Source organism: Streptomyces sp. NPDC033966 (assembly GCF_055575955.1).
Genome location: NZ_JBVIRQ010000026.1, coordinates 1 through 52,002 on the forward strand (window position 1 = coordinate 1; position 52,002 = coordinate 52,002).

Genomic DNA, 52,002 nt, shown 5'->3' on the forward strand with positions numbered 1-52,002 from the left:
GACCTGACCGGCATCTACGACCTGACGCTCCTGAACAAGGTCCTCAAGGCCGCCGGCAAGCCCGAGGTCTCCGACGCCGGCCTCGGCGCCAAGTAGGCGGCACCCGCCGGTCGTACAGGGGCCGGCCACCGGGTGGTGGCCGGCCCCTGCGCGTGCGGTGTGGGCGGCGGGACGTCAGGGGGTCAGGGGGTCAGGGGCAGCGAGTGGTGGCGCCGCCATTGCTGAGGTAGGCGCCGTAGATCCAGCCGAGACTGGATCCGCCGCTGTCCCGGACCCAGGTCCACTTGTTGCCGTAGTCGTTCACCACGTAGCAGTCGTAGTAGACCCTCGCGCCCTGGGACACGTATCCGACGGTGGTGCACGCCCCGTACGGGCCCGTGTGCACCGCGGCGCTGCCGGACTGGGACACCGTCCCGGAACCGTCGTCCACGTTCTGGTGCGGCCAGTACACGTTCCCGCAGGTGACGGCGGTCTCGCCGACCGGAGCCGCCTGCGCGGGCATGGCCACCCCTGCTGTCACCGTCGCCCCGAGGGCCGCGGTGACAAGGACGCTACGAAGACGCATGGATCCTCCTGCGATCGATACCGGTTCTCGGACCACGGGCACTTCGCCCGCTCGTCCTCCAGGGTCGGCCGCCGGTACGGGCACGTCGACTCGTTTCGGTCTGGTCCGAAACGAGGACGCGCGGGAAGAATCGCGGCGCCGACCTCAGGAGGGCGGATGCTTCGGCTTCATTTCACTGCGGCCGACCTGGCCAGGGTCCGTACCACCGTGCTGGGGCCGCTCGCGGAGACGGAACTGGCCCTGTGGAACCTCCAGCAGCGCGACCGCCGTGCCGTGTTCGGCAACTGGCGCTCCCGGACCGGCCCCCGCGTTCCGGCCGACGGCCGGGACCTGGCCCGCTTCCTGGCCTCGCCGCCCGGCGGGCTCGTCGATCTGTTCAGCCTGACCGGCCCCGCCGCCGGCATCGACGAAGCAGTGGACCTCCTGCGGGGCGTCCCCCGCCGGCAGCTGGCCGAGGAGTTCACGTTCCACCCCGGCATGGCCCGCCGCCAAGCCCCGTGGCTGGGGCGGGTCCTGGAGGGTGACGGCGACGCCGGAGAGAGGATGGCCCGGGCACTGTCGCAATGCCACGAGGTGGCCGTCGCCCCGTACTGGGACCGGATCCGGCACCACCTGAACGTCGAACGGACACTGCTGGGACAGCTCACCGCCCGCAACGGTGTGGCCGCGCTCTTCGGCCACCTGCACCCGATGCTCTGGTGGAAGGCACCCGTCCTCGAGGTCCCGGGGTACCGGCACTGGCAAGCGAGCGGGGACCTGCACCTCGCGGGCCGGGACCTGGTCCTGGCACCCTCGGTCTTCTGCGGCCCGGTGCCCCAGCTCTTCGCCCGCCCCGAGGGCCGCCAAGTCCTGCTGATCTACCCGGCGTTACGGGACCTCCCGGCCGCGAGCGCCATCTGGTCGGGGTCCGCGGGCGCCCGGCACACCGGCGCCGCGGTGCCGCCGCCCCTGATCGCACTCCTCGGCCGTACGAGAGCCACCGTCCTGACGGCGATCGCCGACCACGGCCTGTGCACGACCACCGAGCTCGCCGCGCACACGAAGGTCTCCCTCGCCAGCGCGAGCGAGCACGCGACGGTTCTGCGCCAGGCCGGCCTCATCGCGGTCACCCGCGACCGCAAACACGCCCGGCACAGCATCAGCCCGGCGGGACTCGCCCTCCTCGACACCGCCGCGGCCACCTGAGTCGCGGACCCCGACACCTTTAGTGCGCAGCGAGCCGCTCCACGAGGTCGATCCCCCGCGCCAGGAGCTCCCGCTCCGCCCCCGTCAGTTCCGCTTCGATCGCCCGCGCGAGCCAGTCGGCCCTGCGGCCCCGCTCCTGCTCCAGCAGCGCGTGTCCCGCGGCGGAGAGCTCGACCAGGCTCTTGCGGCCGTCGGTCGGATGCGCCCGCCGGGTGATGAGCCCCTGTTCCATGAGCAGTCCGACGGCCCGGGCCATGGACTGCGGGCGCACACGCTGGTCCGCCGCCAGTTCGCTGGTCGTCATCGCGCCGTTGCGGTCCAGCGCGCCGAGTACGGACGCCTGGCCGAGCGGCATCTGGTCCTCCAGCTTCACGCGCCGCGTGAGCTTTCCCATCGCGGTGCGCAGTTCGGCCGCGACCACGGCGGATTCCGGAATGGGCATGCCGCACTTTAACGCAGCAGACCTGGACAGCAGAACTGCACAGCACAGCTGTGCAGCACAACTGAACAGTGCAACTGAACAGCAGGACTGCGCAGCATTGCTGTACAGTTTTTCCTGCCGGGCCCCGCGCCACCGTCGCCGCAGCCGAAGCCCGCGCGCATGCGTCAACGGGAAGGACTTCCATGACCGCCATCACCGCCGTCACCGGCCGCCGCGTCCTCGACAGCCGGGGCAACCCCACCGTCGAGGTGGACGTGGAGCTGTCGGACGGTTCCACCGGCCGGGCCGCGGTTCCCTCCGGCGCTTCGACCGGCACCCGCGAGGCCGTCGAACTCCGCGACGGCGATCCCGCCCGATGGCACGGCAAGGGCGTCGACCGTGCGGTCCGCCACGTCAACACCGAGCTCGCCGCCGCCGTCAACGGTCGCGAGGCCGAGGACCAGGCCGGCCTCGACGCCGCCCTCATCGCCGCGGACGGCACCCCCACCAAGTCCAGGCTCGGCGCCAACGCGATCCTCGGGGTCTCCCTGGCCGCCGCCAAGGCCGCGGCCGCCGCGCACCGCCTGCCGCTCTACCGCTACCTCGGCGGCTCCGACGCCCGGCTGCTGCCCGTACCGATGATGAACATCGTCAACGGGGGCGCGCACGCGGACAATCCGCTGGACTTCCAGGAGTTCATGATCGCCCCGATCGGCGCGGAGACCTTCGCGGAGGCCGTGCGGATGGGGTCCGAGATCTTCCACACCCTGCGCCGCGACCTCCTCGCCGCCGGACACTCCACGGGCGTGGGCGACGAGGGCGGGTTCGCACCCTCCCTGCGCACCGCCGAGGAGGCCCTCGACTTCGTGGTGGGCGCCGTCGAGCGCACGGGCTACCGGCCGGGCACGGACATCGGCCTGGTCATGGACCCGGCGTCGTCCGAGTTCTTCCGCGACGGCGTCTACGACTACACCGGGGAGGGCGTCCGGCGCACCCCCGCCGAACACGCCGACTACCTGGTCAAGCTGATCGACGCCTACCCCGTGGTGTCGATCGAGGACCCGATGGCCGAGGACGACCTGGCGGGGTGGCGGGACCTCACCGCCCGGGTCGGTGCGCGCTGCCAGCTCACCGGTGACGACGTGTTCTGCACGAACGAGACCATCCTGCGCGAGGGCATCGAGTCCGGCGTCGCCAACTCGGTCCTGGTGAAGGTCAACCAGATCGGCACCCTGACGGAGGCCCTGGCCACCGTCGGCACCGCCCACCGGGCGGGCTACACCGTGGTCATGTCGCACCGCTCGGGAGAGACCGAGGACACGACCATCGCGGACCTGGCGGTGGCCACGGGCTGCGGCCAGATCAAGACCGGTTCGCTGTCCCGCTCCGACCGCACCGCCAAGTACAACCAGCTCATCCGCATCGAGGAACAGCTGGGCGACAGCGCCCTGTACGCGGGCGCCACGGGAGCCCTGCGCCGCTGAGCCCCCCTCCCGGGGCCGGCCCGGCATCGTTTCGGGGCCCCGGACGCCCTCAGGGTGTCCGGACCAGCATCGAGGCCAGCACCAGGCACAGCAGGGCCACGTACCCCCGGGCGTGGAGGCGGTCCGGCACCCGCGGGGGCCTTCGGCGCAGGAGGACGACGACCGGGAGGGCACCCAGGAGGAGCAGGGCGGCGGCACCGAGGTCGACGGAACCGACGGCCGGCAGCAGCACCCCCGTGCCCGCCCCGTGGGCGGTGGTGAGGAAGGCCGCGCACGCGGGGGCGCTGATGCAGGCGGTGAGGGGGTTGGCCAGCGCCGCGGCGGTGCCCATCGGGAGCCCCGAACGCCGCAGCAGCGGCACGGTCATGACGCTGCCGCCGACGCCGAGGAACGAGGCGACCGCGCCGATGGGCATCCCGAGCCAGGCCGGTACCGGGAACGCCCGGTGGCCGGCGGCCGAACCGGCCGGGGAGGCCGGGGAGGCCGGGGAGGCCGGGGAGGCCGGGGAGGCCGGGGAGGCCGGGGAGGCCGGGGAGGCCGGGGAGGCCGGGGAGGCCGGGCGCAGGAACCCCGGGCGGGCGAGCACGTCGATGACGGTGACCGCCAGATAGGCCACGAACCCCCAGTGGACCAGCCGGGCCGGCGCGAAGCCCGCGGCGAAGGCGCCGCCGAGCCCCCCGACGGCGAGCAGGGCCGGCAGCGGTCCGGTTCCCCTCAGACGGCGCAGCACCGGCCGGGGCGTGGCCGCGGTGGCCGCCACCGCGGCCACGACCATGACCAGCGACGAGGTGGCCACCGCGACGGTCGCCGCGGCCGGACCCGCGGCGGCGTCCGCCCAGACGATGACGGGGACGGTGACGAAGCCCCCTCCGAAACCGAACAGCACGGTGGTCAGCCCGGTCAGGATCCCGACGACGACAAGAACGACAGCACTCATGTGCCCAGTCCAGCCGGGATCGCGCGCGCCGACGATCGACTGCCGGTCCTAGCCTTTCGAGTTTCGGCCATAGGCTCCGTCCATGCGCAACGTCCCCCTCTCGCGGGTCGACCACCTCCCCGCCGAGGTGCTGCCGATCGCGACCGACTACCCGCCGGACACCCTGCTCGCCTGGCACGAGCACCGCCGGGCGCAGTTCCTGTACGCCGCGACCGGAACGATGCTCGTGGAAACCGACGACGGGGCGTGGACGGTCCCGGGCGAACGGGCGGTGCTGATCCCGCCGCGGACCCGCCACCAGGTGCGGATGCTGGACACCCAGACCTCCAGCCTCTACGTCGAGCCGTCCGCCGTCCCGTGGTGGCCCACCGCCTGCCGGGTCGTGGAGGTCCCGGCGCTGCTGCGGGAACTGCTGCTCGCCGCGGCCGAACTGGGCACGGACTACGCCGCGGACCCGCGCGGCAGCGCGGTGGTCGCGCTGATCCTCCTGGAGACGGCGGCGCTCTCCGCCGTCCCCCTGCATGTAGCCCTCCCCCACGAGCAGCCGTTCTCCACGTTGTGCCGCGGCTACCTCGCCCACCCCGACCTGGCGGTCTGCAACACCGACTGGGCCCGCGCCGCGGCCATGAGCGAACGCGTCTTCACCAGGCGGTTCCGGCAGCTGACGGGGACGAGCCCGGCCGCCTGGCGGTCCCGGGCCCGGCTCCTCGCCTCGATCCCCCTCCTGCGCCACAAGACCGTCACCGAGGTCGCGACCCTGCTCGGCTACGCCTCACCGGCGGCCTTCTCCTACGCGTTCACCCGCGCCTTCGACGTACCGCCGTCCTCCCTGCGGCACCGCTGACGGCCGGCCCGGTCAGAGGCCGCGCGCGTCGAGCAGGGGCCGGCCGGTGCCGTACGCGGCGGCCATGGGTGAACTGCCGGTGGTGACGAAGTCCTTGATCCCCTCCAGGTAGGCGCGACGGTCGACCTGTCCGTCGCCGTCGGTGTCGAGGGCGTCGAAGGCCGCGTCGGCGTCGGCCTCCGCGTTCCCCGCCGCCCTGCGCAGACGGGTGAACTCCCCGCGGTCCAAACGCCCGTCGGCGTCGGTGTCGGCGATGTCGAACAGGGAGCCCAGGGCAGGCCGGCAGAACTGTTCGAACGCCTCGCGCCCGACCCAGCCGCGGTACTCCTCGAAGGTCACACGGCCGTCGTGGTCCGCGTCCATGTCGGCGAAGACCGCCTCGTGCGCGGCGCGTGAGGCGATCACGACCGGGTCACCGGCATCGCGGCCCATGGCCGACGCCACGCGCTCCACCCGGGCGAGGTACTCCGCACGGGTGACGACACCATCGCCGTCCAGGTCCAGCATGGCGAAGACGCGGTGCTGCGGTGAGTCGGAAGCGGGGTGGGACATCGTGTTTCCTTCCGGCTGCCGCTCGTGTCGATCAGGAGTGCAGCGCTGTGGGGAGGGGCGTGGACGAGCGGATGAGAGCCTTGAGCAAGATCGCCCGGCAGGGCAAGTCCCACCCCCCGATCGAGTGAACCGGAACGTTCCCCCGCCACTGGCGTCCGGCCTCCGTGCGCGCCCCCGGTGCGCGCCGTCGCACCACCGGGCGCCGGTCGGCGGAACGTCCGCCACCCTGCCCCGGGCGGTCCGGCTTCCATAGCATGGTCCTACCGCTGACAGGGGGAGCCGATGGCCAGTTATCTGCGGTTCGAGGACTCCGACGGGACCACCGTGTTCCTGGAGAGCGAGAAGGAGGACCTGGCGGGGTTCTCCGGCGTCCAGAAGGTCGGACTCAGGGGGCGGCTGGAGGGCGGGGTCGCCGTCGCCCAGGATTCGTTCGAGCGGGCCGTCGGACATGTCCTCGCGGTGCACGCCCGGGTGTTCGTCAACGCCGTCCGCGGACTCGAGGTGCCGCCCGACCAGGCGGAGATCACCTTCGGGCTCAAAGCCAGCGGGGAGGCGGGGAACTTCGTCATCACCAAGGTCGCCGGCGAGATGAACTACGGCGTCAGGCTGGTCTGGAACTCCGTCGCCGCGCGGAGCGACGGGCACACCGCCGGCCCCGGCCCGGACCCCGCAGCCGATCCCGCAGCCGATCCCGTCCCGGAGCAGGAACCCGGATCCGAACCACCGGCCCCGCAGCCCTAGTACGGCGAGCCGGCGGAGGGAGGGGATCAGCATGGCCGGCCGACTCCGGGCGGGCATCGTACGCGTGGTCGGCGACGACGGCTCCACCCACGGCACCGGCTTCATCGCGGCCGCCGGGCTCGTCGTCACCTGCGCCCACGTGGTCGCGGCCGCCGGGTCCGGTCCCGGCCTGGAGGTCGCACTCGTCCGGCACGCCGACGGGGCGCGGTGGCGCGGGACCGTCGTCGAGGAGTGGTGGGGCGACCCGACGGGCGAGGACGTGGCCGTGCTCCGCGTCCCCGAAGCCCCCTCCGACGCGGCCCTGTTGCTCGGCGACCTCGCCACGGACACCGACCGGCAGCTGCTGACCTTCGGCTTCCCCGCGGCGAAGCCCGTCGAGGGCCTTCCGGGCCGGTGCCGCGTCGTGCCGGGCTCCACCACGGAGAACGGACACCCGGTCCACGTGCTGGAGAGCGACCAGGTGACCTTCGGCTTCAGCGGCGCCCCCGTCTGGGACGAGGAACGCGGCGTCGCCGTGGGCATGGTCACCAGCATCATCGGGGTCCGCGAGGTCGCCGCGGGACCGGGCGACATGCGACGCTTCCCGGTCTCCGCCGACCCCGGCCTCCGGCTGACCCGTACGGCGTTCATGGGACCGGTCACCACGATCCGCGCCCGGTGCCCCGGACTGGGCCTGCCCCCGGACGTCCCGTACCTCGGGCTGGACGCCTTCGAGGACCCCCGCTTCTACTTCGGCCGCGACGACGCCGTACGCCGCCTGATCCGGACGCTGGCCGGGGAGCGCAGGGCCGTCCTCGTGGGCAACTCGGGCTCGGGCAAGTCCTCCCTGCTCCACGCCGGCCTGGACAAGGCACTCACCGGCACCTCGGGCGACCTCGGCCGCCGGCTGCGCTGCGACATGGTGGCGGGCGGCGACCCCCTGCCCGCGCTCGTCCGCTCCCTCGCCGCCGGCCGCCCCGCCTCCGAACCCCGCGCCGGGCGGGGCGGCCGGACGCCCGGCGCCGTGACGGACCAGGGGCGGGCCGCCCTCGTACGCCTGGCCGCCGCGCTCGGCCCGGGCGCCCCGCCGCACCCCGGCCCGCCGGAGGGGCCCCGTCCACTGCCGCACGAGGCCGTCCCGGAGCGGCTGGGCGCTATGCCGCCCGACGCGGCCGCCGCCGCGCTCGCCCGGGCCGTACCCGCCGGACTGCTGATCCTCGTCGACCAGTTCGAGCGCCTGTACGCCGCCACCGACGAGCGGACCGCGGACCACTTCACCGACGTCCTCCTCGCGCTGCGCGACCACGGCGCCGCCGTCGTCATCGCCCTGCGGGCCGACTTCTACGGCCGCGCCCTGCGCCACCGGGGCCTCGCCGACGCCCTCACCCGCGGCCAGGTCACCGTCCTGCCCATGACGGAGGAGGAGCTCCGCGAGGCCATCGTCGAACCCGCCCGCCTCCAGCTGCGGCGGGTGCAGCCGGAGCTGGCGGAGCGCCTGATCGCCGACGTACGGGGCAGGCCCGGCGCGCTGCCCTTGCTGGAGCTGACGCTCAAACAGCTCTGGAAACGCGACGCCGGCACCGGCGTGCTCACCCTCGACGGGTATCTCGCCCTGGGCGCCGGGGAAGCCGCCGGCCCGGGGCACGAGGACGGCTCGGCGGAGGTGAACCCCGCGCACGGGGTCGCCGGGGCCGTGTACCGGGCCGCCGAGGAGACCTGGCGCGACAAGCTCACCGACGAGGAACGGGACGCGGCCCCGGCCGTCTTCGTCCGCCTCGTCGCCGCCGAGCAGATCGGCGGCGACGCCTCCGCCACCGGGACGGCCCTCACCGCCCGGCGCGCCTGGCTCGGTGAATGGGACCCCGTCGCACGCTCCGTGATCGCGACCTTCGTACGCGAGCGACTCCTCGTCCTGCGCGGCGACCCGGTCAGCGGCCTGCCCGCCGTGGAGATCGCCCACGAGGCGCTCATCGAAGCCTGGCCCCGGCTCACCGACTGGGTCCGCTACCACCGCGCCTTCTCCGCCTGGTACGCGGCCGACTTCGCGCCGGCGTTCCAGCTCTGGACCGGCCACGACCGCCGCGAGGAGTTCCTGCTGCCCAAGTCGACCACGGAGGCCGCCCGCGCCTGGTGCGCGCAGCGCCCGGCGCTCATGGCCGGCCCCGCCCTGGAATACGTACGGGCCAGCGCCGAACGGCTCGACCGGGCGCAGGAGGAGGCCTGGCACGCCCGGCGCAACGCCGACGAGTCCCGCAGCATCCTGTGGGCCACCCGCGCCGCCCAGCACGACGAGCCCACCACCGCCCTGGCGCTCGCGCTCGCCGCCGGACGGCTGGAACACCCGTCGAGCACGGCCCTGCGCACGCTGGCCGAGGTCGCGTACCGGCCCGGGCTCCGCGACGAGCTGCGCCACGGCCACACCGCCCCCGTCTGGGCCGTCGCCCGGCGCGCCGGGCTCCTCCTCTCCGCCGGAGGGGACCGCGACGTGCTCGTCTGGGACGCGGCCGCGCTGCGCGTCGTACGGACACTGCGCGGACACAGCGGCCCGGTACGCGGACTCGCGCTGTCCGCCGACGCGGGCGTGGCGGTGTCCTGCTCCGACGACCGCACCGTCATCCGCTGGGACGTGACGACCGGCCGGATCCTCGGCCGGTACGAGGGCCACCAGGACGCCGTGCTCGCGGTCGCCCTGACCCCGGACGGCCGGCTGGCCGTCTCCGCCTCCGCCGACGGCACGGCCGTCGTCCGGGACACCGGGACGGGCCGGGTCCTGCACCGGCTCACCGGGCACCGCGACGTGGTGGCCGGAGTGGCGGTCGGCGGGCAGGGGGAGGTGACCGCCACCTGTTCCGCGGACGGCACCGTCCGCATCTGGGACACGGCCACCGGACGACCGCGCCGCACCCTGACCGGCCACCGGGGCCCGGTCCGGGCGGTGGCGGTCGACCGGGCGGGCCGCCGCGCGGCCTCCGCCTCCGCCGACCGGGGCGTACTCGTCTGGGACCTGCGCACCGGCCGTCCCGAAGGACCGGCCCGGCCGGCGCCGGGGCACACCGCGAGCGTCTGGAGCGTGGCCTTCAGCCCCGACGGACGCCGGGTGGTGTCCGGTGGGGCGGACCGTACCGTGGCCGTCTGGGACGCGGAAGGGCAGCGCCTCGTCCACCGGTTCGCGGTGGGGCGAGCGGTCAACGGGGTGGCGTTCGACGACACCGGGGAGACGGTCCTGTGCGCCGGGGACGACCACAGCGTCTCCGCCTGGCGGACCGGCTCCGGCCGGGCCCTGTTCGAACTGGGCGGCCACGGCGCCCCGGCGGCCGCCGTCGCGCTGAGCGGCGACGCGGGCCGCGCCCTCGTCGGCTGTACGGACGGCGCCCTGTTCCTGTGGGACGCCGCCGACGGGACGCCCAGGCGCCTCACGGACCCCGGCGGGCGGCGCGGGCCCGTCGCCGACGTGATGCTGAGCCGCGACGCCCGTACGGCGCTGGCCCTGTCCGCCGCCGGCGTGCTCAGCCGGCACACCACCGGCCCGGGCGCACCGGATCCGGGCGGCCGCGTACACCCCGCCGCGGTCGTCGCGGCGGCCCTGAGCGGCGACGGGGCCACCGCCCTGGTGGCCACCGCCGAGGGCGAGGTCTGCGTCGGCCGCCCCGGTGGATCCGACGCACCGGAATGGCGCCGGATCCACCGGGGCGGCGCCACCTGCCTGGCGGCCGACGCCACCGCCGCGACCCTGCTCGCGGGCGACGCGGACGGGCAGCTGCACCTCTGGACCGGCCCGGGCCGCCGGCACCGCCGCCTGGGCTCGCACCCGGCCCGCGTCCGGGCCCTCGCGGTCAGCGGCGACGGGCGGACCGCGCTCTCCGCCGACGACGAGGGCACGGTGATCCTGTGGGACCTCCCGTCGGGCGAACAGGACCGGCCGCTGGCGGGCGCCGGACTCGCCGTGCGCGCCGTGGCCCTCGACGACGACGGGAGCCGTGCACTGCTGAGGACCGACGACGGCGCCACCCTCACCTGGGACCTCCCCACCGGAGCGGTCCACCGGCTCGGCGGGCCGGGCAGGCCCGCCACCGCCGCCGCGCTGAGCGCCGACGGCCGCCGCGCCTGGACGGCCCGCGGCAACGCAGAGCCCGGCGTGTGGGACACGGGCACGGGCGACGTGCTGTGCGTCCTGCCCACGGCGGGCGGTACCCGCGCGCTGGCCGCGACCAGGGACGGGCGGTTCGCCCTGGCGGGCGGCGAAGGCGGGGCCATGACCCTCTGGGACCTCGACGGCCGGACCGCGGCCGGACGGTGGCGCGGCTACGAGGACGCCAACGGCCTGGCGGTCAGCGCCGACGGCGGCCGGGCGGTCTGCGCCACCGATGTCCTCCCGCTGACCGTGTGGGAACTGCGCACCGGCGAGGCCCGGCTGCTCAGCGGCCACACCGAGGCCGTCCGCTGTGTCGCCCTCACCCCCGACGGCACGGTCGCGGTCTCCGGCTCGGCCGATCACCGGGTGATCCTGTGGGACGTGGCCGAGGGGGAGTTCGTACGCAGCCTGGAGGCGCACAACCACACCGTCGCCGCCGTCGCGGTGAGCGACGACGGACGGCTGGCGGTGTCGGGTTCGCAGGACGCCAGCAGCATCGTCTGGGACACCCGGACGGGTGCGGTCGTACGGCGCTTCGGGCACGAGTCGGCGGTGCTCGGCATCGCGCTCGGCCCCGACGGCCGGGTGGCGGCCGTGGGCACCGCCGACGGCACGGTATCCCTCTGCCGCCCGGACGACGGCGGCCGCAGCGTCCTCGTCGGGCACACGGCGGCGGTCCGCGCGGTCGCCTTCTCACCGGACGGCCGGTTCGCCGTCTCCGGCGACGACCACGGGGTCGTGCTCGTCTGGGACGTGACCACCGGACAGGTCGTACGCGAGTTCGACGACGGGGCCGGGGCGGTGACCGCCCTCGCCTGCTGCGCCGACGCCTCCGGCATGGCCGTCGTGTCGGCCTGCGCCGGGCGGGGGATCCGGCTGCGGCGCCTGCACAGCCCGGCGGAGCTCGTGGCGTGGGCGTACGGGAACCGGCGGATCCACCGGTTCACCTGCGCCGAGCGGTCGGCGCTGCTGATCGAGCCCGGCTGCGACGCGCTCGGCAATCCACCGCCCGAGCCCGGCCCCCCGGCCGTCGTACCGCTGACCCGTTCCGCCCTCGGTCCGGCCGTCCCCGCGCGGCTCCCCGCCCGCGCCGGCGGCCCGCCCCATCTGCCGCCCGGAGTACGCACCTTCGACGCGGTGCAGGCCGGGCGCTCCCGGGAGTGGCGGATCGCGGGCGGGAGCGGCCGCGTCACGATCGACGTCATCGCCGGCGGCATCGACCTGGACCCCACGGCCACCCTCTACGGCCCGGGCGGCGAGGTCCTGGCGGCCGGCCGGTTCCCGGAGGGGCGCCGGTGCCGCGTCGGTCCCGTCCACCTCGCCCTCTCGGAGGAGTGCACGTTGCTGGTCGAAGGCCGCCGCGACGGCCCGGCGGGCGGCTACACCCTGCTCCTCACCCCGCATCCACCGGAGGCCTGACCGACCGATGCCCGCGAACCCGAACCCGGCCCCGGACCGGGACCCGGACCCGGAACTCGACCTGGAACTCGACCTGATCGAGGAAGCCCCCCGGGCCGTGTGGTCCAGCGGTGCCGGCCGCCTCCCCTTCGGCGGATCCCGCAACGACCCGCGCGGATTCGCCATCCACCCCGTCCCCCGCCTCATGATGGAGGACGGCTCGCGCCGCGAGCGCGTACTGGAGACCCACCCCCGGTGGACGGACGACGGCTGGATCCGCGGCGAGTTCCACCTGCCCGCGGTCGCCGCCGGCACACGGCTCGACGCCGAGTACGGCTTCTTCAGCCCCGTGGGTCCCCCGCAGACCAACGGGGTACTCATCAGGGTCGGCTGCGACGGCGTCCTGCTCACCGAGGTCGCCAAGCGCTACACCGGCCGCCTGGACGCCTTGGCCGTCGACCTCTCCCGCTTCGCCGGCCCCGCCGCCCGGACGCTGTACGTGGAGGTGGACGCCGACGGCGACTCCACCCAGGACTGGCTGGTCTGGACCCGCCTCGCCGTCGTCCCCGGACGCCGCGGGTCCGTCAGGCCCCGCGGTCCGGTGGCGCGCTGACGGCGGTACGCGGGCGCGGGAACAGGGAAGTGTCCGCACCCCGGTCCGGGAAGCAGAACCGCGCCTACCACCTCCACGGGCACAAGCGATGGCTCCCCCGAACCGCCGCCCGGAGCGGGCCCTCCTGCCCCAGGAGGGCCCGCTCGTCCGTACGCGGAGACGGAACTCCGCTTGCTCCGTGTGGGCCACGGCGGGCCGTCCCATGGCTATCGGAGGCCCCGACGGGGCACCTGTGGGGCCGTGACAGAACGAAGGAACCACCGGTACGCGGTCGCCGTAACCCACCAGGACGGCCGCCGGCAGTGCACCCGACTGGACCGCACCGCGCTCACGGGCCTGGCCGAGGCGGTCGCCGCGGTACGCGGCGCGGGGACCTCGGACACGTCGTTCGGGTTCTTCAACGCGGACGAGTCGTTCTTCCTGATCCTGCGCGTCACGCCGGACGGGACGGCCCTGCTGCTGTCGGACGCGCGGGCAGCGCGCCGGCACACGCTCGCCGCGCAGGCACTGGACGTCTTGGGCTCCGCCCCTGCCGACGAGGAGGCGCCGGGCGCGCTCCCGGTCGGGGACCTGGGCATCGTCTCCGACCTGGGGCTCACCGCCGACGGGATGACCGCCGTGCTGGCCGGCCCGGACAGCCTGCCCGACGACCAGCTGCGGGTGATCGCGGAGCGGTGCGGGTTCGCCGCCGAGTTCGACCGCGTGAAGACATGAGCGGTATCTCCCGGCGGGCCGCAGCAGCCGGCGCCGATCCGCGCGACGGCAACCGGCGCCAGGGCCGGGCCGGATCCTTTTCGTCCCCTTGACGATATGACGGCACCCCCCTTATCGTCGCCTTGACGAAATAAGGGGGTCCCTCATGGCCGACATCACCCGGCGCCTCGGCTGGCGCCATTTGCGCTCCGCGCCCACCGCCCACATCCGCCACCACAAGCGCGGCCGGCTGGTCCACGACGGCCGGGGGCTCAGCTTCTGGTACCGGTCACTGTCGGCGGCGCTCTCCGAAGTGCCGGTCGACGACCGGGAGCTGGCCATGGCCTTCCACGCCCGCACGGCCGACTTCCAGGACGTCACGGTGCAGGCCACCGTCACCTACCGGATCAGCGACCCGGCCGCAGCCGCGGACCGGCTCGACTTCTCCGTCGACCCGGACACCGGGAGCTGGCGCGGCGCGCCCCTGGAGCAGATCGCCACCCTCCTCACCGAGACCGCGCAGCAGCACACGCTGGACGTACTGGCCCGGACCCCGCTGGCCGCCGCCCTGGTGGACGGCGTCGCGTCCGTGCGGCAGCGGGTCGCCGACGGTCTCGCCGCCGAGCCCCGGCTCCCGGCCACCGGCATCGACGTGGTGGCCGTACGGGTCGTGGCGATACGCCCCGAGGCCGAGGTGGAGCGCGCCCTGCGCACCCCGGCCCGCGAGCAGATCCAGCAGGAGGCGGACCGGGCCACGTACGAACGGCGGGCCGTCGCCGTCGAGCGCGAGCGGACCATCGCCGAGAACGAGCTGGCCAGTCAGATCGAACTGGCCCGGCGCGAGGAACAGCTGGTCGACCAGCGCGGCACCAACGCCCGCCGCGAGGCGGAGGAGAAGGCGGCGGCGGACGCCGTACGGACCGAGGCCGAGGCGGCCCGCAAGGTCCGACTGGCCCGCGCGGACGCCGAGGCGGCCCGCGAGACGGGCGCGGCGCGCGCCGAGGCCCAGGCCGCCTGGCTGCGGGTGCACGGCGAGGCCGGCCCCGGCACGCTGCACGCCCTGGCGGCGACCCGGCTGGCGGAGAACCTGCCGCGGATCGAGAGCATCACCCTCTCCCCCGACGTCCTCACCGGACTCCTCGCCCGGCTGGGACGTCCGGACGGCGGAGCGGGCCAGTGAGCCTGGCCCCGCGGGCGGTGCTCGTGCACCGCACGACCGAGTACGAGGAACTGCTCGCGCGGCACGGGACGCACGGACAGGCCGCGTTCTTCCTCTCCAGCCGGGGCCGCTCGATCGACGAGGTGGCCCGCCGCCACGACCGCGCGCAGCAGGCGCTGCGGGAAGTGGCGGCGGCGGTGCCGCTCACCTGGCGCACCACCCGGGTGGAGCGGGCGGACCTGGACCGCTTCCTGTTCGGCCCGGAGGACGTGGTGGTCGTGGTCGGGCAGGACGGCCTGGTCGCCAACACCGCGAAGTACCTCCTCGGGCAGCCGGTGGTGGGGATCGACACCGACCCGGGGCGCAACCCGGGGATCCTGGTCCGGCACCGCAGCGCCGACGCGGCCGCCCTGCTGGGCGCCGCGATCGCCGCCGGGGACCGGACCGAGGAGCTGACCATGGTCGAGGCCGTCGCCGACGACACCCAGCGCCTCCTCGCCCTGAACGAGATCTACCTGGGCCCGCCCGGCCACCAGACCGCCCGCTACCGCCTGGGCCCCGACGGCGAGGAGGGCCCGGGCGAGGCACAGGCGTCGTCCGGGGTGCTGGTGGGCACCGGTACGGGTGCGACAGGCTGGCTGCGCTCCCTGTGGCTGGAGCGCGGCAGCACGGCGGAGCTGCCCGCACCGTGCGACCGGCGGCTCCTGTGGTTCGTACGCGAGGCCTGGCCGTCGCCGGCGACCGGAACGACGAGGGTCACCGGCGAGCTGGGGCGGGGCCAGGGGCTGCGGCTGACCGTGGAGTCGGACCGGATCGTGGTGTTCGGCGACGGGATGGAGGCCGACGCCCTGGAACTGACGTGGGGCCAGAGCGTACGCCTGGGCATCGCGGCGACCTCCCTGCGCCTGGTGACCTGAGCCCCGCCTCCGCCGGCGCCCGTGGGCCTCGGCGGCCGGAGACAGGACGGGATACGGCATACGGCATACGGCACCCACTGCGTCGGCGGAGGGCCGCAGGACCGGCGTCACTGCTCCTGCGGCGGCTTGCCGTCCGCCGCCGACACCTCGACGAACTCGACCTGGCCCTTGCCGGTCAGGCGCAGGATCGGGACGGCCTTGTTGCGCGGATTGCCGTTGTTCTGGAAGGAGATGAAGCCGCTGGCCCCGGCCACCTGCTGGGTGCCGTCCATCTGGTGGAACATCCGGGCCACCGCGTCACCGGCGACCTGCCCCTGCCACCGGGCGGCCATCTGGATGCCGTGGGCCGCGGTGAGGACCGCGTCGTGGCCCATCAGCGCCCCGCCGTCCGCACGGGGGTCGTGCGGGAACCACTGGTCCAGCAGCCCGCCGGGCTGGAAGTTCTTCGCCGACGGCGCGGACACCGCCTGGGGCGCGGAGCGGTACATGTCGGGGTGGGAGAGGCCCGTGTAGAGCACCTCGATGCCCGTCTCGGCCGCGTGGGCGAGCTGCTCGGCGCTCAGGTTGGTCGTGTCGTCCCCGGCGAACACGGTGAACTGCTGGTCGGTGCAGCTGCGGTTGGAAAGCGCGTCGAGGAAGTGGGTGAGGTGCCTGCCGCGGCCCGCGAAGTAGACGAGCTGCGGACGCTGCTGGCACAGCTGCCCCGGGATGTAGCGCAGTTCGTTCTGCCAGGCACTGCTGACGGAGGAGTCGTAGGTCATCCGCTCGGAGACGAGCCTGTGCTTGTCGCCTTCCTGGAAGGCCTTGGTGAATGCGGTGCCCAGGGTCGAGGCGTAGAGGTTTCCCTCCGCCACGTCCTGGAGGACGACGGCGGTGGCGACGCCGCGCCGTTTGAGGTAGCCGGCGGCCGCGTACGCCTCGTCCTCGTTGGTGGGGGCGATCCGTACGAAGCCGTTGATGCCCTGGATGTTCGTGGCGGTCATGGTGGCACCGACCATGGCGATGCCGTTCTCGGAGAGGCGCTGGATGGCCTCGAGGTTCTCCTGGGTACTGGGACCCAGGCCGGCCACCGCGACGAGCCGGTCGGGGGTGTCCTTGCGGGCGATCAGCTCGTCGACGGTGTGCTTCCACCGCGCGGACCTGCTGCCCGGGTTGGCGATCAGCAAGCGGATCTTGGGGGTGGCGGCGAGGTCGCCCTGGTTGTGCCGGTACTGGGCGAGGTAGGCGCCCTGCAGTTCGTGGCGGACTCCCTCGGCCGAGTTGCTGTCCTCGGCCGAGGTGGTGAAGGAGGTGAAGTACGCGACGCTGACGTACGGTTCCTTGTCCGCGTCGGCGAGGACCCTGCGGTTCTCCTCCTCGATCTTCTTGCTGACGGCGTCGAGGTGCGGTGCGAAGACGTAGGAGCCGTCGGTCACTCCGACGCACTCGTCGTCCGGTCCCTGTTCGACGACTCCGTCCCCGCATCTCGCCTGGCGTTCCTGCAGCCAGCCGGCCCCCAGCCAGAACGCGGCGACCAGCAGGACGGCGGCCACTGCCGCGAGGGCGACGCGGCGGACGACGTGCAGGGGCCATTCGAGTCTGGGCACGCGCTCAGCCCTCCCAGCCCGTGGTCTGGGGATCGCGCCAGTGACGGTACCGTTCCGCCTCGTTGAACAGGGCCACGATGTCGTTCCTCCGCAGTTGGGACAGCTGGGTATAGCTGTCGGCCATCAGGTCGCCCAGCCGCATGGCGGGGTCGGCGAGCGGATCGCTCCACACCCAGCGGGTGGTCACCAGGGTGTGGATCACGGACTCGATGTCCATGACGCGCCCGGGCCTGCGCTGGACGAGCCCGGCGAGGAGTTCCAGCGGTCCGCTGTCGGCGGGCAGGCGGTTCGGCGCGGCGGTGATCGTGTCGAGCTCGGAGATCCACTGCGCGGCCGGTACGGCGGTGAAACGCCGTGCGAGGTGGGCGGTGACCTCCTCGGTCCGCCCGCGGGCGAGCTGGTGGTACATCTCCTGCACCGGTTTGCCCTCGCCGCGGTAGTACTCGGCGAGGAGTTCGTGCACGGCTTCCCATCTGTCCGGACGTGCCGCAAGCCGCCACAGCAGCAGACGGCGCAGCCAGGGGTGGAGTACGGGGACGACGGCGACGGGCCCGTTCAGCAGCCAGCGGGAACGGATGTCGCCGAACAGGGAGTCGTCCGGGCTGAGCAGCCGGGTGGCGACGGAGAAGTCCCGTGCTGCCGCGCATTCGGCGAGCGTGGCGCGCTGGGTCCCGTCGAAGTCGCGCAAGAGGTGCCCGAGGGCGGTGTCGGCGAGGGAGGCGGAGTCCTCCCCGGCGCGCAGCGGCCGGTCCGGCAGGGTGCGCAGCCAGCGGTCCTGCCGGGGGCCCGATTCCCGAGGGGGCCCGGCCTGGCGGAGTACGTCGAGTACCTGGTGGACGGCGCGCGGCAGTCCGCCGGTGAGGCGGTGCACGAAGGGGGTGAGCCGGGTCAGCGGGGCCAGATCGCTGTTCCCGCCGAGCTGGAGTTCTATCCGGATCCGCACCTCGTCCAGGTTGAGGTCGCGCAGGCGTAACGGATACCACCAGGAGTCCTCGCTGTCGCGGGTCGGCCGATGGGCGTTCCAGTCGGCCAGGGAGGCCCGGTCGGGGCCCCGCAGCTGCCAGGGCCAGGACTCGCCGGTGGCCGGGCCCCAGCGGGGCAGCCAGCGGTTGGAACTGGCGACGACGGTCAGCGGGTCACTCGCGTGGCCGGCGACGACCGTCTCGTCGTGCCGGGCACGCAGCAGCAGGTCGAGGAAGCGGCGGCCGTACTCGGTGTGGGAGTTGTCGAGGAGCAGCAGGTAGGAGCGGGGCATGAAGTTGCGGGCGGTGTTGCGTCTGAGGTCCTCCAGGAAGGCCGAGAAGAGGACGAGGTCGAGCCGCTCCTGCTCGTTCTCGTCGCCCTCGTGGCGCCAGAGGTTGAGCTCCACGAGGGCCTCCATGGGGTCCGCGCTGCGGGTCATGGGGTGGCGTCCGTACCACGTGGCCCCGGCGGTGAGCCGGCTGCCCGGCCGGCCGCCGAACAGTCCGGGCATGGTGCGGCGGCCCCGCCGCAGGGCGTCCTGGAAGAGGGCGTGCGCGGCGGTGGAGGCGCCTTCGGGCATGCCGACCGCGCCCATGGCCACTTCGAAGAAGGCGGCCAGGTAGTCGCCGTGGCGGGCCTCGTTCTCCTCCTGGAACCGGTCGAGCTGCCGCCGCACCGCGCGCCGGCCGTCGGGAAGGCTGCGCATGCGCAGCTCCTGGTCGGAGGCGAGGAGGCCGAGGCTGAGCAGCGGGAAGTGGGAACGGCCGTAGCGGGGCAGTTTGCGTTCGAGCTGGCGGGCCAGGAGTCCGAGGGCGTAGCGCGGCAGCAGGGACTGGGCCCCGTCGAAGTTGACGAAGGCGAAGGGGTAGTCGGGCCCGAAGTGCTCCATGAGGGCGCTGTGCGCCTCGCTGGCTCCGCTGCCCGCGGGGCCGAGGAGTACGGTCAGGGGCCGCTCGGCCGCCGGGTTCTCCTTCAGGCATGCGTCGACCAGCGACAGGATGCCGCTGCGGCCCCGCAGTCCCATGCCCGTACCCGGCTCCATCACGCGTGATCCCCCCCAGGACGACGTTTCCGAGAAGTAGAGACTGCCATCCGGAGGCGGAGTCAGACAGGGGTTTCGGACACTGGAATCGATCCGCTCCGCGGCGCCCGCCCCGTGCGGGGCCGCGGGATCCGCGACGAGACCGTGGCCGGGTTCCGTCGCCTCCCCCATGCCCGCAGACGCTCATGCGGTTCACAGGGCTGCGGCTCCGGCTCCGGCTCCGCAGGGGTGTCGGACTCCGAGCGGCTCCTCTCCGGCGGCTCCCGCACCTGGTGGGCACCGGCCTGCGGCTCGCCCACCTGGCCGACCCGCGGGCCCTGCGCGTGGTCCTGGCCTCCGAGACCGGCCGTGGCATCGCCCACCGCCAGGCGGTGGCCATGTCCGCCATGGCCGCGAGCCACGGCGCCTCCGCCGAGGTCAAGACGCTGGCCGGGGACATCAAGAAGGCGCAGGACCCGGATCGAGACCATGTCCGGCTGGCTGAGGTCCTGGGGTGAGAAAGTCCCCGAAGGAATGACCATGAACAACGGCATGGACCACGGCACGGACGGCACGCCCATGGCCGGGATGACGGACGATCAGCGGATGGACAACCTCGACGGGACGTCCGGCAAGGCCTTCGACACCATGTTCCTGACCATGATGACCGAGCACCACAAGTGCGCGATCAGCATGGCTGAGACGGAGAAGAAGGAGGGGGCCTACGAGCCGGCCAAGCAGCTCGCCGACCAGATCATCACCATCCAGAAAGCCGAGATCACCCGGATGGAGCAGATGCTCGGCAAGGGCTGAGCCGCTCTCGGAACAGCACCGGGACCTGCCTGATCGCGGTGCCGGGGCCGTCCAGCACAGGCACCCCGGTTCAATGCCGGTCGAAGTCGCGGTCTTCTACGTGAAGAGCTGGAAGAACGGAGGGAAGGTTCCCAGGATCCCCAGTGCGATGAGCGCAAGACCGAGGACGAGGGCACGCACGGTTTCGTACTGCCGGTTGTGCAGGACGCGGTGCACGCGGTCGATGGAGAGCTACTGGCTCGCTACGGAAATGAACCAGGGGTGACGCTATCCCCGAGCGGCGGCACTGCCGTGCGGACGCGCCGCGACTAACGTGGGAGGGAGACCCCGCTCCTTCGGGCGGGCCGGCTCCCGGAGGGAGGCGCAGGTGCCAGCTCAGCCGCTCGAGGAGGGAATCGTGGCCGCCCTCGTCGCCGATGCCGTCGCCGGACCCTCCATGCACAATGCGCAGCCGTGGAAGTTCCGCTTCTACCGCGACCGCCGCACCTTCCATGTCCGAGCGGACCTTGATCGGGCGATGCCCCATGCCGACCCCACGGGCCGCGCCCTCCACATCGGCTGTGGAGCGGCCTTGTTCAACCTGCGCGTCGCCGCCGCTCACGCCGGCTGGGAGCCGGCCACCCGGCTGCTGCCCGACCCGGCGGACCCACAGCTGCTCGCGACAGTGACACTGGCGGAACCGGTACATCCCGAGACCGACCTGGCCGAGCTGTATCCCGCCATCCACCGTCGCCACACCAGCCGTAACCCCTTCTCGGACGAGGAACTGCCCACGGCCATCAAGGACGGCCTGCGCGGCGCCGCCATCCTGGAGGGAGCCCGGCTGACCTTCCCCGACCTGTGGCATGTGGAGTCCGTCCTCGACCTCGTACACGACGCCGAGGGCCGCGACGCCCTTGACGACGCGCAGCCCGGCGTCGACGAAGACGTGGTCCGCTGGACTCACCTCGACGAGGACGCCGCCGACACGCCCGCCGAGGGGATCCCCGCGTACGCCTTCGGCCCCCGCAAGCGGGACGGCAACGCCCCGGTCCGTGACTTCGCCGGCCGACGCCCCGTGCCACACCGGGAAGCCGCGACGTTCGAAAAGGTCCCCCACCTCGCGCTGCTGGGCACGGCCGGCGACGAGCCGCAGGACTGGCTCACCGCCGGGCAAGCCATGCAGCGCGTACTGCTCCAGGCAACCCTGGACGGACTGGCCACCTCCCTCACCTCCCACGCCCTGGAGTGGCCCGAACTGCGATGGGCCGTACGCGACCCGCAGTCCGCGACGGGATTCGTGCAGATGGTGCTACGCCTCGGATACGGCGAGCCCGGCCCGGCGACACCCCGACGCCCCGTGGACGAGGTCCTGGAGATCAATCCCTAGCCCTCTTGCCATGGCGGGTCGTAGCGGGCGGCCACGATCTGGCTGCGGGAAGCGAAGTCGCGCCGGCCGCCGCCGAGCGCGTGGCCCGCGAAGCCGAAGCGCGCGTGCTCATCCGGTGCTGGTAGGTGGTGTGGTCGTGGCCGCCCGCCCTGGGTGCGGCCCGGGACATGGCGCCGTGGCAGCCGTCAGCGGCGGAAGCCGGGGCCGCCGTGCATGACGAACAGGCCGAGCAGGACGGCGCACACCACAAGCAGACGGGGTATTCCCGCAACGGGGGCGCCCTGTGCTCGCAGTGGAAGGAGTCGTGCTGGGCTAGGCCTACTTGGATTCGACCCCTCCGAGCGGGTCGGGGCCGGCCGCCAGGGCGTCCCGCGCCGTCTGCCAGGCGGAGTCCCCGGGGTAGAGCTCGCTGCGCAGGTAGGCCCAGGTGAGCCGCGCGAGCGCGGCGACGCGGTCGGGGTTCTCGTCGGTGGTCTCGGCGACGTCGTATCCGGAGACCCCGCCGAGGCCGTGCTCCGCATCGAAGAGGGTGAGGAGGGACTTGGGGGCCGGGGAGAGGGCGTAGGGGTCGGTGTGCCAGTCGGGCCCCCGAACGGTCAGGAAGGCGGAGTCGTCCTTGTCGCCGGCGACCACGAGCGCGGGTGTGGTCATCTTGGAGAAGTCCGTGGTCAGGAAGAAGGAGTAGTTCGCGACCGTGAACTCGGTGAGGGCGTCGCCGCCCCGGCCGGGCGCGGCGAGCAGCACGCCCGCCTTGATCCGGGGTTCGGCCAGGTTGACTTCCGTTCCGTCGTGCGGATCAGTGAGTCGGGCGCCCAGCAGCAGGCTGGCGGTGTGCCCGCCCATCGAGTGCCCGGCCACGGCGACCCGGCTCGGGTCCAGGCGCCCGTTCAGCTGCGGGACGGCGGTCTCGATCACGTCGAGCTGGTCGAGGATGCGCTTCATGTCCTCGGCCCGTGAGCGCCAGTGCGGAGGCGTTCCTGGGGTGTCGGGGTCCGTGTTCAGCGTCCTGGAGTCCAGGTGCGTCGGCTGGATCACGACGAAGCCGTGTGCGGCCCAGAAGTTGGCGAGGGGGGCGTAGCCGTTCAGCGAGGAGAGGTTGTTCGAGAAGCCGAGGCCGTGCGAGAGGAGGACGACGGGCAGGTCGCTCCCGGTCACCGGGGCCGAGACCCGCACCTGCAGGTCCACCGCGCGGCCGGGAGCCGGGAGCACCACCGGGCTGACCGAGAGGACGGGCGTGGCCGAGTTGAGGATGTCGGCTGTGCTGGCGGGTTCACTCATGACGGAGGTGTCCCTTCGAATGGCCTCTGCCGCCGCCCTCGTTCAGCCGGGCGGGCGAGGCGGTGCGGAGCGCCGGCTTCGGGTATCCTGAAGCGGAGCGTTGCTCCATTTAACATATGGAGCAGTGTTCCGTTTCGTCAACAGCCATCGGCCATCGGAAGGAGATTGCGGTGCTCACCGCAGACCAGCCCGGAGGGGAGCGGCCGCGGAGCAAGCGGGCCGACGCGCTGCGCAACCAGCAGACCGTGCTCGCCGCCGCCGCCGAGGTGTTCGTCACCTCCGGCGTCGACGCGCCCATCCGCCAGATCGCGGCCCGGGCGGGCGTCGGGATGGCCACGATCTACCGCCACTACCCGACCCGGGCGGACCTCGTGACCGCCGTCTACCGCCACCAGATCGAGGCATGCGCCGAGGCCGGCCCGAGGCTGCTGGCCGCCTCCGACTCCCCGTTCGCCGCGCTCCGCCAATGGGTCGACCTCTTCGTCGACTTCCTGGTCACCAAGCACGGACTGGCCGATGCCCTCCAGTCCGACAGCGACCGCTTCGCCGCGCTGCACACCCACTTCCTCGATCGCCTGATGCCCGTCTGCGCCCAACTTCTCGACGCCGCGGCCGGAGCGGGCGAGATCAGGTCCGGCACACAGCCCTACGAACTGATGCGCGGCATCGGCAACCTCTGCGTCGGACGGGACGGCGACCCCCGCTACGACCCGCGCCGATTGATCGAACTACTCCTCCAGGGACTGCGGCAACCACAGCCGCCTGGCGTTGACGACACCCCATGACCCCTTCAGCGCGGCGAGTCCACGGCCCGCACCCCGGTTCGGTTCGCACAACTCCCCGCCGACCAGGTTTCGGTGGCCCGCACTGCCGAAGCTTGAGTGCGCCAGCCGACAGCTCCCGCCGAGGTGAGCAGGGCTGCGGTCTTGGGGTGGGGGCCGTTGTTCGCCCGGTCCAGCGGGGAACGGCCGGCACCGCCCTCCTCTGGACCAAGGGCGCTGCCGTCGCCATGCCGATGCTCGCTGCTCCGGACTGCCACATCACGGCGACAGTCATGTGAGCGCCGCGGTGAAGGCCGCGGGCGTCCTCGCGGCCACGGTTCACGTCCTCGACCCTGAGGCCGGTCAGGTTGCCCCCGACGACGCCGTGGAGTCGGCGTTCGTGGCCTTGGCCAGCATCCCTCTGGTGTCCGGCGGCACAGCGGATGGTGTGCGGGGAGCCGTTGCCCAACCGGGCCGAAAACGGGCAGAAGAGAGAACGGTCAACGCCGGGGCTCGCGGGGTTGCGGCGAAGGCGGAGACGAACGGCCCCGAACCCTGCGGCTGGTAGCGACGCGCCCCGGCAGGCAGCTCGGCGCCAGGCAGGCACTGCGGCCGTCGCGGCGTCGCCACGGCTTCGCGGAAGGCACGGAGCCACTGATCGAGGACAGCTTGACTGCGGTGGTGAAGCAAGGCGTCGAGGACCGCATCCGTGGTGGACTCGACGGCCGAATCCACGTGCCGGACGAGGGACATGGCGACGCGGAGGGCGCGCATCAGAGAGCCGGCGACTCCGGCGCGGGCGCCGGAGTCGGTTGTCAGGCGTCCACTTCACCGACCCAGCCGAACTCCAGGAGTTCTTTGGGGAGATACTCGGACTCCACCTTGATCGCCATACCTGCATCACGGGCCATGCAGGCGATCGCGAGCGGGCCTAGCGCGACCAGGCCTTCGCCGCTCCTCGAACGGGCCTCGTTTGCAGTCCAGTACTCCTTGTGCCACGTGAGGGCCTCGGCCAAGGCCGCGTTGAACCGCTCCTCATCCCGGGTCGCATACCTGTGGAAGAGGTTGAGCGGCGGGTAGAGGATTTTCAGCATCAGCTCCTGGCTGGCGATCCGAACATGTGCGGGGTCGGTGCCCTCTACTGCACGGACCAGACTGTCCCACGTCTCCTGCCGCCCGAAACGGTGGTTCTGGATCGTCTCCACCCACGAGTAGATGTACTCGTCGAACTCCGCCCCGGACGCGCGGAGGAAGGGCAGGGGAACCTGCGCGAGCCGGTTCATGCGGTCGTTCTCCCGGCAGATCGCCGCCAGGTAGAAGGAGGTAAGCCAGTTGGCGGCGTGCAGGTACTCCTGAGGTCCCGTCGCCGGCAGCTCCTGTTCCTCGTGGTTGACGCCGATGCGGCACCTGACGGGCCCCTCGGTGGCCTGGCCAGCCGTGAACAGCGCGGAGCCGGTCTGCATGGCGAGGATCCAGGCCTCCCACGTGGTGAACCGGGTCGCAATGGGGTCCGCGAGGCAGTGCCACCTGGCTGCGATAAGTGTGAGCGTCAGGGCGTCATAGCGGTCGTCCTCGGATGTCCCGAGCCCCGCGAGTGCCTCTTCGGCACTCTTGATGATCGGCGCCATAGCCTCGGCCACATTGTCGGTGACGAACGCGTGGCGTGGAATGCGCGTGAGCACACGCCCTCCTTCAGTCGATGTCCAGGTATTCTATCCGAGCACCCGCATATGTGGAGTCGGTATTGTCGAGTCTTTCACTAGAACGAACTTCAGTTTCTTGAGTTTCAGCGCATTGCGTAACTCTCTCGCGATGTCCGCGTCGCCTCCACCGCGGCTTGCCATTTCGGCAAGAATTGCACGAACGTAGGGCCGCGTCCCTTGTTTGACTCGCACGCCCTGAGCCCCGCCGTCATCGCCTATATGTGGGTCCTCCGGGTCCTCTGTGTCGGCTCGCCCCTCGCACCAGTCCAGGTCCCCGGACGGGGCTTTCGCTTCCACGATGAGGTACTCGCCGTCAGAATCGATCCGGTACGCCAAATCGAACACATTGGCACCGTTGGTGTTTCCGGAAGGGGAATTCGCCTATTTACCGTGAACTCGTTCTGACTTACGTGCAGTGCCGCAGCCCGCTCCCCGAGCTTCTCGGAAATCCTGCTGTTGTCGGGAACGCCTCGCAGTGGTTTCTCGTAATGTTGAAGCGCCGCCTCGAGGGCTCTCCTGGTCTTGGTGGACGGCCCTTCCTTGAATGCCTTGTCGGCGTTGGTGAGGTCCACGGACGCCCGCCTGTTCGCAGCCGCCTCAAGGCGGTGGCCATCCTTGGGCCTGTAGTGCTCCTCAAACCATGCCGGATCTTCATTCGCAAGCCGAACATGCTCACGAGTAACGGCTGCCGCTTCTGCGGCTGTCCGCTCCTTCGCCAGCTTCTCGCGGGCAGCCTCGTACTCCGCTCGGTGGACTGCGGCCGAATCTGCGTGGGGGACGTTGTCCCCGACCTGTGTTTCCGGGTGGGCGCCTCCTGCGGGCGAGGGCTCGTGAGGGCCACTGCTGTCGCGGCCGCTGGGGCCGCCGGCGTGGTCCGTGCCGTCTCGGGACTCGGCATGGCCTCCACTGGACGGGGTGTCCGGATGCGAACCGCCGGTGGACGGGGGCATCGGTATCCGCGCTGTTGCGGGGCATGTTGTCCGGGGAGTGGCCGCCCAGCGAGGTGTCTGCCCGGCCCGCAGGAGCGGCTTCGGTGCCGTGGCCCGGCCCCGACATGTCTCTGCCACCGCCCTCCGAAACACGGCTGCCCTTGCCGTCGGCCCGGCCGAGGTGCCCATCTTCACCGGCGAACTGGTGGCCCGTCCCGCTGGGGGGGATGGGCTATGCCCAACGTTGATCGGGTGTTGGGGGCGCCGGCGGTGACTTTCTGGCGTTTGGGGGTCTCGGCTAGGGGGCGGTCGAGACCCTTGGGAACCTTGGTGAGGTCCTGCTTCGGAAGGCCCCTGTGATCCAGGAGCTGGTTGGTGGTCTTGTCGTAGTACTGGGGTCGGCCCAGGGCGTCGTCAGGGAGGCGCATTGTGTCCTGGGGGTGCGGCAGACGCACACCGGGCGGGGGTTGTGCCTTGGGGAATTCCTTCCAGACCACGTCGTCGGGCTTCGGGAAGGCAGCGTCACCACTCGTGGTCAGCTTCGCGAAGAGCTCGCCGACCAGGTGACGATCGTCGCCGCCCGGATCGACCAGGCGGAGTGGCTGGCCGACCGCGTGCGCCGCGCGATTCTGGCGCGGACCCCGGCCGGCGGCCGGGAGTCAGAGCTGTCTGTCCCGAAGGCGATCGTGTGGGCGCGGAAGCTCGTCCTTGATGAGGTCGGGGAGTCGTCGGCGGGCGACGTCGTGGCGTATATCCAGCGGTACAGGCTCGACGCCTCCGAGCGCGAGACTGGTTGACCAGGCAGTCCTAGTCCATCATCTGCGTCTCGAAGGCGCCGAGCTGAGTTCAGAGGGTCGGCCCGTTGCGCCAACCGTTCCACGCGCCGATCAGCTTGGCCCGCAGCCGTTGGACCGCGGCCTGCCACTTCGTACGGGCCTTCTTCGTCGCTTCCGGCAGGAGCACGGCGTAATAGAGCGTGAACGGCATGAGGGCGGCGACCAGCAGGCGGGCCGGCCACGACAGGGACAGGTACGCGTCGATGAGTTCCTGGAACACTTCTTAGTCCTCGTGGTGGGCTGTGTGGCGCAGGAGGCCAGCCCACCTGGGGCTATGCCGCTGCGCTTAGGACGGGCCCGGATCCGGGCCTTGAGGGGTGTTTCAACCCCTGGTCCGGGGGACGAGGCATCTCTGGTGCTCGGAACTTCACCACGCCACAGGGTGAGGTATCGCCGGGCGGATGATGGTGGATGAACTCGTAGCTGGTCACGCCGAGCAGCTGTTCCAGAACCCGCCTGATGATCCGGTGAAGGTGCCGGAGCACGCGCTCGAGGTGGTCCAGGTCGGCGTCCGACAGGAACGGTATGTCTGAGGAGAGGACAAGGACGGTACGTCCGGCCTCGCAGGCACCATCACCGAGCTCGCCTGCGCTCAGCACCCCAACGACAAGGGCTTGCCGTCGTGGGTCCAGCGCAACGTGGTCGGCGTTCCACCATGTGGTTGTTTCACCGCGAACGAACTCGCGTAGCTTGCCGTCAACTTCGATGAGCCTGGTACTGCGGGCGGCGCGCTCATCTTCGATGGCGCCAAGCCACTCCGTAGCCCGCAGGCACAGCGCGGCCGCTTGGAACACGGCCATCATGCCGCTGGCATTCGGTCCGCGGAGGAGCCGCAGGGACGTCCGGCCGACGCCGCCGGTGAAGCTATGGAAATCAAGCATCTTAGGCGGTGCTGGTTTGGCCTCAGGCGAGACCATGCGCACAGGCGACCCGACCGACGGTGCGGGTGAGATCTCGTGCTCGTCAGCTGCCACAGACGACACCGTAGCGGGAGGTGTGACCGCGCAGGCACGATTCGCACGATGCCGGACTCTTGCCGCCTCGGCGCCAACAGTATGTTGATCTAGGAGTTCAGCTTCAGCCTGAAGCCTCGCTCCCTCACCGCGGAGGCCCCACGCGGACGCCCAACCCGATCAACGGGTGGGCCGGTTCCCCGACATCGTCGAGGGACGGGGCCTCCCTGACGTGCGGCTGCCGTCCCGGAATCGGACAGCAGACCTTGCAGATCCAGAAATACTCGCGGCGCGGCGTCACGCGCATCCTGTGGCTCAAGACGGTCAAAGACACTGGCCACCTTCCTACTCGGGCGGAGCTGACCGCCGGCACCGACCTGACGAACGCGGTCGCCGCGATCGACGGCTGGTCGCTGTCGAACCAGGCGATCGAGACCCCTGACCTGGGATCCACGTTCGAGTCGAAGATCCCCGGGGTGGACCAGGCCGACGACTCGTCCCTCGGCTTCTACGAGGACAAGGTCGCGCACGAGATCGAGCAGCTGCTCACGAAGGACTCCACCGGCTGGGTGGTCTTCCTCCGGAAGGGCGACGTTCCCGGCTCCCGGTCCATGGATGTCTTCCCGGTCCGTATCGGCTCCCGGTCCCCGCAGTACAGTGTGGACAACGAGGCCGCCAAGTTCACCGTCGCGTTCTCGATCACGGAGAAGCCGCTTCAGGACGCGCCCGTACCTGCCGCCGCACCGAAGCCGTAACCGCCCTCCCTCCCTCGGCCGGGCGGCACGCTTCGCCCGGCCGGGACCTCCCCCACCACGGAGCTCCCGATGACCAGCACCACCCCCACCAACCCGACGACTCCGCCGGCCACCGGCCGAAACGATCACTGGGCGCGCAAGCTCGCCCGGCTCCGCGCCCGCCAGCTGCCCGAGCAGGTCCTTCAGCTGTGCGACGACTGGCGGCCAAGCAGCGCCTGGACCGGGCGAAGCTGGACGTTGCCCGGCTTCGGCTGGCTGACGCCGAGACCGGCGGCGAGCAGGTGGAGCTGAAGGCGGCGGAGGCCGAGCTCTTCGCCGCGCGGGACGCCTTCGACGAAGTGTCGGTCACGCTCTCCTTCCGGGCGCTGCCCCGGCCGACGCTGGACGGGCCGATACGGCAGCACCCTCCAACGGAGGACCAGGCCGAGGACGGCGACGCCTGGAACCCGACGAGCTTCCCGGCCGCTCTGGTCTCCGCGGCGCATATCGAGCGTGACGACGACGGCCGCGAGGTCGACGGCATGACGCTCCAGGAGGCGCAGGATCTCTTGGACGGCTGGCCGGTCGCGGAGTCCAACAGCCTGTTCGCGGCGGCGTGGCAGGCGCAGCAGATCAATCGTGCGACGGCCTCGGAGCTGGGAAAAGGCTGATCGCTGACGAACGCCTCCGGGCCGAGATGGAGCTGTGCGACCGCTACCGCATCCAGCACTCCCTCCTCCTGGGGGCGGGTGACGGACGGTGGTCAGAGTCGGACCGGGTCAAGGCCCTGGCGTACGAGGCGTACCGGCGCAGCGTGTGTGAGCAGTGCGGCACCCGGGCCGCCAAGTGGGACGAGCAGCACGGCGGGGACCGGTTCGCCTACGTCACGACGACGGTCCGGTGCGTGGGCTGTGAGCTGATCGCCATCGAGCAGCAGGCCGTGCCCGAAGGCCCGGACGGGTACGGAGTCCGGATCGGTCTGGTCCCGCGCACGGCGTGGGGCCGTGCGGCTGACCGAGAAGAGGCGTCGTAGGGCTGTAGAGCGACGTCGGCCGGGCCCCGGCCCCGCGGAGGTGGAACCGGCTGTGCTCAGCTGAGCTTCTTCATCTGGGCCGCCACGACCTCGGCCGGCTTCTCCGCCGTTGCGGAGGTGCTGTGCGCGGTGAAGGTCGCCAGGGTCGTGCCCTTGCGTACGAGGGTCACCTCGATCGGCGTCTTGGTGCCGTTCAGGTCCTGTTCCGCGCTGAAGGACGTGCCTTCGTCACCAGTGGTGGGGGCCGTGCCGGGCGCAATGTTGGTGAGTGTCATCTTTTCGGCGCCGTTGACGACGTTGATGGCGCCGCCGCATGCCAGGCCAGCGGCCTTGATTTCAGCAAGCAAGGTCGCTGCCTTCGTGCCGTACCAGGAGTGCAGGGACACCTTTGTCGTAGTGCTGCCCTTGGTGGCCTGGGTGTGCACCTGGCCACCGGTGCCGGTCATCGCACCGCCGAGGAGGGCGCTGGCCAGGTCCCGGCACTCAGGCCGATCCGTGGAGACGACCGGCCCCTGGAACGCTTCCTCGACCTTGTGGCCGGGAAGGTCCTGCGGGGTCAAGGCCAGGGCGGTGAGCTGCTCCTCGTTCAAGGGCTTGGGAGCTGGCGCTGCGGCCGCAGGTGACGACGGGGCGTCGCTGTGGGGTGAGGTGTCCTTTCCGGCGCTGCACGAGGTGACGAGCAGGGCCGCGTAGGCGGCTGCGACGGCATAGCGGACGGGACGAAGACGCATGGAGGTTCTCCCTGGCAGACAGATGGCAGTGCGTGGCGCGGCCCCCTGTGGAAGGGGCCCGAGGACGAGTGCCCGGCCGGTGGTTGTCCGGCCGGGCACTCGTTGGTGGAGCGGGTGCTGGATCAGCCGACGGCGCGGGCTGTGCCCCAGTCGTCTTCTTCCACGCGCCAGCTGCCGGCGGCCGTGGTGCGGCCTCCGTTGATGAGGTGGAGGGTGCCGTCGTTGCGGGTGGCGTAGAAGTCGGGGATCTGGTCGTTGTTGACGTCGGGGGTGCCGCGCAGGAGGGGCCAGGTGGTGCTGTCCCAGCCGGTGGTGGCGTAGGTGAGGTCCTTGCCGTCGGCGGAGTTGATCGCGAGGGCGAGGGAGTTGATGTCGGCTCCGCCGCCGGTGCCGGGCTTGCCGCGGCGCAGGGCGAGGCCGCGGTCGGGGGTGGTGTCGTCGCGGAAGAGGAGGTCGGGTACTCCGTCGCCGGTGATGTCGCGGATGTCGATGATGTCGCGCTTGGTCCAGCTGGTGGCGGAGAGCTGACGGGCTTCGGTGATGGTGGCGCCGCTGTAGCCGGTGAGGATCCAGAAGGTGTCCCCGGCGGTGGCGAAGATGTCCTCCATCTTGTCCCCGTTCACGTCGGGGACGACGACGATCTGGGAGAACGTGGCCGGGTCGGGCGCGCCCGGCGGAAGCAGGACCTCGGTGCGCTTGCTGATGTCGAAGCGGCCGTTGCCGTCGCCCTGGTAGACGTACAGCTTCCCGTCGGGCATGCGGGCGATCAGGTCGGTGACGCCGTCGCCGGGGTACCAGTCCTGGGAGTGCGCGATCAGTGCGGACTTGCCGCTGGCGTCCTTCCAGTAGCCGGCCTGTACAGGCTTGCCGTTGTCGGTGGCTGCCGGCATCCAGGCGTCCACGTCACCGATGGCGTCGGCGGGGTAGACGCGCAGATCACCCGCCCCGTCGACGACCAGGAGGTCGGCCTTGCCGTCGCCGGTGGTGTCCCCGGGACCGTCGAGGCCCGGGCGCGGTCGTACGTAGAAGGTGTAAGTGACCGGGTTGGACACGTTCCCGGCCTTGTTGACGACGCGGACGTAGAAGAGGTTCGGTCCGGCGTTGTCCGGATTGACGTCGACGGTCACCGTGTCCGACCCGGCCGCCGGAACGGCCTTCTGGTCGTAGACGGGGTGGTTCAGCGACCACTGGAACTCACGAATATCAGCGGGGTTGGTTCCGCCCGCGATGACGGTGATCTTGCCGGGGCCGAGGGTGTTCTTGCTCCACTCGGCGCCGTCCGGGCCGGGGGCGGGGAAGTCCTCGGAGCGGATCGTGGGCGGCGTGGGCTGAGTGTGGTCGACGGTGAAGGTGCACCAGCCGCCACCGCCGGAGTCCATGGGGCCACTGCCGGACCACTGTCCGTCCCAGTCGATGGCCTGGGCGAGCCAGAAGTACGTCTTGCCGGGGGTGAACTTCTCCCACGGAACGGTCACGTTCGCTACGCCGTCGCCGTTGGTGTCGCGGAGCTCATCGGCCACGGGCGAGCCGTCGGCGGACCAGATCCTGAAGCTCAGCCGGCGCAGATTGCCGTCGCCGTCCGTGGCCTTGGCACGGAAGTCCACATCGGTTTTGCCGATCTTGGTGTACGGCTGCCCGGTGACGCACCCACCGCCGGGCGAGGTGCTCATGTTCGCCAGGACCGGCGTGTCGGGCACCTTGCTGTACTCGACCTCGATGTACGGGGCGCTCTCACCATTCGCCTGGAACTTCTTCCAGTAGCTGGCGTCGCTCTCGTTCGGCGAACGCAGCCCCAGGGTCAGGCTCTGCCACGCGCCTCGGGCACCCTCCTCGACCTTCGACTTGATGTCGATGCCGACCCAGGAGTCCGGACAGGTGCTCTTGTAGCCGTGCCCGGTGCTCGCGCCGGCGATCCGGTTGCCCCAGAAGGTGCCGTTGTTGGTGTTGTTCCACGTGCTGGAGCTGTTGATCAGCGGCGTGTGGTACACGTCGAAGGCCCTGGGGTCGCAGCCCCAGGAGTAGGTCTGCAGCATCCGCAGGTTCGCCGAACGGATCTGGCTGCCGTGGATCTGGGTCCCGAAGTCGAAGATGAACGCGGCACGCGAGGTCCCGCCGGTCGTCGACTCGTAGCCGACACGCGCCTCAGGGGTGCCGCTGCCGCTGTTGTAGTTCTGGCCGTTCCAGAAGCTGGAGCCGCCCTCGGTCTTGTAGAACGCCGTCCAGTTCTGCTTGTGCCCCTTGAAGGAGGGGTCGATGAAGACCGGGTACACCGTGTCCGCGTCGTTGAGCAGCTGCGCGTTCGGCGTCACCGTCAGCACGCTCTCGGCCGACAGAGCCGCCCCGGCAGCCTTCGCATGGTTGCCCTCCGCACCGTTGAGGCCGGGCAGGGCGAGGGTCGGGTGGTCCTTGGCCTCGGGCACGGGCTTCGCCTGCGGCTCGCCCTCCGTGACGGCCACCTTGCCGGCCGAGTCCCACATGAACGGGGTCGGGGAACCGGCGATCTCCCGGCCCTGCGCGTCCTGGGCACTGACCGAGCGGGATTCCTCGTTCAGGTGGAAGGTCAGGTCCGGTGAGGAGAGCCGGTAGTTCAGCTGGCCCAGCAGTGGATCGGATGCGGCCTGCTTGTCCTTGACCACGAGCACATGGGTGTAGCCGCCATCCTGGGCCGTCATGACCAGGTCGATACCCGGCCGGACGTTCTCGTACAGGGCACGCGGGCCCGAGATGACCGGTTCGGGCAGCGGCCCCGGCCAGGACACGACCAGGTCGTGCCCTTCCGTGGTGAGCCGCACCAACTCGCTCCACGCGGGAGCGGGCCCATCCGTCTTCATGGCGGCGGGGCGGGCCAGGGCCACACGGGAGGTGCCGCGCGAAGCCCGCTCGCCTCCCCCGCCGTCGGCGGCCTGAGCCTTCGAGCCCGCGCTGAACACCACGCGTCCGTTGACGGCCTTCGGTGCGAAGCCGCCCTCTACCCGTTCCAGCGTCGTGTCGACCGGCTTCCACTCGTTGCCGACCTTGGCACGCGTCGCCAGGCTGGAGACCCGCAGCTTGAAGGTGCCGCTCGGCTGCGCCCACGTGGTGGTGTGCGCTGTCGCCTCAGCGGTGACCTCGACCTCCTTGCCGCTCTCCTTCGCCAGACGGCGGGCTTCGGGGGCGGCGACCGGGCCGTGCGCCTTGGGGGAGGGCTCCTTTTCGGGTTTCCGCTCAGGTCCGTCGAGCTGCATCCCCACGGGGACGGCGACGGCAAGGGCGAGGAGGGCGGCCAGCCCGCCCACGGCACGCCGCCGCCGGTACCAGCGGCGGCTGGACGGGTTTTCAACTTCTTTGGCGGGCAAGGGCATTGGTGGATTCTCATCCACGGATTCGCCGACCGACATTTCTTTCCTGCTCCCCCCTCGGGCCCGCAGATCGCGCCCCTCGGTACTCAGACAACAGCTCCGACTTCCTCCTGGAGGACCAACGGTCCGTGCTCTTAAGCACCTTCCAGGCGCGGGTCGCGCGAGCTGAGCATGAACCATGAAGTAGGGAAGGTCACCTCCTGAACTGGCGTTTCATGATCCGCTATGGGGCTTTCAGCGCACTTTAGGCGAAGTATTCACGGGTTAAAGTGATAAAGGCCACACCGGATATCGGACTATGGATTTCGGAGTCGCCAGACCACAGAATCAGCTGGCTATTTGTCAGTTTCCTGCCACACGTGTGTCTTACATCGTGGGCAGAGCGTGGGGGGTCTACATGTCGCCGTTCTCGGCGCATAATTTCCGCCTGCCCGGAAACAGGAAGGCGCGTGCGAGACGCACGCGCCTCGCCGGGCGTACCGGGATCACCTTGTCCGTGATGCTGGTGGCGACGTTGCTTCCTGTCCAAGCCTGGGCAGCGCCACCGGGGTCTCGTGACGGCGTCCAGCTGCCAGGTCTCCAGCAGGACATCAAGGCCAAGCTCGACGAGGTCGAGGCCGCCAAGCTTGAGGGCTGGGCTGGGGCTCCTGTCCAGCCGCCGCCCGAGTACGAGCCGTCGCAGGTCACGCCGCCGTCCGGCGGTGCAGCCAACGTTGCCCTCTCGGGTGATCAGCTCGTGCAGGCGGGCACGCTTCCGGTAAGCATCGGCAAGGCCTCGCCCACCGAGGCCAACCCCACCCCGCCGGCACCGTCCGGGACCTGGTCGGTGGCGGTCGAGACCCGCGCCGCGACCGAGGCTGCGAGCATCGACGGCGCCCTCATCAAGGTCACCCCGCCGGCCGAAGGCTCGACACCGGTCGACGTCCAGCTGGACTACAAGAAGTTCAAGGACCTCTACGGCACCGAGTGGGCGACCCGCCTGGAGCTGAAGCAACTCCCGGCGTGCTTCCTCACCACCCCGGACCTGCCCGAGTGCACGGTCACCCAGGACGTACCGAGCACCAATGACGCCGCCACGGGGACGGTCCGCGCCACCATCGACCCGGCCACCGCGCCCAGCGAAGGCCTGAGGACCATGACCGGCGGCAGCGGCGGTCCGGTCGTCCTGGCCGCCTCGGATGGTGCCTCCGGTGCCGGTGGCACGTACACGGCCACGCCTCTTTCCCCTTCCGGCTCGTGGACTGCGGGCAGTAGCAGCGGCGGCTTTTCCTGGAGCTACCCGCTGAACCTGCCCGCAGCCCCGGCGGGGCCCGCGCCGTCGGTCGCGTTCTCCTATTCCTCACAGGCTGTCGACGGCAAGACGTCCGTGTCCAACGGCCAGGCGTCATGGATCGGCGACGGCTGGGACTACGAACCCGGCTACATCGAGCGTCGCTACCGCCCCTGCGCCGACGACCTGAAGGCCACGCCTTCCAAGCCGAACAACGACAACAGCACGGACAAGAAGAAGCGCGACCTGTGCTGGGCCGGCGACGCGGTGACCATGTCCCTCGGCGGCGGGGCCACCGAGCTGGTACATGACACGGCGACAGGAGAGTGGGTTCCGACGTCCGACAGCGGGTCCAAGGTCGAGCGCAAGACCGACGCCTCGGTGCCGAACGGTGCCAAGGACGGCGAGTACTGGATCGTCACCACCCGCGACGGCACCCGCTACTTCTTCGGACGCCACGACCTCGACGGCTCCGGAACCCGCCCCGTCACGAACTCGGTCTTCACCGTCCCGGTCTTCGGCAACCACCCTGGTGAACCCTGCTACCAGACTGCCTTCGCCAACTCCTCCTGCGAGCAGGCTTGGCGTTGGAACCTCGACTATGTCGAGGACGTCCACGGTAACGCCATGATCATCGACTGGGCCAAGGAGACCAACCGCTACGCCAAGAACGAGAAGTACAAGGCCAAGGTTGCCTACACCCGAGGCGGGTACCCGACCCAGATCACCTACGGTCTGCGCAGCGACAACCTCTCCGGCGCTCCTGCCGCCAAGGTCGAGTTCACGGTCGCCGAACGCTGCATCCAGGAAGGCACCACCCAGTGCTCGGACGCCGAGTTCGAGGGCAACAACTACGGCGACAAGCAGCCATGGTGGGACACCCCCTCCACACTGCACTGCAAGGCGGACGCCAAGGACTGCTACATCGCTGCGCCCACCTTCTGGACCCGTAAGCGCCTGACTGCGGTCACCACCTACGGCCAGCGCACCGAAGGATCCACGGCCCTGTCGCTGGTGGACCGCTGGAACCTCGCCCAGTCGTTCCCCAAACAGCGCACAGACACCCACCCACCGCTGTGGCTTGAGTCCATCACCCGCACCGGCTACGGCACCACCAAGGATGCCGCCGGCAACCAGGAGTCCACCGCCCTTCCCCCGGTCTCCTTCATCGCAAACGTGAAGGACATGCCCAACCGGGTCGCGACCGGCCCCAACGACGCCACCCCCGACTTCGACCGCCTGCGCGTGGAGACCATCCGGGGCGAAACCGGTAGTGAGACCTACGTCGACTACTCGGACCCGTGCCCGGTCGGAACCACCCACCCCAAGCCGGAGGAGAACACCGGCCGCTGCTTCCCGGTGCACTGGTCTCCGGACCCGGACCTGGACAAGCCGCAGCTCGAGTGGTTCAACAAGTACGTCGTCGACAAGGTCGTGGAGAAGGACCGAGTCGCCCGCCAGCCCGACGTCGCCACGAGCTACACGTACGAGGGCGATGCGGCTTGGGCCAAGGACACCGACGAGTTCACCAAGCCCGAGTTGCGCACCTACAGCCAGTGGCGCGGCTACGCGAGCGTCCTGACGAAGCGGGGCGTCACCGCCAACGCGGGCAAGAGCGACGCGACCGAAGAGTCGCAGTCGCGGCACCGGTACTTCCGCGGAATGTCCGGCGACGCCGGCCGGGCCAAGGTGACCGTCAAGGACTCCACCGGCAGCGAGGAACTTGGCGAAGACCTGCCGCAGTACCAGGGTCTGACCGCCGAATCCATCAACTACAGCAAGTCGGGCGGCACGGTCGTCTCCCGGGAGCTGACGTGGCCCTGGAGCCAGAAGACGGCAGCGCGGCCCAGGGACGGCACCACGCCTCTGGAGGCATTCCGCGGCGGTACCGCGCGGACCGACGAGGTGCAGCCCATCAGCGGCGGCAAGTCCCGCATGATCCGCACCCTCAACACATACGACACCACGTACGGTCTGCCACTCACCACCCAGACCGACGCCCTTTCACACAACGGTACGGCCTGGTCCACCGTCGAGCAGAGTTGCACCTCGACCACGTACGTCCACAACCCGGCCAAGAACCTGATCGGCCTCCCCCAACGCGTACGCAAGACCACCGGTGACTGCGCCCACGCGTCCACCGGGACCGCGCTCAAGGACATCCGCACCTCCTACGACGCTCTGAACGCGTTCGGCGCCTCCCCGACCAAGGGGCTTCCCTTCCAGCTGGAGACGCTGGACGCCGCCGGAACCGGTTGGGCGGCATCCGGGCGCGTCGAGTACGACGCCCTGGGCCGTCGCATCAAGGACTACGACGCGGCCGGCAACGCCACTTCCGCCTCCTACAGCCCCGCCACCGGGGTCGCGTTCACGGTTACCAACACCAACGCGTTGGGGCAGTCCGGATCCACCAAGATCGATCCGGCCCGCGGCAACCCCCTGGAAGCCACGGACATCAACGGACGCAAGGTCACTACGACCTACGACAACCTCGGCCGTACCACCGCCGTCTGGACGCCGTCCCAGAAGACGTCCGACAAACCGGCGAAGGCGTTCGATTACCAGATCTCCGAGCACGAAGCGCCTGCCGTCACGAGCAGAACCCTGCAAGACGACGGCACGTACACCGCCTCGGTCACGATCTACGACGGACTGCTGCGCACGCGCCAGACCCAAGGCGAAGCACTTGGCGGCGGTCGGCTCATTACGGACACCTTCTACAACGCCGACGGCAGCGTCCGCCAGACCAACAACGGCTACTACGCCGAAGGGACCCCGGGCAAGAACATCTTCGTCCCGGAGAGCGTCTTCCAGATCCCCAACTCCACCAAGATTGCCTACGACGGACTCGGCCGCACGATCCGTGCGACCAGCCTGCACGCCGGCATCGAGCAGACTTCGGCCACGACCGAGTACGGCGGGGACTGGACCCGCAGCCGCACCGGCATGTCCCCGGACGGATCCAGCCCGCTCAAGGGCAGCCGCGCCAGCGAAACCTGGACCGACACCCTCAACCGCACGACCGAGGTACGCAACTTCACCGCAACCGACCTCAGCACTTCCAACAAGACCTCGTATGACTACGACGACCGCGGCAACCTGGCCAAGGTCACCGACCCCGCCGGCAACAACTGGACCTACGGCTACGACGCCCGTAACCGCATGACCTGGTCGGAAGACCCCGACACGGGCAGGAGCACCTTCACCTACAACAACCTCAACCAGAAGGTCTCCAGCACCGACTCCACCGGCCGGGCCCAGTTCACCACCTACGACCCGCTCGGCCGCACGACCGAGCTGCGCGACGACGCGGCCAACGGCCCCCTCGTCACCTCGTGGACCTTCGACTCCCTGCCTGGCGCCAAGGGCCTCGCCGTCTCCTCCACCCACTACGAGGGCGGAGCCGCCTACACGAGCGAGGTCACCGGCTACGACGCCGAGTACCGGCCCACCGGATCGAAGATCACCATCCCGGACGTGCCCGGCACCAAGGGCCTCGCCGGCACCTACCTCTACAGCACCACCTACACGCCGACGGGCAAGGTCCAGTCGACCACCGTCCCCGCCACACCAGGCGGCCTCGCCGCCGAGAAGCTGGTCACCCGCTACAACGCCGACGGCATGCCCCAGAGCATGTCCGGTCTGGCCTGGTACACCGCGGACGTCAAGTACAGCCCGTACGGCGAAGTCCTTCGCACCACATCCGGCAACGCACCGAACCGGGTCTGGACCACCAGCCAGTTCAACCGGAACACCGGACAGCTGACCAACCAGATCAGTGACCGGGAGACCGGTCCGAACCGGATCAGCGACGTCTCCTACAGCTACGACCCGACCGGGAACATCACATCGGTCACCGACACCCAGCCCGGCGGACGTGAAGACCGCCAGTGCTACACGTACGACCCGGTGGGCCAGCTCACCAAGGCCTGGACCGGCAAGACCTCGGCCTGCACCGGCCCCAGCCTCGCCGACGTCACGCCCGGCCCCGACGGAGACGGGTTCTGGCAGGAATACCAGTTCGATGCCATCGGCAACCGCACCAAGCTGATCAACAAGGACCTGTCCAACAGCGCGCTGGACGACGAGACCACCTACACCTACGGCGTCACCATCGCCGGCAACGGCGCCCAGCCGCCGCTGAAGGTCAAGCCCCACGCCCTGGACAAGGCCGAGAAGACCACCCGCAACCCGGGGTCGACGGCCACCTCCGTCTCCAACTACACCTACGACGCGTTCGGCAACACCACCAGCCGACGCATCGACGGCGACACACAGACCCTGAACTGGGACCGCCGCGGCAAGGTCGCCGCCGCCAGCAGCCCCGGCATCGGTGCCGTGTCCGTCATCGGCGCCTCAGGCAAGTGCCTCGACGTGGAATCCGGCGGCACGGCCGACGGCACCCCGGTACAGATCTACCCCTGCAACGAAACGAAGGCCCAGCAGTGGCGCCTGACCGGCAACACGGTCCGGGCCCTGGACAAGTGCCTCACCACGAGCGGCACCAAGCTGGTCCTGGCCACCTGTGACGGCAGCGACAAGCAGAAGTTCGTCTACCGCCCCGGCGACAAGTCCCTCAACAACCCGGCCACAAACCAGTGCATCGACGTCCCCAACAACGCCGCCGACGGCAGCGACCTCCAGCTGTGGTCATGCAACGCCACCGGACCCCAGCAGTTCGCCTTCGACAACACCACCACCTACATCTACGACGCGGCCGGTAACCGCCTCATCGAGGAAACCGGCAGCTCCCGCACCCTCTACCTCGGCGAAGCCGAGATCACCGTCAACAAGGCCGGCCAGGCCCTCGACGCCGTCCGCTACTACAGCGGCCCCGGCGCCACCACCATCCGCCAGACCAGTGGCAAGGCCAACAACCACAGCCTGAGCGTGCAGCTGGCCGACCACCACAACACCGCCAACACCACCATCGACCAGAGCAGCGGTCAGACCGTCACCCGCCGCAAGTCCGACCCCTATGGCAACCCCCGCGGTGGCCAGCCCGGCAACTGGCCCGGCAACCGCGGCTTCCTCGGCAGCGGCATCGACGACACCAACACCGCCCTCACCCACATCGGTGCGCGCGAATACGAATCGACCACCGGCCGATTCATATCCGTCGACCCCATCATCGACATCACCGACCCGCTCCAGATGAACGGGTACACATACGCCAGCGGCAACCCGATCGGCAACTGGGACCCAAGCGGCCTTCGGTCCCAAGAGTGCGGAACGCTCTACGACTGCCACGGCCACACCGTCATCACCGCAAGCAACTCCCACGAAATCACCTACGCGCCGATATCCAGCCAGCGTAGGTATTACGAAACTTACGCACCCGCTCCCGGCTTTCGATCAAACAACGGCAATGGCGACGACTGGTCGCCACGCAATATCACGAAGCAGATCTACAAGAACCAGAACGTCAAGTTCATCGACACGAGTGCCATCAGAAAGAAGATGTCATTCGTCGTAGCCGGCCTCGGCCGAGGAGTCGCTCAAGCGGCCACCCTCATACTGCCCCCGCCGCTGGTCCAGACGGCTCGGATGATAGGAATCCCTACACCCGAAGAAGCCTATGACCGCCTGATGGAGCACTTCGGTGTCGACACCAAGAGCGACAGCTATCAGACCGGAGCTCTCCTAGCGCCAATCCCAGGCGGAGGCGGTGCAGCCAAGGGGGCAGCAAGGGCCGCAGAAAAGGGCGCCAGCAAGATTGCGGGCAAAATCCGGTCCGCCCTCAGCAAGTGCGACAGCTTCATCGCCGGAACCAAGGTTCTCTTGGCCGACGGCACAAGCAAACCAATCGAGGACATTCGGAACGGCGATCAGGTGGTCGCCTCCGAGCCTGAAAGTCGGACGACCGACACGAAGGCCGTAACCGGCACCATCTACACCGAGGGCGACAAAAGCTACGTCGATATTGAATTCGACACTGCTGGCGGCTCGGGCACAGTCACTGCAACGTCCCACCACCTCGTGTGGTCTGAGTCGCAAGGCCTCTGGGTTGAAGCCGGAACCCTCAGGCCTGGCGAAGCCCTGAGGGCAGCCGACGGCAGTCGGCTAGTGGTCAAGAAGGCTCGCCAGTACGAGACCACCCAGGCCACTTACAACCTGACAGTCGCAGACCTGCACACGTACTATGTGCTGGCAGGCGCCACGCCGGTCCTGGTTCACAACTGCAACGTATCGCTGAGTCAGAGGGAGGCGAATACGCTGCGCGTCGGTCCTCATGCCGATGAGTCGGTGCCTGCAACCGGGCCGGTCGTTACCTCGGAGCAGAGTGCGGCCATGCAGGGAAGGCCATGCCACTCCTGTGGTGGGAGCAGTCCGACTATGACGGGTGACCACCAGCCGTCTACTGGAATTGGACCGACTAGCCTTCCGCGCAGCCTGTTTCCTCACTGTGAAACGTGCAGTGATACTCAGGCGGTTGCTGTATCGAAAGCCCAGCAGATGCTGCGCAATCACGGCTATCACGATCCCACGTTTGCGGGGCTGCCAGGGATTCCGAGTGCAGCTGAGAAGCTAGCGGAGCTACTGCCAAGCCATACGCGGTAGTGGGGTCAGGGTGCGCCCGGTTGGCGATGGCGCTGACCGGGCGCACCATCAAACTCAGATTGGGTAGTTGGCGGAGAAATGCTCATTGGTAGTGCCGAGCTTTACTTGAACCATCGCGTGATCCGTATTGGATCGACAGCCCCGCCGGAGGAGGTTCTGGCTCTGGCCGGTGCGCCACTGGTGGCGTCTAGGAGTCACGTCCAGATCGCCGCACGTGCGCAGGTGGGGCTGGTCCGGGTCAGGCTGTGGAACAGGGCTGGCCCGGCCGAGGGCAGCGTCCTGTTCGACGGAGACCTGGTGCTCGACGACGGGGCCATCGGAGTCGGCGACATCCTCGGCGTGTCACGTTTCGTGCAGAACGTCGGGGATCCTGGCGTGCATCGCATCCGAGTCTCTGTCGATGACCCCGGGATTGCTTCCCGTGTCGACGTAGTTATCGATTCCGGACGCGACAGGCAAGCACTGACAAGCGTGGACGGTTACCCGCTGCCCCAGTTTGTAGTAGCCGATAATTTCAATCTCGGTAAGTCTGATGAACTCGGACTGATTCTTTCGGCTCACGATATGCCGCACAATCGCCTTGCCGCCTCGTTCAAGGTGATCAAGCTGGCCTCGGAGTCAGATCCTTTGGACCGCGTAGAAATTCTCAGGGAATTTCGAATGCGCATGGTCTGCGAGTGGCTTAGGTGGCTCGCCCCCGTGGCCTCTGCGGATGCAGTGTCTGCGATGGCCAGTTACATGTCCGAACGTCTGGATGGAACGGCGACGGTAGGTCTCGACCACGCTTCAGCAGAGCTCGCTGCGGATGTACTTGCCCGGCTGTCCGGTGACCGCTAGTAGATGTTGCGCTGCTAGGGATCGTGACCAGTAGCAAATTTTAACCCCGCCGAGCTGTGTGCGGCGGGGTTAATTTACCGCCTGACGGCAGTAGTTGACGGCAACGGCGGCGAACACAGTGGTGTCCGCCGCCGTCTGACTTGTCAGGGGCGGCCGAGCGCGTGGCCGAGCAGGTCGATGGCGTCGCGCTGAAGGCGGAGTCGGACGTGGGCGGGCGTAGACCGTGGCGGTGACGCCGATGTGGGCGTGGCCGAGGAGTTCCTTGATAACGACGAGTTCGACACCCTGTTCCAGGAGCAGGGTGGCGGTGGAGTGGCGGAGGTCGTGGAAGCGGATGCGGCGGAGGCCGGCCGTGCGGAGGAGCGTGGTGAAGGTGACGGGTGAGGTTGGTCGGGTCGATCGGTCTGCCCTGGGCAGTGGTGAAGCCGTTCTCCACGTGGATCGCGACTTCTGCAGAGCGTGTGGTGCGACTGGTGGGGTTGGATCCCTGATGCGAGGCCTAGGTATAAAACTGCCAGACGTTGGTTACACATGGGTCTCCGACCATGACGGAGACTGCCATGCCCCCTTCGCTGCAACAGCAGCAGGACCGCCAAGCCCAGCACCGCCTGGCGGTCCTGCGCCACGCCGAGGAAGTCACCGGGAACGTCGCACTGACCTGCCGCTACTACGGCATCAGCCGCACCTGCTTCTACAAGTGGCTCCGCCGATACCAGGACGAGGGTCTTGAAGGCCTGCGGGACCGCTCCAGCAAGCCAAACCACTGCCCCCACGCCACCAAGGCCGACGTCGTCAACAAGATCGTCTACCTACGGCAGCACCACCACTTCGGCCCGATGAAGATCAAGATGTACCTCAAGCGGTACCACGACATCGACATCGCCTGCTCAGCCGTCTACCGCATCCGCGTCGGCTCCGGCGCTTCCGGGCTGCAAGACATCGCCACCGACTCCGACACCGCACGCCGGGGCCTGCGGCAGGTCGGTGCGGACGGCGATGCCTCGATGCGTCAGCTGCGGCGGGGCCTGCTCGGCGCCCGGCAGGAGGCCCATCACCTTCGGAATCTCGTCGTCGGTGGCGGCCTCGTCTCCGGGCTCGTGGAGATAGCCAAGGAGTGCAACGAGTACCAGCGGGCCATCCAGAAGTGGGGTGCGGTCACCGGCGCGTCCGGCCAGGAGATGGTGATGGCCGCGGCCAAGGCCCGCGAGCTCGGCTCCGATCTCACGATCCCAGGCACGTCGGCCGCGAAGGCGGCGGACGCGATGCTGGAGCTGGCCAAGTCCGGCCAGACGGCCACCTCGCCCATCGCGATGGACTTCCCCATGTCCGCGACGTTGGTGTCCGACCCCACGGCGCCGTAGTCGTACCCGCTCGACGGATTCCCGCGGACGAAGTTGTTCTCGCTCCACAGGCACACCCAATTGGCCGGGCACTTGCCGGATCCGGTCTGGATGTCGGTGAGGATGTACGCGTTCGCCGTCGTCGTCGTGGCGACCACCGCCCCGGTCAGCGCCACGACGCCGACCGCGAGCCTCGAAACCGTTCTCCGCAGCTTCATCCTGATCTCCTCTGCTTTCGCCGCCGACCGGAGTCGGCGCGTCTTCTCGCGGACGACTCCACAGTGCCGTCGCAGTCACAGAGGTGGCATCAGTCATCTGACTGCACCATTCCCGGCCGCCGCGCGCAGGCGGATGCGCAGGCGCAGGCGCAGGAGGCCGCGGACGTGGCCGAGGGGACGGCCACCCGCACGCGGGGCTCGCCGGGCGTGTCCGTCAAGTCAGGCGCGGCGGGCGTCTGCGTGCAACCACGCCCTTCGGGCACCCGCGTGTCGATACGCTGGCCGCAGGCCGGGGCGGCCGGCCGGCGATCGGAGGGGAAGCAGGTGGGTGTGGGGGATCCCTTGACTCGGGTGCCGCGCATGCGACTGGACGAGCTACTCGACGAGCTCCAGGTACGCATCGACGAGGTCCGGGGCACCCGCGACCGGGTGCACAGCCTGCTGGAGGCCGTCGTGTCGGTGGGGCGGGAGCTGGACCTCGCCCAGGTGCTCCGGCGGATCGTGGAGGCGGCCGCACTGCTCGTGGACGCCGAGTACGGTGCGCTGGGAGTGATCGGACCCGACGGGCGCAGGCTCGCGCAGTTCCTGACCGTGGGGCTCACCGATGAGGCGATCACCGCCATCGGCCCGCTCCCGGCCGGCCACGGTCTGCTCGGCGAGGTCATCCACCACCCCGAGCCGCTGCGCCTGACCGATCTCGGGGCGCATTCCTCCTCCTACGGGTTTCCGGCCCATCACCCGCCCATGCGTACCTTCCTCGGCGTGCCGATCCGGGTCCGTGACGAGGTGTTCGGGAACCTGTACCTGACCGACAAGCGGGGCGGGGTCGACTTCGACACCGAGGACGAAACGGTCATCTCCACCCTGTCCGTGGCGGCCGGCGTGGCGATCGACAACGCACGTCTCTACGAGGGGGCGCAGCGCCAGCAGCTGTGGCTCAGGGCGAACGCGGAGATCACCGAGAGCCTGCTCTCCGGAAGTTCGCGTCCGACGGTCCTGGAGCTCATCGCCCGACGCGCCCAGGAGATCACCGCGGCACGCCTCGCACACATCGCCGTGCCGGTGGACGGTGTCGACGGACTGGTCGTGGAGTTCGCGTCCGGTGCGGACGGGCCCGGGTGGCAGGGCCTGGTCATTCCCTTCGACGGGACGCTCTCCGGAGCCGCACACCGGGCGGGCAGGTCCATGGCGGTCCTGAAGGCAGGGGACGGCGGGGAATACGCGGCCGAGGGCCCTGAGCCGGGGCGGGACGGGCTCGGGCCTGCCGTGGCGGTTCCGCTGGGCACCGGAGGCGGGGAGGGCCGGGGCGTTCTGCTGCTCTCGCGTTCCTCCGGAGATCCCGCGTTCGGCGAGGGGGAGCTGGAGCCGCTCGTCGCCTTCGCGGGCCAGGCGGCCCTCGCTCTGGAACTGGCGGAGCGCCGTCGGGACGCCGAACAGATAGCACTGCTCGAGGAGCGCGACCGGATCGCCCGCGACCTGCACGACCTCGCCATCCAGCGGCTCTTCGCCACCGGCATGACCCTCCAGAGTGCTGCCCGGCTCGTGGAGCACGAGGGGGCTGCCGAGCGGGTCGGCCGGGCGGTCGACGACCTGGACGAGACCATCAAGATCATCCGGTCGACGATCTTCGGACTCCGCACCAAGGACCGTGACAGCGGGCCCGGCCTGCGAGCACGCGCCGCCCGAGCCGTCGGGGATGCGGCCCCTTCGCTCGGCCATCCCCCACGCCTGAGCATGGAGGGGCTCCTCGACACCGACGTACCCCCGCAGATCGCCGACCACGTGGTCGCCGTGCTGGGCGAGCTCCTCAGCAACGCGGCCCGCCACGCCCGCTCGACCCACGTCGGCGTGAGCCTGAGGGCCGGGCAGGGGGAGATCGTGCTGACCGTCTCGGACGACGGCAGGGGCATCCCCGCGCAGGGGCGGAGAAGTGGTCTGCGCAATCTGGAGGAAAGGGCCCGGAAGGTGGGCGGAACCTTCACCGTCGAGGCCCCCGAGGAGGGCGGGAGCAGGCTCGTGTGGCGGGCTCCGCTGCCCGGCGTCCGCTGAGAGGGACGTCACGGCGTCAATCGCGCGGTACCGGGGAGACCGGTGGCGGTACGGCATCCAGCCGGAAGCCCGTGACGAGATCCGGGCGGATCCGGACGGTGCCGGTCATGGGTCGCCCCACCCAGGGGTGCAGCAGGGCCGCGTACCGCTCGACGGCCCCGGCCTCTGTCACAAGTCGTGCATAGCCGGTGACGACGACGCTCCAGCCGAGGTGGGTGTCGGGATCGATGGCGTCCGCCTCGTACGCCACCACCACCCCGGGGCCCTCGACGGGGCCGGCCAGTGCGGCGAGTGCCCCGCCCTCGTGGATCCGGATGATGACGTCCTCACCGTCGACGAGGTGGTTCACCGGCCGAACGGCCGGCAGGGCGTGCCGAGTGAAGACGATCCGTCCCAGCGACACCGTGGCGAGGAGGCTCATGGCCTCGTCCCTGTCCAGTTCCCGCATGTGCCGAGCGGCGGCCGCGCCCCTCGCGCGGGCGACTCGCTCCGTGGCTTGCTGCTCCATGACGTACCTCGCGTCCGGCCCGGCTCGATCCTCAGCCCTTCGGCCCTTGCCCTTCCTGCTGCTCCTCGGCACGGACGACACCGCGGCCCCTCATCGCGACCGTCATGCAGCGGCCGCACCGCGATCACGAGACGACGAACCGCAGGTCGCGGTCCGCCCCGAGCACCCGCATGCATTTGGCCACCAGCGGCGGCACGTCGCAGAGGAAGAGCCGGACGCCAGCGCCACGGCAGCGCCGGTTCAGTCCCAGGAGGAGGCCGATGCCGGCACTGTCGCAGAACGAGAGGCCGCTCAGGTCCAGGACCAGGTTCCGGCAGTCGGACTCGGCGAGTTCCCGCAGTCGCGGTCCCACTTGCCCGGCCGTGTGGAGATCGAGCTCCCCGGCCAGGATGATCCTCATATCGCGGTCGTCGCGTGCCACGGTCTTCAGGTCGATCAGGGTCGTCGTCATGGCATCCTCCGCGCTGCGTGCGGCTCCGCCGGGCCGCGCCGTTCCCCGTGTGCCACCAGTCCATCCGGTGCCCGCCACGCCCTGGAAGGCCCGACAGGTCCATTCGGCAGGGCCGAAGGTCCCTCCTCTGCGCGTGGGCGAAGACCCGCCTCCAGGGAGCACCCGGCGGATGGGGGCCGATCGGCCCTGTCCTTCGGCCCTTCTCCACGGGCACGATGCCGGTGTCCGTGCGTCCAGGACGGACCCAGGCGAAGGAGTTGCTTCATGACCGGCAGCGGTGTCCCCTCCCCCGCGACGGAGCCCATCAGCGTCTTCCTCCTCGACGATCACGAAGTCGTACGCCGAGGGGTGCACGACCTGCTGGACGCCGAGCCCGACCTGACCGTGATCGGTGAGGCGGGCACGGCGGAACAGGCCCTGACCCGCATCCCCGCCCTGCGCCCCCGGGTCGCGATCCTGGACGTACGCCTCCAGGACGGCGACGGGGTGAGCGTGTGCCGGGAGCTGCGCTCGCGGATGCCGGAGCTGGCCTGCCTGATGCTCACGTCGTTCGACGACGAGGAGGCACTCCTGGACGCGGTGATGGCGGGGGCGTCGGGCTACGTCCTGAAGCAGATCACGGGGACCGACCTGGTCACCGCCGTACGCACGGTGGCCTCCGGGCAGTCGATGCTCGACCCGGGCGCCACCACCCGGCTGATGGCCCGCATGCGCGGCGACGTGCCCGAGGAGGAGCAGGCGCCCGGGCTCCCCGGCTTCACCGACCGGGAGAAGGAGATCCTCCTCCTGGTCAGTGAAGGGCTCACCAACCGGGAGATCGGCAAGCGAGTGCATCTCGCGGAGAAGACCGTCAAGAACATCATCTCGCGGCTCTTCATCAAGCTCGGGGTGGAACGGCGGGTCCAGGCCGCGGTCATCGCGAGTCACGCTCTGACCCCTCCCGGCCGAAGCCCGGCCCCGCCTTCGGGCAGGGGTTGTCCGTGAGAGACCCGGCCGGCCGCGCGTCGCCCTGCCGGCCCGCCTGAGTGCGGCGCCGTTTCAGCGGTGCGGCACGACGGCGACCGGACAGGCCGCGTGGTGGAGCACGGCATGGGCGACTGATCCGATGCGCGCGCCCAGCGGCGATTCGCGGACCCGGCGGCCGACGACCAGCAACCGGGCGTCCGACGCGGTGGTCAGCAGCACGTGACCGGCGCTCCCCTGCTCGAGGTGGGCGACGACCTCGACCTCGGGGTGCCTCAGCCGCCACGGTTCCAGCGCCTGCTCCAGCGCGGCCTTCTCGAACTCCTCCAGCCCGCCGAACTGGTCGGCGATCCACAGGGAGCCGGGGCTGTAGCCGAATACCGGGGGCAGGCTCCAGGCTCGGACCGCCCGGAGCGGGGCCCGGCGTGCGGCAGCCGCTTCGAAGGCGAATCCCAGTACGTCGGCGGACTCCTCCACGCCGCCATGCTGGCCCACGACCACCTCCCCCTCGTCGAGCCCGGTCACCGGGCTGCCTTGGCGGGCGCGGACGGAGACCACGGGGCATTCGGCGGAGCCGATCAGCTGCTGTCCGCGGGAGCCCAGCAGGAAGCCGGAAAGGGCGCCGTGTCCGCGGGTGCCGAGTACCAGCATCTCCGCGTCCTTGGCGGCACGCAGCAGGGCCGGCACGGGGACGTCGGCCGCCACCTCCGCGGAGAGCGAGAGCTTCGGGTGCCTGCGGGTGAGCTCGTCCTCCGTCTCCTCGAGGACCTCCTGCGCGCGGCGGGCCTCGGCATCCCGGTCCTGAATCACGGGGAGGGCGAGCGGCTGCCACTGCCACGCGTGGACGACGTGGACGTGCATGTCGCGGCGCACTGCTTCTTGAGCGGCCCATTCGGCCGCCGCGCCGCTCTCGGGGGAACCGTCCACTCCGACGACGAGGGTGGGCTTCACGTGTCTGTCCTCCGTGCTGATGCGCGGGGCATCGGGTCGGCCTGCGGTCGTGCGGGGCGCCCGCCGGGGGAGGTCGGGCGCCGCCGGTATTCACCTTCGCCGGGCCGGGCAGGGGGGATAAGGGCCGACGGTCCCTCGTCGAGGGCCGGTGCGCCCCTGCCGTCCCGGCACCCGCCGGGTGCAGGGTGTGGACGTCGGCTCAGCCGACGAACGTCCCGGACCCTCACCCGCAGGAGCGGACATGGCCGCGTTGACCGCGTACGCGATCTCGGAGCTGGACGCCCACTGGCGCGCCGCCAACTACCTGGCCGTGGGCCAGATCTACCTCATGGACAATCCACTGCTGGCCGAACCGCTGCGGCCCGGACACATCAAGCCCCGGCTGCTGGGGCACTGGGGCACCTCACCCGGCCTCAACCTGGTCCACACCCACCTCAACCGCGTCATCAGGGAACGCTCGCTGGAGGCCCTGTGCGTCTGGGGCCCGGGACACGGCGGTCCTGCCGTCCTGGCCAACTCCTGGCTGGAAGGGACGTACAGCGAGACCTACCCGGAGGTGACGCGCGACGCCGCGGGCATGGCCAAGCTGTTCAGGCAGTTCTCCTTCCCCGGCGGTGTACCGAGTCACGTGGCACCCGAGACCCCTGGCTCCGTCCATGAGGGCGGTGAGCTCGGGTACGCCCTCGCCCACGCCTACGGAGCCGCATTCGACCACCCCGGCCTGCTGGTGGCCTGCGTCATCGGCGACGGCGAGGCCGAGACGGGACCGCTGGCCGCGTCCTGGCACTCGAACAAGTTCCTCGACCCGGTCCACGACGGGGCGGTCCTGCCGATCCTGCACCTCAACGGCTACAAGATCGCGAACCCGACCGTGCTGTCCCGGATCCCCGAGGCCGAACTCGACGCCCTGCTGCGCGGCCACGGCCACGAGCCGCTGTACGTCACGGGCAGCGACCCCACCCAGGTCCACCACGCCATGGCCCGGGCGATGGACCGCGCCCTCGACCGCATCGCGCTCATCCAGCGGGAGGCCAGGACCGCGGGCAGTGATCCGGGGCGGGAGTACCCGCGCTGGCCGGTGATCGTGCTGCGCACGCCCAAGGGCTGGACCGGGCCGGCGACCGTCGACGGCGACCCCGTCGAGGGCACCTGGCGCGCCCATCAGGTACCGCTCGCCGGGGTACGGGAGAACCCGTCACACCTGCGGCAGCTGGAGGAGTGGCTGCGCTCGTACCGGCCGCAGGAGCTCTTCGACACCGACGGCAGCCCGACGGCGCGGGTACTGGCCTGCATCCCGCCGGGCGAGCGACGCCTCGGAGCCGTCCCGTACGCCAACGGGGGCCGACTGCTGCGACCGCTCCCGCTACCCGCGCTCGACGCGCACGCCGTCCGTGTCGACAAGCCGGGAAGCACCCTCCACGAACCGACCCGTGTCCTGGGGCACTTCCTCGCCGAGGTCATGCGCGACACCTCCGATCGGCGGGACTTCAGGGTGGTCGGACCCGACGAAACGGCCTCCAACCGCCTGGAAGCCCTGTACACCGCCACCGGCAAGGCCTGGCAGGGCATGACGGAGGCCACGGACCGGAACCTGTCCCGGGACGGCCGGGTCATGGAGATCCTGTCCGAACACGTCTGCCAGGGCTGGCTCGAGGGCTACCTCCTCACCGGCCGCCACGGCCTGTTCTCCACCTACGAGGCCTTCGCGCACATCGTCGACTCCATGGTCGCCCAGCACGTCAAATGGCTGAAGATCTCCCGCGGCTTGGCCTGGCGGGCTCCTGTCGCCTCACTGAACTACCTGCTCACCTCGCACGTCTGGCGCCAGGACAACAACGGCTTCTCCCACCAGGACCCCGGCTTCGTCGACCACGTCCTCAACAAGAGCCCCGAGGTCGTCCGGGTCTACCTGCCGCCGGACGCCAACACCCTGCTCGCCGTGGCCGACCACACCCTGCGCAGCCGCGACCAGGTCAACGTGATCGTCGCCGGCAAGCAGCCCTGCTTCGACTGGCTGCCGATCGACGAGGCCCGCGACCACGTGGGGTGTGGCGCCGGCATCTGGGAATGGGCAGGAACCGAACACGGATCCTCCTCCCCCGACGTCGTACTGGCCTGCGCCGGGGACGTACCCACCATGGAAGTACTGGCCGCCGCGGCCCTGCTCCGCGAACACCTCCCCGCGCTGGTGGTTCGCGTCGTCAACGTGGTCGACATCGCCCGGCTGATGCCCCGCGAAGAACACCCGCACGGCATCACGGACCCCGAATACGACGCCCTCTTCACCACGGACCGCCCGGTGATCTTCGCCTACCACGGCTACCCGTGGCTCATCCACCGCCTCGCCTACCGCCGCACCGGCCACGCCCAGCTGCACGTCCGCGGCTACAAGGAGTCCGGGACGACGACCACGCCCTTCGACATGGTGGTCCGCAACGACATCGACCGCTACCGGCTCGTCATGGACGTCATCGACCGCGTCCCGGGCCTCGCCGCACAGGCGCAGGAGCAGCACCGGGCCATGGCGGCCGTGCGCGCCCGCCACCACGACTGGATCCGCGAACACGGAACCGATCTGCCGGAGGTCGCGGACTGGTGCTGGCCGTACTGAGCCCCCCCACCTCCCTGGCCCCGGACACGGGCCACCCGGTCCTCCGCTCAGGTGCCCCTGCTTGCGCGTGCGAGCCACGCGGTCGAAGGCGTCGTGGACGCCTCGGCGGAGCTGAAGGGCGCTCTCGGCACCGCCGCTCAGCCGTCCCGACAGCGGGGAAGCGGCCGCGAACGGCCACAGGGTGCGTTGTGCGCCCAACTGGAATAGGACGTCGTTTCCTTTGGTGTGATCGTTCGTTGATCCGTGCATGACGGATCTGGTTGAGCGTCTGGTGCCGGACGAGTTGTGGATGCTGTTCAGACGGGTGGTGCCGCCGACGGTGGTGATACGTCCGCAGGGTGGGGGCCGACGCCGAGCGGGTGACCGCGAGGCCCTGGCCGCGATTATCTTCGTGGCGACCTCGGGCTGCACGTGGCGGCAGCTGCCGCCGGTGTTCGGGCTGGCCTGGCCCACGGTCTACCGCCGGTTCGCTCAGTGGAACCGGGACCGGGTCTGGGCCAGGCTCTACCGTGTGGTCCTCGACGAACTCGGAGTGCGAGGCGAGCTGGACTGGTCGCGGTGCGCGATCGACTCCG

At 70.7% G+C, this 52,002-nt stretch carries 37 protein-coding genes and 2 pseudogenes; 23 read left to right on the plus strand and 16 right to left on the minus strand.

Annotated elements, in window-relative coordinates; all coding sequences use genetic code 11:
- Positions 1-190: 190 nt before the first annotated feature.
- On the minus strand, positions 191-565 hold the full coding sequence (locus ACZ518_RS37550; protein WP_469117513.1) for an SH3 domain-containing protein: 375 nt from the start codon (positions 563-565) through the stop codon (positions 191-193).
- A gap of 156 nt (positions 566-721) precedes the next feature.
- Here ACZ518_RS37550 and ACZ518_RS37555 point away from each other — a divergent pair, with 156 nt between their 5' ends.
- A complete protein-coding gene (locus ACZ518_RS37555) occupies positions 722-1,750 on the plus strand; it encodes an ArsR/SmtB family transcription factor (protein WP_469117514.1) in 1,029 nt (342 codons plus the stop codon).
- 19 nt (positions 1,751-1,769) lie between these two features.
- Here the strand turns inward: ACZ518_RS37555 and ACZ518_RS37560 are convergent, their stop codons facing one another.
- The gene (locus tag ACZ518_RS37560; protein ID WP_469117515.1) at positions 1,770-2,192 is read right to left on the minus strand and encodes a MarR family winged helix-turn-helix transcriptional regulator; all 423 of its coding nucleotides are present in this window, start codon (positions 2,190-2,192) and stop codon (positions 1,770-1,772) included.
- Positions 2,193-2,374: 182 nt separating this feature from the next.
- Here ACZ518_RS37560 and eno point away from each other — a divergent pair, with 182 nt between their 5' ends.
- On the plus strand, positions 2,375-3,655 hold the full coding sequence (gene eno, locus ACZ518_RS37565; protein WP_469117516.1) for a phosphopyruvate hydratase: 1,281 nt from the start codon (positions 2,375-2,377) through the stop codon (positions 3,653-3,655).
- Positions 3,656-3,704: 49 nt separating this feature from the next.
- Here eno and ACZ518_RS37570 read toward each other — a convergent pair whose 3' ends face one another.
- A complete protein-coding gene (locus ACZ518_RS37570) occupies positions 3,705-4,592 on the minus strand; it encodes a TSUP family transporter (RefSeq protein ID WP_469117517.1) in 888 nt (295 codons plus the stop codon).
- Positions 4,593-4,674: 82 nt separating this feature from the next.
- Here ACZ518_RS37570 and ACZ518_RS37575 point away from each other — a divergent pair, with 82 nt between their 5' ends.
- Entirely contained in the window at positions 4,675-5,436 is a 762-nt protein-coding gene (locus ACZ518_RS37575; protein WP_469117518.1) for an AraC family transcriptional regulator, read from the plus strand.
- 12 nt (positions 5,437-5,448) lie between these two features.
- Here the strand turns inward: ACZ518_RS37575 and ACZ518_RS37580 are convergent, their stop codons facing one another.
- Positions 5,449-5,988, minus strand: a complete 540-nt coding sequence (locus tag ACZ518_RS37580) for an EF-hand domain-containing protein (RefSeq protein WP_469117519.1) — start codon at positions 5,986-5,988, stop codon at positions 5,449-5,451.
- Positions 5,989-6,270: 282 nt separating this feature from the next.
- Here ACZ518_RS37580 and ACZ518_RS37585 point away from each other — a divergent pair, with 282 nt between their 5' ends.
- The 6 genes from ACZ518_RS37585 to ACZ518_RS37610 all read left to right on the plus strand — a co-directional run bounded on the left by ACZ518_RS37585 (position 6,271) and on the right by ACZ518_RS37610 (position 15,620).
- Complete coding sequence (locus tag ACZ518_RS37585) at positions 6,271-6,729, plus strand: CU044_2847 family protein (protein ID WP_469117520.1); 459 nt, start codon at positions 6,271-6,273, stop codon at positions 6,727-6,729.
- 31 nt (positions 6,730-6,760) lie between these two features.
- Complete coding sequence (locus ACZ518_RS37590) at positions 6,761-12,259, plus strand: nSTAND1 domain-containing NTPase (RefSeq protein WP_469117521.1); 5,499 nt, start codon at positions 6,761-6,763, stop codon at positions 12,257-12,259.
- A 7-nt stretch (positions 12,260-12,266) separates the two neighbouring features.
- Positions 12,267-12,851 carry a hypothetical protein gene (locus ACZ518_RS37595; RefSeq protein WP_469117522.1) on the plus strand — a complete coding sequence of 195 codons (585 nt, stop codon included), beginning with the start codon at positions 12,267-12,269 and terminating at the stop codon, positions 12,849-12,851.
- Positions 12,852-13,091: 240 nt separating this feature from the next.
- Positions 13,092-13,565: a tRNA adenosine deaminase-associated protein gene (locus ACZ518_RS37600; RefSeq protein ID WP_469117523.1), complete on the plus strand. Its 474-nt coding sequence runs from the start codon at positions 13,092-13,094 to the stop codon at positions 13,563-13,565.
- A gap of 145 nt (positions 13,566-13,710) precedes the next feature.
- Positions 13,711-14,724 (plus strand): SPFH domain-containing protein, encoded by a 1,014-nt coding sequence (locus tag ACZ518_RS37605; RefSeq protein ID WP_469117524.1) that lies wholly within the window; start codon positions 13,711-13,713, stop codon positions 14,722-14,724.
- Positions 14,721-15,620 (plus strand): hypothetical protein, encoded by a 900-nt coding sequence (locus tag ACZ518_RS37610; RefSeq protein WP_469117525.1) that lies wholly within the window; start codon positions 14,721-14,723, stop codon positions 15,618-15,620. The genes ACZ518_RS37605 and ACZ518_RS37610 overlap by 4 nt, the downstream gene beginning before the upstream one ends.
- Positions 15,621-15,727: 107 nt before the next feature.
- Here ACZ518_RS37610 and ACZ518_RS37615 read toward each other — a convergent pair whose 3' ends face one another.
- Both ACZ518_RS37615 and ACZ518_RS37620 read right to left on the minus strand, forming a co-directional pair.
- Entirely contained in the window at positions 15,728-17,206 is a 1,479-nt protein-coding gene (locus ACZ518_RS37615; protein ID WP_469117526.1) for an ABC transporter substrate-binding protein, read from the minus strand.
- Between the two features lie 4 nt (positions 17,207-17,210).
- A complete protein-coding gene (locus ACZ518_RS37620) occupies positions 17,211-19,211 on the minus strand; it encodes a hypothetical protein (RefSeq protein WP_469117527.1) in 2,001 nt (666 codons plus the stop codon).
- A gap of 386 nt (positions 19,212-19,597) precedes the next feature.
- Between ACZ518_RS37620 and ACZ518_RS37625 the strand changes: the two are divergent.
- Together ACZ518_RS37625 and ACZ518_RS37630 are read left to right on the plus strand one after the other, a co-directional pair.
- A pseudogene (locus ACZ518_RS37625) lies at positions 19,598-20,003 on the plus strand (DUF305 domain-containing protein).
- Between the two features lie 367 nt (positions 20,004-20,370).
- Positions 20,371-21,372, plus strand: coding sequence for an Acg family FMN-binding oxidoreductase (locus ACZ518_RS37630; RefSeq protein ID WP_469117528.1), 1,002 nt, complete (start codon positions 20,371-20,373; stop codon positions 21,370-21,372).
- A 318-nt stretch (positions 21,373-21,690) separates the two neighbouring features.
- On the opposite strand, the gene ACZ518_RS37635 is transcribed toward ACZ518_RS37630, so the two are convergent.
- Complete coding sequence (locus tag ACZ518_RS37635) at positions 21,691-22,650, minus strand: alpha/beta hydrolase family protein (RefSeq protein WP_469117529.1); 960 nt, start codon at positions 22,648-22,650, stop codon at positions 21,691-21,693.
- Positions 22,651-22,820: 170 nt separating this feature from the next.
- Between ACZ518_RS37635 and ACZ518_RS37640 the strand changes: the two genes are divergently transcribed.
- A complete protein-coding gene (locus tag ACZ518_RS37640; RefSeq protein ID WP_469117530.1) occupies positions 22,821-23,435 on the plus strand; it encodes a TetR/AcrR family transcriptional regulator in 615 nt (204 codons plus the stop codon).
- A 791-nt stretch (positions 23,436-24,226) separates the two neighbouring features.
- Here ACZ518_RS37640 and ACZ518_RS37645 read toward each other — a convergent pair.
- Complete coding sequence (locus ACZ518_RS37645) at positions 24,227-25,093, minus strand: immunity 49 family protein (protein ID WP_469117531.1); 867 nt, start codon at positions 25,091-25,093, stop codon at positions 24,227-24,229.
- A 1,306-nt stretch (positions 25,094-26,399) separates the two neighbouring features.
- Here ACZ518_RS37645 and ACZ518_RS37650 point away from each other — a divergent pair.
- On the plus strand, positions 26,400-26,840 hold the full coding sequence (locus tag ACZ518_RS37650) for a hypothetical protein (protein WP_469117532.1): 441 nt from the start codon (positions 26,400-26,402) through the stop codon (positions 26,838-26,840).
- Positions 26,841-26,889: 49 nt separating this feature from the next.
- Here ACZ518_RS37650 and ACZ518_RS37655 read toward each other — a convergent pair whose 3' ends face one another.
- Entirely contained in the window at positions 26,890-27,099 is a 210-nt protein-coding gene (locus ACZ518_RS37655) for a hypothetical protein (RefSeq protein ID WP_469117533.1), read from the minus strand.
- A gap of 52 nt (positions 27,100-27,151) precedes the next feature.
- Positions 27,152-27,853, minus strand: coding sequence for a hypothetical protein (locus ACZ518_RS37660; RefSeq protein WP_469117534.1), 702 nt, complete (start codon positions 27,851-27,853; stop codon positions 27,152-27,154).
- Positions 27,854-28,098: 245 nt separating this feature from the next.
- Here ACZ518_RS37660 and ACZ518_RS37665 point away from each other — a divergent pair, with 245 nt between their 5' ends.
- From ACZ518_RS37665 to ACZ518_RS37675, 3 genes are all read left to right on the plus strand, one after another.
- Entirely contained in the window at positions 28,099-28,587 is a 489-nt protein-coding gene (locus tag ACZ518_RS37665; RefSeq protein WP_469117535.1) for a phage tail tube protein, read from the plus strand.
- Between the two features lie 188 nt (positions 28,588-28,775).
- Positions 28,776-29,237, plus strand: a complete 462-nt coding sequence (locus ACZ518_RS37670; RefSeq protein WP_469117536.1) for a hypothetical protein — start codon at positions 28,776-28,778, stop codon at positions 29,235-29,237.
- Between the two features lie 26 nt (positions 29,238-29,263).
- The gene (locus tag ACZ518_RS37675; protein WP_469117537.1) at positions 29,264-29,599 is read left to right on the plus strand and encodes a hypothetical protein; all 336 of its coding nucleotides are present in this window, start codon (positions 29,264-29,266) and stop codon (positions 29,597-29,599) included.
- A 56-nt stretch (positions 29,600-29,655) separates the two neighbouring features.
- On the opposite strand, the gene ACZ518_RS37680 is transcribed toward ACZ518_RS37675, so the two are convergent.
- Both ACZ518_RS37680 and ACZ518_RS37685 read right to left on the minus strand, forming a co-directional pair.
- The gene (locus ACZ518_RS37680) at positions 29,656-30,330 is read right to left on the minus strand and encodes a hypothetical protein (protein WP_469117538.1); all 675 of its coding nucleotides are present in this window, start codon (positions 30,328-30,330) and stop codon (positions 29,656-29,658) included.
- Positions 30,331-30,452: 122 nt separating this feature from the next.
- Positions 30,453-33,671, minus strand: a complete 3,219-nt coding sequence (locus ACZ518_RS37685) for a DNRLRE domain-containing protein (protein ID WP_469117539.1) — start codon at positions 33,669-33,671, stop codon at positions 30,453-30,455.
- Positions 33,672-34,065: 394 nt separating this feature from the next.
- Here ACZ518_RS37685 and ACZ518_RS37690 point away from each other — a divergent pair, with 394 nt between their 5' ends.
- Complete coding sequence (locus ACZ518_RS37690) at positions 34,066-41,499, plus strand: ricin-type beta-trefoil lectin domain protein (protein ID WP_469117540.1); 7,434 nt, start codon at positions 34,066-34,068, stop codon at positions 41,497-41,499.
- A 78-nt stretch (positions 41,500-41,577) separates the two neighbouring features.
- Positions 41,578-42,336, plus strand: coding sequence for a hypothetical protein (locus tag ACZ518_RS37695; RefSeq protein WP_469117541.1), 759 nt, complete (start codon positions 41,578-41,580; stop codon positions 42,334-42,336).
- A 143-nt stretch (positions 42,337-42,479) separates the two neighbouring features.
- Here the strand turns inward: ACZ518_RS37695 and ACZ518_RS37700 are convergent.
- Positions 42,480-42,760 (minus strand): annotated as a pseudogene (locus ACZ518_RS37700) (tyrosine-type recombinase/integrase); the annotation flags it as partial.
- Positions 42,761-42,896: 136 nt separating this feature from the next.
- Here ACZ518_RS37700 and ACZ518_RS37705 point away from each other — a divergent pair.
- Positions 42,897-43,697: a helix-turn-helix domain-containing protein gene (locus ACZ518_RS37705; protein ID WP_469117542.1), complete on the plus strand. Its 801-nt coding sequence runs from the start codon at positions 42,897-42,899 to the stop codon at positions 43,695-43,697.
- A 557-nt stretch (positions 43,698-44,254) separates the two neighbouring features.
- Positions 44,255-45,943 carry a GAF domain-containing sensor histidine kinase gene (locus tag ACZ518_RS37710; protein WP_469117543.1) on the plus strand — a complete coding sequence of 563 codons (1,689 nt, stop codon included), beginning with the start codon at positions 44,255-44,257 and terminating at the stop codon, positions 45,941-45,943.
- 16 nt (positions 45,944-45,959) lie between these two features.
- On the opposite strand, the gene ACZ518_RS37715 is transcribed toward ACZ518_RS37710, so the two are convergent.
- Together ACZ518_RS37715 and ACZ518_RS37720 are read right to left on the minus strand one after the other, a co-directional pair.
- Positions 45,960-46,451: a pyridoxamine 5'-phosphate oxidase family protein gene (locus ACZ518_RS37715; protein WP_469117544.1), complete on the minus strand. Its 492-nt coding sequence runs from the start codon at positions 46,449-46,451 to the stop codon at positions 45,960-45,962.
- A gap of 124 nt (positions 46,452-46,575) precedes the next feature.
- The gene (locus ACZ518_RS37720; RefSeq protein WP_469117545.1) at positions 46,576-46,902 is read right to left on the minus strand and encodes an STAS domain-containing protein; all 327 of its coding nucleotides are present in this window, start codon (positions 46,900-46,902) and stop codon (positions 46,576-46,578) included.
- Positions 46,903-47,166: 264 nt separating this feature from the next.
- Between ACZ518_RS37720 and ACZ518_RS37725 the strand changes: the two genes are divergently transcribed.
- Positions 47,167-47,886: a response regulator gene (locus ACZ518_RS37725; protein WP_469117546.1), complete on the plus strand. Its 720-nt coding sequence runs from the start codon at positions 47,167-47,169 to the stop codon at positions 47,884-47,886.
- 54 nt (positions 47,887-47,940) lie between these two features.
- Here the strand turns inward: ACZ518_RS37725 and ACZ518_RS37730 are convergent, their stop codons facing one another.
- A complete protein-coding gene (locus ACZ518_RS37730) occupies positions 47,941-48,816 on the minus strand; it encodes a universal stress protein (RefSeq protein ID WP_469117547.1) in 876 nt (291 codons plus the stop codon).
- 241 nt (positions 48,817-49,057) lie between these two features.
- Between ACZ518_RS37730 and ACZ518_RS37735 the strand changes: the two genes are divergently transcribed.
- Both ACZ518_RS37735 and ACZ518_RS37740 read left to right on the plus strand, forming a co-directional pair.
- Positions 49,058-51,427, plus strand: a complete 2,370-nt coding sequence (locus ACZ518_RS37735) for a phosphoketolase family protein (protein WP_469117548.1) — start codon at positions 49,058-49,060, stop codon at positions 51,425-51,427.
- Positions 51,428-51,674: 247 nt separating this feature from the next.
- Positions 51,675-52,002 (plus strand): transposase (locus ACZ518_RS37740; protein WP_469117549.1); only part of this gene is annotated, 328 nt, incomplete at its 3' end.

Excerpts from the sequence above, each read along its gene's own strand:
- ACZ518_RS37705 (WP_469117542.1), top strand. The coding sequence starts at position 42,897 with ATGCCCCCTTCGCTGCAACAGCAGCAGGACCGCCAAGCCCAGCACCGC.
- eno (WP_469117516.1), top strand. The coding sequence starts at position 2,375 with ATGACCGCCATCACCGCCGTCACCGGCCGCCGCGTCCTCGACAGCCGG.
- ACZ518_RS37725 (WP_469117546.1), top strand. The coding sequence starts at position 47,167 with ATGACCGGCAGCGGTGTCCCCTCCCCCGCGACGGAGCCCATCAGCGTC.
- ACZ518_RS37550 (WP_469117513.1), bottom strand. The coding sequence starts at position 565 with ATGCGTCTTCGTAGCGTCCTTGTCACCGCGGCCCTCGGGGCGACGGTG.
- ACZ518_RS37585 (WP_469117520.1), top strand. The coding sequence starts at position 6,271 with ATGGCCAGTTATCTGCGGTTCGAGGACTCCGACGGGACCACCGTGTTC.
- ACZ518_RS37620 (WP_469117527.1), bottom strand. The coding sequence starts at position 19,211 with ATGGAGCCGGGTACGGGCATGGGACTGCGGGGCCGCAGCGGCATCCTG.
- ACZ518_RS37590 (WP_469117521.1), top strand. The coding sequence starts at position 6,761 with ATGGCCGGCCGACTCCGGGCGGGCATCGTACGCGTGGTCGGCGACGAC.
- ACZ518_RS37595 (WP_469117522.1), top strand. The coding sequence starts at position 12,267 with ATGCCCGCGAACCCGAACCCGGCCCCGGACCGGGACCCGGACCCGGAA.
- ACZ518_RS37695 (WP_469117541.1), top strand. The coding sequence starts at position 41,578 with ATGCTCATTGGTAGTGCCGAGCTTTACTTGAACCATCGCGTGATCCGT.
- ACZ518_RS37690 (WP_469117540.1), top strand. The coding sequence starts at position 34,066 with ATGTCGCCGTTCTCGGCGCATAATTTCCGCCTGCCCGGAAACAGGAAG.
- ACZ518_RS37735 (WP_469117548.1), top strand. The coding sequence starts at position 49,058 with ATGGCCGCGTTGACCGCGTACGCGATCTCGGAGCTGGACGCCCACTGG.
- ACZ518_RS37605 (WP_469117524.1), top strand. The coding sequence starts at position 13,711 with ATGGCCGACATCACCCGGCGCCTCGGCTGGCGCCATTTGCGCTCCGCG.
- ACZ518_RS37560 (WP_469117515.1), bottom strand. The coding sequence starts at position 2,192 with ATGCCCATTCCGGAATCCGCCGTGGTCGCGGCCGAACTGCGCACCGCG.
- ACZ518_RS37720 (WP_469117545.1), bottom strand. The coding sequence starts at position 46,902 with ATGACGACGACCCTGATCGACCTGAAGACCGTGGCACGCGACGACCGC.
- ACZ518_RS37570 (WP_469117517.1), bottom strand. The coding sequence starts at position 4,592 with ATGAGTGCTGTCGTTCTTGTCGTCGTCGGGATCCTGACCGGGCTGACC.
- ACZ518_RS37675 (WP_469117537.1), top strand. The coding sequence starts at position 29,264 with ATGGAGCTGTGCGACCGCTACCGCATCCAGCACTCCCTCCTCCTGGGG.
- ACZ518_RS37680 (WP_469117538.1), bottom strand. The coding sequence starts at position 30,330 with ATGCGTCTTCGTCCCGTCCGCTATGCCGTCGCAGCCGCCTACGCGGCC.
- ACZ518_RS37555 (WP_469117514.1), top strand. The coding sequence starts at position 722 with ATGCTTCGGCTTCATTTCACTGCGGCCGACCTGGCCAGGGTCCGTACC.
- ACZ518_RS37575 (WP_469117518.1), top strand. The coding sequence starts at position 4,675 with ATGCGCAACGTCCCCCTCTCGCGGGTCGACCACCTCCCCGCCGAGGTG.
- ACZ518_RS37685 (WP_469117539.1), bottom strand. The coding sequence starts at position 33,671 with ATGCCCTTGCCCGCCAAAGAAGTTGAAAACCCGTCCAGCCGCCGCTGG.
- ACZ518_RS37710 (WP_469117543.1), top strand. The coding sequence starts at position 44,255 with ATGCGACTGGACGAGCTACTCGACGAGCTCCAGGTACGCATCGACGAG.
- ACZ518_RS37635 (WP_469117529.1), bottom strand. The coding sequence starts at position 22,650 with ATGAGTGAACCCGCCAGCACAGCCGACATCCTCAACTCGGCCACGCCC.
- ACZ518_RS37580 (WP_469117519.1), bottom strand. The coding sequence starts at position 5,988 with ATGTCCCACCCCGCTTCCGACTCACCGCAGCACCGCGTCTTCGCCATG.
- ACZ518_RS37715 (WP_469117544.1), bottom strand. The coding sequence starts at position 46,451 with ATGGAGCAGCAAGCCACGGAGCGAGTCGCCCGCGCGAGGGGCGCGGCC.